Annotated in this window: 38 protein-coding genes (1 of these 38 running past the window's edge); 32 read left to right on the plus strand and 6 right to left on the minus strand. The window is 28.0% G+C overall.

What is annotated here, in order from left to right; all coding sequences use genetic code 11:
- The 11 genes from KGF45_RS09130 to KGF45_RS09180 all read left to right on the plus strand — a co-directional run.
- On the plus strand, positions 1–666 hold the 3' portion of the coding sequence (locus KGF45_RS09130) for a Crp/Fnr family transcriptional regulator (RefSeq protein WP_227842322.1). The gene continues 24 nt to the left of window position 1, outside the view; only the last 666 of its 690 coding nucleotides appear in the window; the start codon falls outside the window, past its left edge; it ends in the stop codon at positions 664–666.
- 125 nt (positions 667–791) lie between these two features.
- Positions 792–3,491 (plus strand): diguanylate cyclase, encoded by a 2,700-nt coding sequence (locus KGF45_RS09135; protein WP_227842323.1) that lies wholly within the window; start codon positions 792–794, stop codon positions 3,489–3,491.
- A gap of 108 nt (positions 3,492–3,599) precedes the next feature.
- Positions 3,600–6,476 carry an EAL domain-containing protein gene (locus KGF45_RS09140; RefSeq protein ID WP_227842324.1) on the plus strand — a complete coding sequence of 959 codons (2,877 nt, stop codon included), beginning with the start codon at positions 3,600–3,602 and terminating at the stop codon, positions 6,474–6,476.
- Between the two features lie 172 nt (positions 6,477–6,648).
- Complete coding sequence (gene asrA / locus KGF45_RS09145) at positions 6,649–7,656, plus strand: anaerobic sulfite reductase subunit AsrA (RefSeq protein WP_227828849.1); 1,008 nt, start codon at positions 6,649–6,651, stop codon at positions 7,654–7,656.
- Entirely contained in the window at positions 7,657–8,448 is a 792-nt protein-coding gene (gene asrB / locus KGF45_RS09150; protein WP_227828848.1) for an anaerobic sulfite reductase subunit AsrB, read from the plus strand.
- A 12-nt stretch (positions 8,449–8,460) separates the two neighbouring features.
- On the plus strand, positions 8,461–9,432 hold the full coding sequence (gene asrC, locus KGF45_RS09155; protein WP_227842326.1) for a sulfite reductase subunit C: 972 nt from the start codon (positions 8,461–8,463) through the stop codon (positions 9,430–9,432).
- A 56-nt stretch (positions 9,433–9,488) separates the two neighbouring features.
- A complete protein-coding gene (locus tag KGF45_RS09160; protein WP_227842328.1) occupies positions 9,489–10,274 on the plus strand; it encodes a formate/nitrite transporter family protein in 786 nt (261 codons plus the stop codon).
- A 263-nt stretch (positions 10,275–10,537) separates the two neighbouring features.
- Entirely contained in the window at positions 10,538–12,556 is a 2,019-nt protein-coding gene (locus KGF45_RS09165) for an FUSC family protein (protein ID WP_227842329.1), read from the plus strand.
- 225 nt (positions 12,557–12,781) lie between these two features.
- The gene (locus KGF45_RS09170) at positions 12,782–13,639 is read left to right on the plus strand and encodes an alpha/beta hydrolase (RefSeq protein WP_227828844.1); all 858 of its coding nucleotides are present in this window, start codon (positions 12,782–12,784) and stop codon (positions 13,637–13,639) included.
- A 97-nt stretch (positions 13,640–13,736) separates the two neighbouring features.
- On the plus strand, positions 13,737–14,606 hold the full coding sequence (locus tag KGF45_RS09175; protein WP_227841054.1) for a radical SAM protein: 870 nt from the start codon (positions 13,737–13,739) through the stop codon (positions 14,604–14,606).
- A 334-nt stretch (positions 14,607–14,940) separates the two neighbouring features.
- Positions 14,941–16,941, plus strand: coding sequence for an FAD-dependent oxidoreductase (locus KGF45_RS09180; protein WP_227842330.1), 2,001 nt, complete (start codon positions 14,941–14,943; stop codon positions 16,939–16,941).
- A gap of 225 nt (positions 16,942–17,166) precedes the next feature.
- Here the strand turns inward: KGF45_RS09180 and KGF45_RS09185 are convergent, their stop codons facing one another.
- A complete protein-coding gene (locus tag KGF45_RS09185; protein WP_227842331.1) occupies positions 17,167–17,799 on the minus strand; it encodes a CatB-related O-acetyltransferase in 633 nt (210 codons plus the stop codon).
- Positions 17,800–18,212: 413 nt separating this feature from the next.
- Here KGF45_RS09185 and eis point away from each other — a divergent pair, with 413 nt between their 5' ends.
- Positions 18,213–19,424: an enhanced intracellular survival protein Eis gene (gene eis, locus KGF45_RS09190; protein WP_227828840.1), complete on the plus strand. Its 1,212-nt coding sequence runs from the start codon at positions 18,213–18,215 to the stop codon at positions 19,422–19,424.
- Positions 19,425–19,502: 78 nt separating this feature from the next.
- Here the strand turns inward: eis and KGF45_RS09195 are convergent, their stop codons facing one another.
- Positions 19,503–20,411 (minus strand): LysR family transcriptional regulator, encoded by a 909-nt coding sequence (locus KGF45_RS09195; RefSeq protein ID WP_227828839.1) that lies wholly within the window; start codon positions 20,409–20,411, stop codon positions 19,503–19,505.
- Between the two features lie 496 nt (positions 20,412–20,907).
- Here KGF45_RS09195 and aroD point away from each other — a divergent pair, with 496 nt between their 5' ends.
- The 10 genes from aroD to KGF45_RS09245 all read left to right on the plus strand — a co-directional run bounded on the left by aroD (position 20,908) and on the right by KGF45_RS09245 (position 33,840).
- Complete coding sequence (gene aroD, locus KGF45_RS09200; RefSeq protein WP_227842333.1) at positions 20,908–21,675, plus strand: type I 3-dehydroquinate dehydratase; 768 nt, start codon at positions 20,908–20,910, stop codon at positions 21,673–21,675.
- 225 nt (positions 21,676–21,900) lie between these two features.
- Positions 21,901–22,467, plus strand: a complete 567-nt coding sequence (locus KGF45_RS09205; RefSeq protein WP_227828837.1) for a beta-class carbonic anhydrase — start codon at positions 21,901–21,903, stop codon at positions 22,465–22,467.
- A 309-nt stretch (positions 22,468–22,776) separates the two neighbouring features.
- Positions 22,777–23,238 (plus strand): MarR family transcriptional regulator, encoded by a 462-nt coding sequence (locus KGF45_RS09210; RefSeq protein ID WP_227842335.1) that lies wholly within the window; start codon positions 22,777–22,779, stop codon positions 23,236–23,238.
- A gap of 67 nt (positions 23,239–23,305) precedes the next feature.
- Positions 23,306–25,552 carry an ABC transporter ATP-binding protein gene (locus KGF45_RS09215; RefSeq protein ID WP_227841332.1) on the plus strand — a complete coding sequence of 749 codons (2,247 nt, stop codon included), beginning with the start codon at positions 23,306–23,308 and terminating at the stop codon, positions 25,550–25,552.
- Positions 25,545–27,377, plus strand: a complete 1,833-nt coding sequence (locus KGF45_RS09220; protein WP_227434881.1) for an ABC transporter ATP-binding protein — start codon at positions 25,545–25,547, stop codon at positions 27,375–27,377. The genes KGF45_RS09215 and KGF45_RS09220 overlap by 8 nt, the downstream gene beginning before the upstream one ends.
- Before the next feature lie 652 nt (positions 27,378–28,029).
- Positions 28,030–29,301 carry an HflX GTPase family protein gene (gene hflX / locus KGF45_RS09225; RefSeq protein ID WP_413840276.1) on the plus strand — a complete coding sequence of 424 codons (1,272 nt, stop codon included), beginning with the start codon at positions 28,030–28,032 and terminating at the stop codon, positions 29,299–29,301.
- A 232-nt stretch (positions 29,302–29,533) separates the two neighbouring features.
- Positions 29,534–30,073: a flavodoxin domain-containing protein gene (locus KGF45_RS09230; protein WP_227842339.1), complete on the plus strand. Its 540-nt coding sequence runs from the start codon at positions 29,534–29,536 to the stop codon at positions 30,071–30,073.
- 208 nt (positions 30,074–30,281) lie between these two features.
- Positions 30,282–31,646, plus strand: a complete 1,365-nt coding sequence (locus KGF45_RS09235; protein WP_227842341.1) for an aldehyde dehydrogenase — start codon at positions 30,282–30,284, stop codon at positions 31,644–31,646.
- A gap of 146 nt (positions 31,647–31,792) precedes the next feature.
- A complete protein-coding gene (locus KGF45_RS09240) occupies positions 31,793–32,959 on the plus strand; it encodes an AI-2E family transporter (RefSeq protein WP_227828831.1) in 1,167 nt (388 codons plus the stop codon).
- A 98-nt stretch (positions 32,960–33,057) separates the two neighbouring features.
- Complete coding sequence (locus tag KGF45_RS09245) at positions 33,058–33,840, plus strand: alpha/beta hydrolase (RefSeq protein WP_227828830.1); 783 nt, start codon at positions 33,058–33,060, stop codon at positions 33,838–33,840.
- Between the two features lie 121 nt (positions 33,841–33,961).
- On the opposite strand, the gene KGF45_RS09250 is transcribed toward KGF45_RS09245, so the two are convergent.
- Together KGF45_RS09250 and KGF45_RS09255 are read right to left on the minus strand one after the other, a co-directional pair.
- On the minus strand, positions 33,962–34,615 hold the full coding sequence (locus tag KGF45_RS09250; RefSeq protein ID WP_227828829.1) for a TetR/AcrR family transcriptional regulator: 654 nt from the start codon (positions 34,613–34,615) through the stop codon (positions 33,962–33,964).
- Between the two features lie 23 nt (positions 34,616–34,638).
- A complete protein-coding gene (locus KGF45_RS09255) occupies positions 34,639–36,003 on the minus strand; it encodes a sodium:solute symporter family protein (protein ID WP_227828828.1) in 1,365 nt (454 codons plus the stop codon).
- 674 nt (positions 36,004–36,677) lie between these two features.
- Between KGF45_RS09255 and KGF45_RS09260 the strand changes: the two genes are divergently transcribed.
- The 7 genes from KGF45_RS09260 (at position 36,678) to KGF45_RS09290 (ending at position 44,137) form a co-directional block, all read left to right on the plus strand.
- Complete coding sequence (locus KGF45_RS09260; protein WP_227828827.1) at positions 36,678–38,108, plus strand: MFS transporter; 1,431 nt, start codon at positions 36,678–36,680, stop codon at positions 38,106–38,108.
- A 99-nt stretch (positions 38,109–38,207) separates the two neighbouring features.
- On the plus strand, positions 38,208–39,311 hold the full coding sequence (hisC, locus tag KGF45_RS09265) for a histidinol-phosphate transaminase (protein WP_227842343.1): 1,104 nt from the start codon (positions 38,208–38,210) through the stop codon (positions 39,309–39,311).
- Between the two features lie 32 nt (positions 39,312–39,343).
- Positions 39,344–39,562, plus strand: coding sequence for an indolepyruvate ferredoxin oxidoreductase subunit alpha (locus KGF45_RS09270; protein WP_227828825.1), 219 nt, complete (start codon positions 39,344–39,346; stop codon positions 39,560–39,562).
- 16 nt (positions 39,563–39,578) lie between these two features.
- Positions 39,579–40,628, plus strand: a complete 1,050-nt coding sequence (gene vorB, locus KGF45_RS09275) for a 3-methyl-2-oxobutanoate dehydrogenase subunit VorB (protein WP_227434866.1) — start codon at positions 39,579–39,581, stop codon at positions 40,626–40,628.
- A 1-nt stretch (position 40,629) separates the two neighbouring features.
- The gene (locus KGF45_RS09280) at positions 40,630–41,370 is read left to right on the plus strand and encodes a thiamine pyrophosphate-dependent enzyme (RefSeq protein WP_227842348.1); all 741 of its coding nucleotides are present in this window, start codon (positions 40,630–40,632) and stop codon (positions 41,368–41,370) included.
- A gap of 2 nt (positions 41,371–41,372) precedes the next feature.
- Complete coding sequence (locus tag KGF45_RS09285) at positions 41,373–41,912, plus strand: 2-oxoacid:acceptor oxidoreductase family protein (protein WP_227828823.1); 540 nt, start codon at positions 41,373–41,375, stop codon at positions 41,910–41,912.
- Positions 41,913–42,037: 125 nt separating this feature from the next.
- Entirely contained in the window at positions 42,038–44,137 is a 2,100-nt protein-coding gene (locus KGF45_RS09290) for an acetate--CoA ligase family protein (protein ID WP_227842350.1), read from the plus strand.
- Between the two features lie 269 nt (positions 44,138–44,406).
- On the opposite strand, the gene KGF45_RS09295 is transcribed toward KGF45_RS09290, so the two are convergent.
- Together KGF45_RS09295 and KGF45_RS09300 are read right to left on the minus strand one after the other, a co-directional pair.
- Complete coding sequence (locus KGF45_RS09295) at positions 44,407–44,922, minus strand: ferritin (RefSeq protein ID WP_227842351.1); 516 nt, start codon at positions 44,920–44,922, stop codon at positions 44,407–44,409.
- Positions 44,923–45,021: 99 nt separating this feature from the next.
- Entirely contained in the window at positions 45,022–46,233 is a 1,212-nt protein-coding gene (locus tag KGF45_RS09300) for an ROK family transcriptional regulator (RefSeq protein WP_227828820.1), read from the minus strand.
- Positions 46,234–46,479: 246 nt separating this feature from the next.
- On the opposite strand from KGF45_RS09300, the gene KGF45_RS09305 reads away from it, so the two are divergent.
- The 3 genes from KGF45_RS09305 to KGF45_RS09315 all read left to right on the plus strand — a co-directional run bounded on the left by KGF45_RS09305 (position 46,480) and on the right by KGF45_RS09315 (position 49,254).
- Positions 46,480–46,818 (plus strand): hypothetical protein, encoded by a 339-nt coding sequence (locus KGF45_RS09305; RefSeq protein WP_413926588.1) that lies wholly within the window; start codon positions 46,480–46,482, stop codon positions 46,816–46,818.
- 558 nt (positions 46,819–47,376) lie between these two features.
- Positions 47,377–48,819, plus strand: coding sequence for a cell wall-binding repeat-containing protein (locus KGF45_RS09310; protein ID WP_227828819.1), 1,443 nt, complete (start codon positions 47,377–47,379; stop codon positions 48,817–48,819).
- Positions 48,820–48,900: 81 nt separating this feature from the next.
- Positions 48,901–49,254 carry a hypothetical protein gene (locus KGF45_RS09315; RefSeq protein ID WP_227841466.1) on the plus strand — a complete coding sequence of 118 codons (354 nt, stop codon included), beginning with the start codon at positions 48,901–48,903 and terminating at the stop codon, positions 49,252–49,254.
- The last annotated feature ends 62 nt before the right edge of the window (positions 49,255–49,316 follow it).

The following is a 49,316-nucleotide window of genomic DNA, read 5'->3' on the forward strand; positions in this document are numbered from 1 at the left end:
ATTAACAAAGTAATGCTTTTTAATAATTTATGTAGTGAAACTAAGAATCAACTTAAAGAAAAAGCTAAACTAAAAAGATTACAAAGAAAAGAAATTTTATTTTATGAAAAAGAACAATTAGACAGGGTATATGTACTTTTAGATGGGAAAGTATCTATTTTTAAGATAAGCGAAAATGGCGAGAGAAAGGTGATTTTTATATTAAATAATGGAGAAATTATAAATGACATTACCTTTGATTTTACTAAGAATTCTGCTGTTGGATGTGAGGCATTTGAAAATTCAATTGTGTTTTATTATAGTATTGAAGAATTTACAGAAATTATGAAAAATGATTTTCAGCTTACAAAAGATATTATTTCTTATATGGAGAGAAGGACAAGACGTTTATATAGACAGTTAAAAAATTCAATATCTATAAAAGTAGACAAGAAATTAGCAGCAAAATTATATAGATTAAGTAAAGAATTTGGAGTTTGTTGTGGAGAATGGACATTATTAAATGTAAATCTTACAGTTACATACTTAGCAGATATGCTTGGTTGTAAAAGAGAGACAGTTTCTAGAATGATAAAAGTATTGCAAAAAGAAGAACTTATAAAGATTGATAATAAAGGTTTTTATGTAAAAGAGAGCGAGCTATCAAAATACTTTAAAAATAATTAATTATAATTAAATAAAGGTATTATTAAGAGAATCTATGTATAGATTCTTTTTTATTTATCTAAAATGGTAATATTTACCTTAAGTTTATTGAAACAGCTGAGTTCTGATAGTATAATTAATTTAATATGAACAGTAAATATACAGATGTTGACACAGCTTCTATGCGCAGAAAGGGATGTATCAAAATGAAAAATAAAAAATTCATAGGTTATGCTTTAGGTTTGATTTTTATATGTGTATTTGTGATGTTTTCTCTTTGGGATTTTACCTATAATGTTAATTCACTAGTAGAAAAAAGCAAAAAGATGCATTTAGAAGAGTTATCATTGCAAAGTTCAAATACTATAAATGTTAAGCTTAATTCACTAACAAAGTTTATAAATAGTATTTCTAAAGTTATTTCAGAGTCAGAGGGTATGAAGAAAGAAGATATAATGAAATTATTAAATGATGTATCAAAGGAATCTGATTTTGAAAAAATCTACATTGCATATCCAGATGGTACAGCCTATACAGGTGATGGAAAGGTCTATAATATATCGCAACATAGCTATTTTAAGAAGGCAATGAAAGGGGAAAGCAATATTTCAGAAATCATAAAATCATCTGTTAACAATGAAAATAGTTTTATAGTAGCGTCTCCTATGTACAAAAATGGTGAAGTGATTGGAGTTCTGTATGGTTCTTATTATACAAGTAAATTAAGTGAATTTATAGATGTGACTAGTTTTAATGGAGAAGGGAGTACATATATATTTGAAAAGTCAGGAAATCTTGTCTTAAAATCTACTCCAGGAAAAACTGATGATGCCATAGATAATGTTAGTGGTTTTTTTGATTTTATTTATATTGGAGAAAATTACAGTTATAAAAACTTTATTGAAGATATATCAAATGAGAAAAGTGGATTTTTAGAATATAAATTTGAAGGAAAAGAGGAATATGCCACGTATACTCCAGTTGGTATAAATGATTGGTATGTATTGTCTTTTATTCCAAAGACTTTGATAGTGAAAGAGATTTCTAAGATAAATAAACTTGCAATTATATTAACAACTAAAAACTTCATAGCACTTTCAGTTTTGATTTTAATTGTATTTTATAAAGAGAAAAAATCCAAAGGAAAGCTTGTAAAAGCAAATTTAGAGATATCTTCACTAACTAACAATATACCAGGTGGTGTTTTTAAATGTAGTGTAGGTGAAAAATATGAATTTGTGTTTTTAAGTGATGGATTTATTGACCTGTTTGAATATACTAAAGAAGAGATAAAATCTATGTTTAATAATAATTTTTATGATGTAATTTATAAAGATGATGTAGATAGAGTGAAAAGGGAATTTGCACTTCAAATATTAGAATCAAAAGTAGTTGAAATAGAGTATCGAATGATTACTAAGAGTGGTAATTTTGTGTGGGTTGTAAATAAGTGTGAGCTAATAAAAGATTCTGATGGAAAAGAGTATTTCTACTGTGTGTTGGTTGATGTAACAGATTTAAAAAGAGCAGAAGAAGAACTTAAGATTAATGAAGAAAGGCTTAGAATAGCCTTATCCAAGACATCTAACATAGTATTTGACTATTATGTGCATACAAAATCTATACATATCTCTAGTGATATCTCTTTAATATATGGAGTACAAAAAAATATTGAAAATGGTATAGAATATTTTATAGATTCTGGGATAATACATCCTGACTTTGTTGATGTGTTTAAAGAATCTTTTAACAAAATAGAAAAAGGTGAAGAAAGTGTAGTATCTGTAATAAAAACAAAACTAGTCAATGGGAAATATATATGGAATAGAATGACTCTAACTAATCTATTTAATGGAGCAGAAATTCCAATTAGAGCGATAGGTCTATTAGAAGATATAAATGAGCAAAAAAAAGCTGAAATGCAATATAATCAAGAAGAACAATATAGAAAAGCTATGTTGTCTGAAGCAATTGCTATATATGAAATTAATTTTTCTCAAGATAAATTTATATCAAGCAATATAAAGCCTAATAATAATTTAGGTTTAAGAACTACTGGAAAATATTCTGAAGTAATGGAGGATATTGTTGACGATATAGTTTTTATTTCAGATAGGGAAAACTTTAAAAAAGTATTTTATTATGAAAATATCTTAGATTCATATAATAAGGGAGTAAATGAGTTAAAGTTAGAGTATCGAAGATATGACAATGATGGTAAGATTTTGTGGGAACTTTGTACAATGCATTTACTTAAAGACCCACAAAGTAATAAACTTAAAGGATTTGCGTACATTAAAGATATAGATAAACAGAAAAAAGAAGAGATTGAGCTTAAATTTAAAGCTGAACGTGATATATTAACAGGAATTTATAATAAAGGTACAACTGAAACTCTAATAAAGAGGTTTTTAAGTTTAGACAAGGCTAAAGAAAGTAGTCATGCATTTTTTATTATTGATTTAGATGATTTCAAAGCCATTAATGATAATTTAGGACATGTCTTTGGTGATAAAGTTTTAGTTGAAGTCTCAAAAAAATTGACTTCTATTTTTAGAGAAGATGATATAATTGGACGTATTGGTGGAGATGAATTTGTAGTTTTCATAAAAAATATGAAGAATATGAAATTTATTGAAAACAAAGCGATTGAGTTATGTAATGCATTTAGAAATTATTATACTGGAGTAAATAAGTCATATAAAGTTTCTTGTAGTATTGGAATATCTATTATGCCAAATCATGGAACAACTTTTATTGAATTATATGAAAAAGCAGATAAAGCTCTTTATTATTCAAAAAAACAAGGAAAAGATAGATTTATTATATTTAATGACTCTATTTAAAGTTTAAATGCAAATGGAGGGTTTAAATATTTAAATAGAAAGAATATTAAGTTAAATAAGAATACTTTAACTATCTTGATATGATTTAGTTATAAATGGAGGAATACTATGAATGGAAAATATAGATTTACTATTACTATGGTTATTTTTTTACTTATATTAAATACATCATTTGTTTTAGCCGCTTCTGAGAAAGAAAAAGTGAGAGTTGGATATTGGCCTAGTTATGGAATTTCTATTACAAAAGATGGTCAGTTATATGGATATACATATGATTATATGAATGAAATAGCTAAAATAAATAATTGGAAATTAGAATATATACCTTGTGGATGGGGTCAAGGTCTAGAAATGCTTAAAGAGGGACAAATTGATATATTTGGAGCATTGCAAAAGGATGAAGAACGTGAAAAATACTATGATTATACGAATTTAAATTTTGGATATGAATATGGAGCATTGTATGTGAACTCCAAAAACAATACAATATCTTATAATAATCTAAAAGAGATTGATGGAAAAGTAGTAGGTACAGTTTCAGATAATCATTTTAAAAGTGTATTTGATGAATACTGTAAAAAAAATAAAATATCTGTAAAATATAAGTACATAGAAGGTGCAGAAGAACTTCAAAGAGAACTTGAAAAAGGAACCATTGATATGATACTTACAGGAAGCATTAGAGATATACCAAATACAAAGGTAGTATTACGTTTTTCATCAGAGCCTGTCTATTATGCAACAACTAAGGGAAACAAAAAAATACTAGATGGTTTGAATTATGCATTAAATGAGATTAAGCGAGAAGATATATATTATGATGGTAATTTATTTAATAAACATTATAAAGATACTGCAATAGCCACAGAAGTATTTACTTTGGAGGAAAAAGAATATATAAAGAAACATCCTATAATAAAAGTTGTATCAGGCCCTGATACATCACCACTATCTTTTTATGATAAAAATACAAATTCCTACAAAGGTATATCAATAGATATATTAAAATCAATTTCAAATAACTCAGGTTTAAAGTTTGAGTATATAAAGGTAGATAATTTTTCTGAAGGTTTAAAAATGGTTGAAAATGGTGAGGTAGATATCTGTGCAAATATGTTTATGTCACGGAGTACTGAGTTAGAGCATAATATTGTATTTACTGATGGATACCTTGAAACTACTATGTTAGGTTTGGCAAAAAATGATATTAGAATGAATGAAAAAACTAAGGTAGCAATGATTAAATGGACAGGTATAGAATCATTCGTAAAAGAATATTATCCAAATCAAGAAGTAAGTTTTTATCCAAATGCTAGTAAATGTATTGAAGCTGTCAAGAAAGAAGAATGTGATGTATTTATAGTAAGCAACTATATACTAAATAATATAATTAATACTGAAGAATTTGATGAGCTTATGTTTATGCCAATAAAAAATCAAGTCGTGGATATTGGAATAGGGGTTTCTGGAAAAGCAAATCCTGCATTGTTGTCAATACTCAACAAATCTATTAATAGAGTTACAGAAGAAGAGGTTGCAATTGCAATTACAGGTAGTACAAAGTACTTAGAACATAAGGTCACTCTATTAGATTTTATACAGCATAATATTATGGCATTTGTTTTAATAATATCATTTCTTATATTTATAGTTTTTGGAATATTTATTGTAAATTATAAGATACAAATGAATAAATTAAAAAAGATAGCATATGTTGATGAAGTAACAGGCATAAGGAGTTTACTAAAATTTAAAATTGATGCTAACAAGCTTTTTGAGAAATATGGAACAGATAACTTTGTTATATATTATATCAATATAGATAAATTTAAATATATAAATGATATGTTTGGTTTTGAATTTGGAGATAATATTTTAAAATACATAGCAAAAAAAATAGGTGAAAATGTTTTTAAGGATGAAATATATGCAAGGTTATCAGACGATAGATTTATTGTAATGACTAAAAAAAGTAATATAGAAAATTTAAGAAAAAGAGCAAATGATTTTTTTGAGATTGTCAATAATGATAAAAAAAATACATTTAAAATAGATATAATACTTAAATGTGGAGCATATTTAATTGATAAAGAAGATGTAAATATTGATGTAATGATTGATAGAGCTAAGATAGCTTGCCAAACAATAGAAACCAATTATAAAAGTAAAGTTGCTTTTTATGATGATAAAATAAGGATTTCTATACTTCATGAAAAAGAAATTGAAAATAATATGGATAATGCACTTTTAAATAAAGAATTTGTAGTTTATTTGCAACCTAAAATTAACCTTATAACAGAGGAGGTTGTAGGTGCAGAGGCTCTTGTTCGTTGGATTCATCCAATTAAAGGAACTATACCACCTAATGATTTTATTCCACTATTTGAGAAAAATGGATTTATAGAAAAACTTGATTTGTATGTTTGGGATAATATATTTAGTACAATGTCAAAATGGATAAAAAATGGAATAAAGCCACAACCAATTTCTATAAATGTATCAAGAATTCATTTAAATAATAGAAATATAGTAACTAGTTTAAAATCTTTAATAAATAAGCATAATATACCAGCACATCTAATAGAACTTGAGTTAACAGAAAGTTTATTTTTGTCAAATATAAGTATGATTTTAGATATTTTAAATGATTTACATGATATTGGATTTATCGTATCTATGGACGATTTTGGAAGTGGATATTCTTCGCTCAGTCTTTTGAAAAAATTGCCAATTGATGTATTGAAGATTGATAGAGAATTCTTAAATGAGACAATTACATCTGTACGTGGAGAAAAGGTTATAAAGAATATAATTACATTAGGTAAGGATTTAGATATGCTAATTGTAGCTGAAGGAATAGAAACTGAAGGTCAATTAAATTTATTAAAAAATGCAGGTTGTGATATTGGACAAGGATTTTACTTTGCAAGACCTATGGATATAGAATCTTTTGAAAAGCTTGTATTTAAAAGAATAGATTTTTAATTTAAAGTTATAAATAATAAAAAAATATTACTAGAGCTGAATAAGCTATAGTAATATTTTTTTTATTATTTTTAAAACTGTGATAATTATCACAGAAGTATCTAAAAGAAAGTGTTAAGATTTAAACAAGATAATAAGCAAGCAAAACTAAAATATAAGAAAGGTGATAAAAATGAAATTAAAATTAGATTCATCCAAATTCAATGAAGGTCTGAATTCCCTAAAAAAAGACTACAAAATATTTGCACCAGTCATAATGCCATTTAAAGGTACTTTTTCAGATACTGACATGATAAGATACAAGGAAGTAAGCACTTTTGAAGAAATGGAATTTGCTCAAAAATCAAACTTTTCACCAAAAGAAGTAGTGCTTCCTATCAATCAAGTCTTATTTTACTTTACTGAAAAAGAATTTAAGGAAAGCGATTTAGACAATAAAAAGATTTTAATTTTTCTAAGAGCTTGTGACATAAATGGAATAAAGAGACTCGATGAAATATATTTAAATAATGGAGAAGAAAAAGATTATTTTTATAAACATATTAGAGAAAAAATAAAATTTGCACTTGTAGGATGTAAAGAGAGTTTTAGAAATTGTTTTTGTGTAAGTATGGATTCTAATAAAACTGATAACTATTCACTTGGATTGAATATAGAAGGAGAAAAATTGTACTTAGATATAAAAGACAATGAATTTGAAGTGTTTAATGGAGAGCCAGCAGAATTTGATGTCAGTCATGTAACGGAAAATTTAATTTCTGTAGATGTACCAGAAAATATTGATTCTAATGAGATGATAGGAAATCCAATATGGGATGAATATGACACAAGATGTATTGGATGTGGAAGATGTAATTTTGTATGTCCGACATGCTCATGCTTTACAATGCAGGATATTTTTTATAAGGAAAATGAAAATGTAGGAGAAAGAAGAAGAGTTTGGGCTTCATGTCAAGTAGATGGATATACAGATATAGCAGGTGGAAATTCTTTCAGAAAAAAACAAGGAGAAAGAATGAGATTTAAAACTATGCATAAAATAAATGATTTCAAAAAAAGATTTGGATATAACATGTGTGTTGGGTGTGGAAGATGTGATGATGCCTGTCCACAATATATATCATTTTCAAAATGTATAGAAAAAATAAATGATTTAGTAACTAGTAAGGAGGAGATATAAATGAACTCATATATACCAGTAAGTGCAAAAATACTAGATATAGTTAAACATACTGATAAAGAATGGACATTTAAAGTGAATTGCAATACAAAAGGGGTACTGCCTGGAAAATTCTATGAAATATCTATACCTAAATATGGTGAAAGTCCAATATCAGTATCAGGATATGGAGAAGATTATATTGACTTTACAATAAGAAATGTAGGTAAAGTTACTAGTGAACTATTCAATTATAAAGAAGGGGATTCGTTTTTTATAAGAGGACCTTATGGAAATGGATTTGATGTATCTTTATATGAAGGAAGAGAAATCGTAGTAGTAGCAGGAGGGAGTGCATTAGCTCCTGTAAGAGGAATAGTTGAATATTTTTATAACAACAAAGATAAGTGTGAAAAGTTTAAATTAATAGTAGGATTCAAATCACCAAAAGATGTCCTATTTGCAGACGACTTAAAAAGATGGAATGAAAAACTAGATGTTTTAGTTACTGTGGATGGAGCGGATGATGGCTATAGTGGAAATGTAGGGTTAGTAACAAAGTATATCCCAGATTTAGATATAAAAGATATAAATAATACTTCTGCAATTGTAGTTGGTCCTCCAATGATGATGAAATTTACAGTAGGAGAGTTTTTAAAAAGAGATTTAGACGAAAAAAATATTTGGGTTTCTTATGAAAGAAAAATGTGTTGTGGAATAGGAAAATGTGGACACTGTAAGATGGATGATACTTATATATGTTTAGATGGACCAGTATTTGATTATTCATATGCTAAAAATCTTATTGATTAGGGGGTGGAGTTTGTGATAAGAGATTTAAATACTAAAAAAGTAATGAAAAATGCTTACAGAATTACAAAAACAAAATATAAAACTTCTTTAAGAGTTAGAGTACCAGGAGGTCTTATTGACCCTGAAAGTTTAATCACAGTTTCTAAGATTGCAAATGAATATGGTAATGGTCAGATACACATAACTACAAGACAGGGATTTGAAATCTTAGGAATAGATATGGAAGACATGGAAGAAATAAACAATATCATACAACCTGTTATTGAAAAGATGAATATAAATCAAAATGAGAAAAATGCAGGTTATCCAGCAGCAGGTACGAGAAATATAGCTGCCTGTATAGGTAATAAAGTCTGTCCAAAAGCGCAGTATAATACAACTGAATTTGCAAAAAAAATAGAAAAAGCAATCTTTCCAAATGACTTACATTTTAAAGTAGCCTTAACTGGATGTCCAAATGACTGTATAAAAGCTAGAATGAATGATTTTGGAATTATAGGAATGACATTGCCACTATATGAAAAAGATAGATGTGTGAATTGTGGAGCGTGTGTAAAAAAATGTTCAAAATTATCTGTTGGGGCGTTAAAAACAGAAAATAATAAAGTAGTAAGAGATGGAGATAAGTGCATAGGTTGTGGAGAATGTGTACTGAATTGCCCAACAAATGCATGGACTAGAGATGAAAAAAAATACTATAGATTAGCTATAATGGGTAGAACAGGGAAGAAAAATCCAAGACTAGCAGAAGATTTTCTTTTATGGGCAGATGAAGACAACATAATAAAAATAATACTTAATACTTACAAATATGTAGAAAAGTATATAGATAAAGACGCACCAGGAGGGAAAGAGCATATAGGATATATAATTGACAGGACTGGATTCATGGAATTTAAAAAATGGGCACTTGAAGGTGTACAATTTGAAGAAATAACTAAAGTACATGAAAATATATACTGGAGTGGAGTTAAATATCTATAATTAATAAAAACATATATTTAAATAAATTATAAATTTAATAGAAGGAAGAGGGAATTATGCATAAAGAAACTTTGGATAAATTAACTAATGCAGCTATAAATAAAATAAATTTATTAAATACAAGTAAGATAAAATATTTAGTGTCTTCTGCTTTTGCAGGACTTTATGTAGGTATTGGTATACTTTTGATATTTACTATTGGAGGAATTTTGATAGATGCAGGTTCTCCTATGACAAAGATAATGATGGGATTATCGTTTGCAGTAGCACTTAGTTTAGTTGTAATGACAGGAACAGAACTGTTTACTGGAAATAATATGGTAATGTCTGCAGGCATGCTAAATAAAGGGGTAAGTATAAAAGATACTTCTAAAATATGGATATACAGTTGGGTAGGAAATTTAATAGGAGCTTTGATTTTAGGTATAATGTTTGTAGGAACTGGTTTAGTAGATAAAGGTCCTGTAGCAGAATTTTTTGCAACTACAGCAGCAGCCAAAGTATCTATGCCGTTTATGTCTCTTTTCTTTAGAGGAGTTTTGTGTAATATTTTAGTTTGTGTCTCAGTTTTATGTTCATTTAGAACTAATAACGATAGTGCAAAAATAATTATGATATTCCTATGTTTATTTGCTTTCATAACAACAGGGTTTGAACATAGTGTGGCAAATATGACAATCTATAGTGTTTCATTATTTTCTCCAACAATTCAAACAGTTAGTATTGGAGGAGCTATTTATAATTTAGTAGCTGTAACACTTGGAAACATTGTTGGAGGAGCTTTATTTATGGGACTTGGTACTTATATACTAGGTAAAGAAAAAATTAAACAAGTTTGCTAAATAAATCTTATAACGCTCTCAATAAGTACAAATATCGTATTATTGAGAGCGTTGTTTTTAATTTTTAAAAAAATATTTGAAAGAAAAAAAGTATGATGGCATATGAATATATATGATGTATGTGATTATAAAGTTCGTTAAATTATGAATTAAAATTAGTATTATAAATAAAAAGTTAGAAGCCTCACGTAGAAAAGATGATTTTGAATACAATAATAAGTGTGATAAAATTGACTTTGTTGAAATTTTGAAGGAGGTATTTGATGACAAAAAAATTAATAATATCAAAAACTAAATTGTTTATTTTTATAATAGCATTTATATCTGCATTTATAGCTCTATTTGGAAGTAAAAATACACTTATAGGTGTGGCTATAGTAACAGCTATGCTAATGCTTTTGGAAAGAGATTTAACTATTTCTCCAATTAAAAATTTACTAAAGTACTTGATAATAAATGTAATGTTAGGAGTATTATCGTTTTTTGCAGTACAAAATATGTATTTAGGAATTTTATTAAATTTTATAGCATTATTTATAATAGGATATTTATTTAGTTATGACTTGAAAAGGGCTGTATATGTACCTTTTGGTCTTATGTATATATTTATGATAAGTATACCTGTAGGATTAAGTGAATTTCCTATAAGATTATCAGCTTTAGCGAGTGGTTCACTTGTCATAATGATTGCTCAATTTGTTATGAATAGAAATAGAATGAAAAAAATTGGTGACAAAGAATTAATATCTATATGTGATGAGTTGTTGGAAAAAATAAATCTTTTAAAAAATATTATGAACAATGATAATTCTGTAAGTAAGTCTAATATGAGAAAAATAGATAGTTGTAATTACACAATAAATTCTATATCAAAAGGTCTTAAAATGGTTATATTTGATAATAGAAAAGATGACTTTTTTATTAGTATTAAAGGAATGGATATAATAAATATCTTATTTTCATTAGAAAGAATAAGTTTAATCTTAGATAGATATAAAGCAGATACTAAGGAATTTGAGGATGAAGACATAAAAAATATTCTAGAAGAAAGTAGTACAAATGGTAAAGAAGATGTTTTAGTTGTAGTATCTAAAGAAGTAAATTATATCAAGATGTGCTTAGAAAATAAAGATAATATAACTGATAAAGAAATACTTGGATTTAGAGATTATGTTATCGTTCAAGATACTAAAAATATAAATTTGAAAGAAATTTACAGTGTTTTAGAAAATCTATATGAATTTTTATTAGAATACAAAAAGGTAAAATCAAAAGAGGAAAAAAGAGCTGAAAGAAAAATAAAGATACCACATGAGTTTAAAAGAATATCAATATATAAGCAACATTTTAATTTAAAATCTATAAGATTTTCTTATGCAATAAAAATCGCTTTGGCTACAGCAATATCAGGTTTTATTATGGATTATTTTCACTTAAAAGATGGAAGATGGATAATGTTAACTGTATTTTCATTAACACAACCTTATGCAGAGAATTGTTTGCAGAAATCCAGAAAAAGAATAGAAGGTACACTAGTAGGAGCGGTAATATTTATTGTTTCATTTTCAATAATAAAAGATAACACATTAAGGTCATTAATAGTACTTTTAGCAGGATACATAAACTCATATGTAGTTGATTATAGAAAATTGATAGTGTGTGTAACTGTTTCAGCTCTTGGTTCCGCAGCAGTTATGGGAGACCCTAATGTTTTAACTATGAGTAGAATTTCATATGTGGTATTAGGTGCAATTATTGCATTAATAATAAATAAATTTGTTTTACCATATGATGCAAAAATGGGGTATCAGCATGTTATAGATGTGTATAAAGGTATAGTTAAAAATATAATTAATGAAGTTAATAAATCTATTGAAAACTCAACCAATGTTCATTATATAAAGAATCTATTATTAGTGCCATCACTTATTGAAGATAGACTTATGTTGATAAATACTATATACAAAGATGAACGTCAAGATGATTTCTTAGAAAATCAACAATTACTAATAAGTAATATGTACAATTTATATATAAATGTCAAAAAGAATAATATTAGAGATGAAGATGTAGAAAGAATATTGAGAGATACTAGTTATATTTCAAATTATGATGCTGATAAATATGATGAAGGAAGAAGTGTAATTTTAGATAGTATTGAAAATACAGTAAGCTTGGGCGATAAAATAATTTGTCTCAATTTACTTCAAACTTTAAATGGTGTAAAAGAGATGTATAGAATAAGTAATACCAGTAAAATGTTAGTGCAAGAAGTTGCATAATTTTCTAATCTAATTAAATTATATAATAAGTCATAGCTTTAAAGCAAAGTATATGACTTTTTCTTTTATACAATGTTAAAAGAAAATAGTATATTAAAAACAAAAAACATATAGTTATGAATTTTGTGTGAAAAAGGTTAAAATATTGATTTTTTTCATTAGTTGAAAAAACAATTTACTTAGGATAAACTATAATAGTATTCAAATATTATGGGGGTTAGATTTATGAGTAAAGATGTAAAGGTAAAGCGTGATAAGAAATATGATACATTTAGTATAACTATGGAACTTGAAAGACCTTTACTTTATGATGAGGTTGAAAACGAAGATGATAAAAATGATAATAGAAAATTTAATATAAAAAAGAAAATATTCATGGGAATAGGTATACTGTTTGTATTGATTCTGCTTAGTTTTTTCATATGGATAAACAAAACATATGAACCTCAAAAACTAGCAAAAGAAGCACTAGTTAGTAATAGTAAAGTCGAGGTAACCATAAATGAAAATATTTCATTTACACCTAAGGGTAGAAAAGTTTCTAAAGGTCTAATTTTTTATCCAGGAGCTAAAGTAGAAATTGAATCATATGCACCACTTGCAAGAAAAATAGCAGAAAGTGGATATGAAGTGGTAATTGTAAAAATGCCACTTAATCTAGCTATACTTGGAACTAATAAAGCACAGAAAGTTATGGATTCTTACAGTAACATAGAACATTGGGTAATAGGAGGGCACTCATTAGGCGGAGTTGTTGCATCTAATTTTGCACGTGACAATAAATTAATTGATGGAGTTGTGTTTTTATCTTCTTATCCAATGGGCAATGAACTAAGACAGTTAGGCAAAAAGGTTATATCTATATGGGGAAGTAAAGATGGAGTAGTTAACTTTAAAAACCTTATAGAAGCAAAAGAAAAACTTCCTGATGATACAACTTATGTTGAAATTGAAGGGGGAAATCATGCACAATTTGGAGATTATGGAAAACAAAAGGGCGACAATGATGCTATTATAAGTCAAGAAAAACAGCTTAAGATTACTGCAAATAGTATTATTAAATTTTTAAATAATATATCTTAAACAAAAGCTTGAAGTTTATAATATATATAAAGTATTATTTTAAGTAGATATTATTAATATAATAAAACTAAGATTGGATTACAAGGGGGATTTTAATATGGAATATGATATGCCACTTTATAGACCACCAAGTGAGGCTTATAGTCTTATAATACAAGTCACACTAGGATGTTCTCATAATAAATGTACATTTTGTAGCATGTACAAATCAAAGAAATTTAAAATAAAACCATTAGAAGTAATAAAAAATGAAATTGATATATTTAGAAGACATTATAAAAATGTAGACAGAATATTTTTAGCAGATGGAGATGCATTGATAATACCAATGGAAAAATTAAGAGATATAATATTATATATAAAAGAAGTTTTTCCAGAGTGTGAAAGAATTACTCTATATGGCTCTCCTAAGTCTATAGAGAAAAAAACTGATGATGAACTTAAAGAGTTAAAAGAACTTGGTGTTAAGATGATTTATCTAGGACTTGAAAGTGGAAATGATGAGGTATTAGAAGATATTAAAAAAGGATTTAATAGCGAACAACTGATAAAAGTTGGTAGAAAAGTTAAGAAAAATGGTATTAAATTATCAGCTACTGTAATAGCAGGTCTTGGAGGAACTAAAAAAACACATCAACATGGAGTTGATACAGGAAAAATGCTAGGAGCAATTTCCCCAGATTATGTAGGTGTATTGAGTTTAATGGTAGAACCTAATACTGAACTTTACGATTTACTTCAATCTGGTGAATTTAAAGTATTGGAAGATAAGGCTGTACTACAAGAAATTAAAGAAATGATAAAAAATATAGATACCAATGAAAAAGTTGTATTTAGAAGTAATCATGCCTCAAATTATGTTAACTTAAAAGGAATATTACCTGAGGATAAACAACGTCTAATTGATGAGATAGATTATTATCTAAGTAACTTAAAATTAAAAAGAGAAGAATATAGAAGATTGTAAAATTTAAATATCATTAATATATATGTGTAGATGTAAAATATTTAAATTATCTAGATTTTAAGTGGGGTGTCTCAGAATGAACTTTTTAGTTCATGAGGCACTCTTTTTTGTATGAAATCAAATATATTTTCATCATTTCAACAATGAAAAGGAGGCTTATCTCTATTTTGAGACAGCTCCTTTTTTGTTAAGGAATATAATTATGAAATCATAGAAAAAATCTATCAATAATGATAAAAATATGCACTGGATTAATAGATTTCCACGCATTATAATAGAGACATAAATTTAAATTACAAAAACTATAAACATAAAAACGTGTGGAGGAATAGAAATGAAAATATATCAAAATATCTTTGAACCATTAACTATAAAAAGGATGAATGTAAAAAATAGAATAGTTATGCCACCAATGGGAACAAACTTTGGTGGAGAAAGTGGAGAATTTAAAGATGAGCACATTAAATATTATGAACAAAGAGCTAAAGGTGGAACTGGACTTATAATTGTAGAAAATGCTTGTGTAGATTTTCCTTTAGGTTCTAATGGAACTACACAAATAAGAATAGACCATGACAGATACATACCTGCCTTATATAAGCTAACTGAGAATTTACATAAACATGGTGCATGTGTAGCTATACAAATTAATCATTCAGGTGCTTCAGCTATGCCAGAGAGAATAAATGGATTAACTCCAGTATCTTCTTCTAATATACCTTCAAAAAATGGAGGAACAATACCCAGAGAATTAAAGAAAGAAGAAATCCTAAATATAGCTAAAAAATATGGGAAGGCAGCAAAAAGAGCTCAAATAGCTGGTTTTGATGCTGTAGAGATACACGCTGGGCACTCATATTTAATAAGTCAATTTTTATCTCCAATTTACAATAAGCGTACAGATGAATTTGGTGGAAGTCTTGAAAATAGAGCGAGATTTGCAAAACTAGTAATTGATAAAGTTAGAGACGAAGTGGGAGCATTATTTCCTATATCTTTAAGGGTAAGTGCTGATGAATTTATAGAAGGAGGAAATACTTTAGATGATACTTTAAAGCTTCTTGAATATTTAAATGAAGAAGTAGATATATATAATGTATCAGCAGCATTAAATGATTCTATACAATTTCAAATCGATACAATGACATTAGAAGATGGGTGGCGTTCATATATGTCTAAAGCAGTTAAAAAAAGATTTGGAAAAGCAACAATAATAACTGGAAATATAAGAAACCCAGAAATAGCATCAAAAATACTTAAAAATAATGAAGCGGATTTTATAGGTATGGGAAGAGGGCTTATAGCTGACCCTAATTGGGTTGAAAAAGTGCAAAATGGAAAAGAAGATTCAATAAGAAAGTGTATTTCATGCAATATAGGATGTGCAGGTAATAGAATTGGAGCAAATAGACCTATAAGATGTACAGTAAATCCAGACTTAATAAATGAAGAAGAATATAAACAGAGAAAAGTAAATAAGACAACAAATGTAGTTGTTGTAGGTGGAGGAACGGCTGGTCTTGAAGCCGCAGCCACAGCAGCAGAGGTGGGATGTAATGTATTTTTATTAGAAGAAAAAGTAGATATAGGAGGGCTTGCTGAGACAATATCAACTTTTCCAGATAAAAGTAGAATAAATGATTTTCCAAAGTATTTAAAACAGAGAGTTAATAAATTAAAAAATTTAATTGTTTTTAAAAATACAAAAGCTGATATTAAATTTATAGAAAATTTAAAACCCGATATAATTATAAATGCTACAGGTTCAAAACCATTACTTCCACCAATAACTGGTTTGTTGGATAGGATAGACCAAGAAAATGGAAAGGTGAGTTCAATATTTAAGCTATTTAATGATATAGAAGATTTTAAAATAAAAGACTTAGAAAATAAGAAAGTAGTAGTTGTGGGTGGTGGAGCTGTTGGATTAGATGTTGTAGAATTTTTCTCGGAAAATAAGGCTAGAACTTCTATAGTTGAGATGTTACCAGTGGTAGGAAAAGATTTAGACCCTATAACAAAGGTTACAATGATGAAGATGTTAAAAGATTACAATGTTGATGTTTATACAAATACAGCATTATTGGAAGTTGAGGATGATAATTTTAAAGTTAAGAAGGATAAAGAAGAGTTATTGCTAGATTTTGATTATGGATTTATATGTTTAGGAATGAAATCTAATAATCCAATTTTGAATGATTTAAAGAAACATTTTGAAGCTAAAAATGTGGAAGTTATAAATATAGGAGATAGTAAAATAGCTAGAAGAATAATAGATGGAGTTAGAGAAGGAAGAAATATAATAACAACTTTAGAAAAGTTAAATCTTCTATGATAATAGATAAAAAAGACAATTTTAGAAAAGTCAAATCTTTTGTAGAGAATAAATAATAAAAATAAAGTAATCTTAGAAAAGTTAATTCATCTTTGTTTTATAACTTTAGTACTATTTTTAATTTTAACTATATCAAAGAGTACTATTGGTAATATAGTAGATTTAAGGGAATTCCTAAAAAGATTTCCCTTAAATCTCGTTTTAAGATAAATTAGTCATAAAATATTAAACTAATTTATCAATAGCTCCTGATTGAATATGTTGAATATTTGATTGGATTTTTTCATATGACCAATCCCACCACTTAATTTTTAATAATTTTGAAATTATATCATCGTTAAATCTTTTCTTTATAATTTTTGCAGGTATTCCACCAACAATAGAATATGGAGGGACATCATTAGTAACTACAGCTCCTGTTCCAATAATTGCACCATCACCAATTTTTACACCTGACATAATTACAGCATCATAGCCTATCCATACATCATTTCCAATTACAATATCACCCTTATTGTCCCAAGCATCTGTTATATGATTTATGTCTAAACCCCAGTCTTCATAAAAGATTGGAAATGTATAAGTAGAGAGTGATTTCATTGTGTGGTTTCCACTAGTCATTAGAAACTTTGCTTTACATGCAATTGAACAAAATTTTCCGATTATTAATTTGTCATTGTTTATAGGATACTGATATAGTACATTATTTTTTTCAAAATCTCTTGGGTCATTATAAAAGTCGTTATATATTGTATAATCTCCAACTTTTATATTGTCTCTTGTAATCACATTTTTAAGATATACAGTTTGATAATCGTTACTTCTTGGATATATTTTATCTGAATTTGGAATAGTCATGTTTAAATCTCTCCTTTATATTATGTTATTTTCCTGACTATCCCATTATTACAATACATCTCTTCATAGAATCACTCCTTACATATTACTTATTTATAGTTTATTATTTTATTTTCAATAAAATATTTTTAACTAAGTCGTATTTTATGATAATTGTCTATTTATTTGATTATATCAAAGTGATAAAAAATTACAAGTATTTAAGATATACTAAATAGAAAGTATTTTTTATTAAGTTAAATAACGTTATTATTGAATTAAACTTTAATTTTCAATAGTGATTTGACTAGAATATATTGGGTATGATAGAATTATGCTTATATAAATATTTATGTAGTATTTATGTAAATTTATTATCTATATTATATAAATAGATAGTATTTATATGTATTTATTTTTTAGGAGGTTTTATTATGAGTCGACTAGAGAGACTCGAAATGAAGAAAGTAGAAACTAAGCATTTACAACAATTCAATCAATTGTTACGTTATGTATTTCAAGTGACAAACCATGATTTACAACAAGTAGGTTGGGAGGAAAGAGAAATAACCCTTGCTAAACTACCTGTATTAAGACAAGCAGATGTATTTGGTTGGTTTGATGAGGATAAATTAGTATCTCAAATAGCTGTTTATCCATTTAAAATCAATATATTTGGTCAAGAATACGATATGGGTGGTCTTACTGGTGTTGGAACATATCCAGAATATTCTAATTTAGGTCTTATGGATAAATTGATGCGACAAGCATTAACAGATATGAGAGAAAGAAAACAATCTATATCTTATTTATTTCCATACTCAATTCCATATTATCGTCGTAAGGGATGGGAAATAATATCAGATAAGATATCTTTTGAAATTAAAGATACTCAGTTACCAAAACCTAAAGTGGTATCAGGAGAAGTTGAGCGTGTAAGTATAGAACACGAAGATGTCAGAAATGTTTATGAACGCTTTTCTAAAAAGAGCCATGCGTCTATGATTAGAAGTGAGTTAGCATGGGAAGAATACTGGCGTTGGGATTTAGATGACTTAACATGTGCAATTTATTATGATAAAAACCATGAAGCACAAGGTTATGTGTTATATTGGATTTCTGATGAAATATTCTATATTAAAGAAATGGTATTTGTAGAAGAAGAGGCACGTACAGGATTATGGAATTTTATAAGTGCTCACTTTTCAATGATAAATAAAGTGGTTGGGAATACATATACAGATGAACCATTGGCATTTTTACTTGAAGATGGAGATATAGAAGAAAATATAAAACCATACTTTATGGGTAGAATTGTTGATATAGAACAATTTATAAACCAGTATCCATTTAAAGAACAGGAAAATGAAGTAAAGTTAGTCTTTCAATTAGAAGACCCTTTATTAGATTGGAATACAGGAGTGTTTACATTAAATGTTTCTAAAGAGGGTAAAGGTATGTTAATTGATGGTGGTGATAAGTATGACTTGAAACTTGACATACAAACACTTACAACTATGTTGCTTAGTTACAAAAGACCAACTTATCTTCATAGAATAAAAAGAATTATTTGTGATAAAGAAGTAGCAGATTTATTAGAAAATCTTATTGAACGTGAAAATCCATATTTCTCAGATTATTTCTAATAAACTTTAATAAATTTTAAAATATATCTGGGATTGTACAGAGTATTTACTTTGAAACAATCCCTTTTTAACGTATTTTTATTCCATTTTATCAATTAGATTATTGTTTTTACTATAATTAATAATAAAGTTTTTAAAACTATTAACAGCAGGAGTTAAATATTTATTTTTCATTGTAGCTAAATATATGTATCTTTCATGTATAGGATTTGTTATTGATAAAACCTTTACATTAAAATATTTAAGAGCAAAAATATTGGGAACGACTGCTATACCGTAGTTAATAGAAACTAAACCTGCAACAGCTGTATCTTCTTCTGTTTCACATATAATTTGTGGCTTTACATCAACTTTTTCAAAGAGATTATCAATAATTGGTCTAACTCCACTATCTTCACTAAAGAATATAAAAGGGTAATCCTTTGTATCTTTTAAGTCTACACTATCATTTGAGGCCAGAGGGTGGCTATATGGTACTATTACAACCAATTCCTCCTGAAGTATAGATGTAAAATCTATGTTGGGTTCATTTGGAACAAAAGAGCAAAATGCTAAATCAAACTTTTCATCTTTTAAACCCTGGATAATCTTTTTAGTGGTACCTTGGCCAAATGAAAATGAAATATTTTTATTTAACTCTTTTTCTAAAAACTTACCAAGTATATCTGGAATGAAGTAAGCTCCCAATGTATAAATAAATCCTAAGTCTATAACACCTTTTGATATACTGGTATATTCTCTAAGCTTTTTTTCTCCTCTTTCTAATTCACCCAATGCTTTATCAACATAAGTTAAAAAAAACTTACCATATTTAGTCAAACGAACATTTCTACCTTGTTTTTCAAATAAAAAGGTTCCCAGCTCTTTTTCAAGAGCAGATATAGCATGACTTAAGCTTGGTTGAGTTATAGACAATTGTGTAGCTGCTTTTGTATAGTGTTCAACTTTGGCTAAAACTCTAAAGTAATGCAAATGATTTAGGTTCATTGATATTCAATCCCTTCATAAGTAATGAAATTCGAGTTATTTCTACATAATTATACCATATTATACCATAATTCATAGATTAATTCTATTAATATTAAGAATAATATGCATTATATTAATAATACTTAAATAATATAATGAAATTACAAGAAAGAGTGTAAAAAAATTAAATGTAAGTATATTTAACCTTTATGGTTATATAGATTATAAAAAAATATATAGTACTGAATTTTTTAAACACTTAAAAATTTAAATATATTAATGGATTTGAAATTACTATAAGTTGAGTAATACAAACTTTTAAAATATAGATATAGCAAAAATACATGTGATTAAATGATTTACATACTATAAGAATTGTTACTTTAAGGATAAAATGAAATATTACTGTAGAATTAGTATTGTTATGACTTATAGTATTTTTACGATATAATAATACTGTGAAATAAAATGAATATAAAATCTGATAAAACTTCTATATTTGTGGAGGAGAAATATGAAAAATATAGTACAAGTAAAAAATATTAGAATAGGAGAAGGTATACCTAAAATCTGTGTACCAATAGTTGGAAAAACTAAAGAAGAAATTATTGAAGAAGTTAATGACTTAAAGGGAATTTGTTTGGATGTTGTAGAATGGCGTGTTGATTTCTTTAAGAATGTAGAAAATATTCAACAAGTTAAAGAGGTCCTTAACGAATTAAGAAAATATATACCAGATATACCTCTATTATTTACATTTAGAAGTATAAAAGAAGGTGGAAAAAAATTAATATCAAAAGATTATTATACTATTTTAAATAAGGAAATTTCTAATACAGGATTAATAGACTTAATAGATGTAGAGCTATTTATGGGAGATGAAATTGTAAATGAAATAGTCGAGTTTGCTCATAAAAAAGAAGTAAAAGTAGTCATGTCAAATCATGATTTTAATAAAACTCCCAAAAAAGAAGAAATTATATGTCGTTTATGCAAAATGCAAAAACTAGGAGCAGACTTACCTAAAATAGCTGTTATGCCACAAAATGAAAGAGATGTTCTAGTGTTGCTTACAGCTACAAATGAAATGGTTCAAGTTTATGCAGATAGACCAATAATAACTATGTCTATGGCAGGAATGGGAGTTATAAGTCGTTTGTGTGGAGAAATATTTGGCTCTTCATTGACTTTTGGAGCAGCTAAAAAGGTTTCTGCACCAGGTCAAATATCAGTTGAAGAACTAAATTCAATACTACACATATTACATAAAAGTATTAATTAATTTAAAAGTATTGATTATATATGATGAAGGTTGATGATGTACTATAAAATATGATTTTGTAGATTTAGTAGGTAATATTATTAATATAACTAATATGTGAAATTATGGAAAAGTAATAATTTTATAAAAATAATTGATAAATATAAATTAAATTATATATGTATATATTGTAGTCCAATAGTGATATAATAATATAAAAAATTTTTATAGAGAGTGAGATTACATATGCGAAAACTTGAAGAGATATTAGAGTATAATAAATCATTTGTGGAAAATAAAGAATATGAACAGTATGCAACATCAAAACATCCAAATAAAAAAATAGTAGTCTTATCTTGTATGGATACAAGATTAACTGAACTTTTACCTAAAGCTATGAATCTTAAAAATGGAGATGTTAAACTGATAAAAAATGCAGGTGCTACTATAATGCATCCATTTGGAAGTATTATGAGAAGTATTTTAGTTGCAATTTATGAATTTGATGTGGATGAAGTTATGGTTGTAGGACACCATGGATGTGGTATGTGCAATGTGGATACAGATAAATTACTAAATAAAATCTTAGATAGAGGAATATCAAATGACGTAATACTTACACTTCGTAGTGCCGGAATTGATACAAAACAATGGTTACATGGATTTGATTCAGCAGAAGATTCTGTAAAAGATAGTATTAATTTAATAAAAAATCATCCTTTAATTCCAGAAGGAATTATTGTGCATGGTTTGATTATATCACCAGAAACTGGAAAAATAGATGTTGTTGTAAATGGATATGAGGATAAATAATATACTGTTATAATATATAAGTAATATATTATTAAATAAGAAGTTGTTTCAAAATTTATTTTATTTTGAGACAACTTTTTTTATTGATAAATTTATGAAAAGGTTTATCTTAAGGTTTTTAATGAAAAATATAAGTAGTTAGCTAATTAAAAAACTTACTATTATTTATTAAAATCATAATCAATTAATAAAAAAATATTTAATAAATGAAATTTATATGAATTTTTTATAAATATATTGAAAAAATGCATATGTTATAGTAAAATAATCATTAGCCGACTAAGTAATATAAAAATAAGGAGGGTAAGTATGAATAGTAATTCTGAAGAAAAATTAAATGATGTTTTTTTGCAATTGATGCGAATATATTTTATAAGAACTCATTTTTATTTTGATAAATTAGGTTTGTACCATGGTCAGCCACAAATACTATTTTCTCTTAAGATGAAAAATGGCCAAAGTCAAAAAGAATTAGCAGATAAAAGAAAAGTAAAAGCATCTACAACTACAGTTATGGTAAAGAGAATGGAAAAAGCTGGGCTTGTAGAAAGAAAACAAGATGAAAAGGACCAAAGAATTTCTAGGATTTTTTTAACAGATAAAGGTCTAGAAGTATGTAACAAAGTAGAGGAATTTAACAAAGAATTAGAAAGAGAATTCTTCTTAGGGTTTAGTGAAGAAGAAAAGATAGTACTTAGAAGACTCCTAATGCAAGTTAGAGACAATTTGAAAGTAGGATGTCATAAACATGAGCATGAAAAATATTTTTAAGGTTTAAAACAATGTTTTTCAATTTAATGCTATTAGACTAATTAATATTACAGAGGGGAAGAAGTGTATGTTTAAATTAATTAAATATTTAAAGAAGTCAGCCTTATCAATAGTAGTAATAGTATGCTTATTGGTGGTTCAAGCAGTATGTGACCTTTCTTTACCAAAATATACATCTAATATAGTAAATATAGGTATACAGCAAGGTGGAGTAGAAAACTCTGTTCCATCTATAATTAGAAAAAGTGAACTAGATAAGATTACTTTATTTATGGATAAAGATAATAAGGATAAAGTATTAGATAATTACACTTTACTGAATAAGGAAGATTACAGCAAGTATAAAGATAAGTATCCAAATTTAAAAGACGAATCTCTTTATGAGTTAAATACTAAAGACAAAGATACTATAGATGAGTTAAATAGTATTTTTGGTAAATCTATTTTAATTGTATCAGGTCTTGAAGGAGATAGTAAAGAAGTAAAAGCAATGAAATCTCAGATAATGAGTCAACTTCCTACACAAGGGACTCAAGGTGGAGAAGTTGATATATTTAAAGTGTTATCAATGATGCCAATAGAACAACTAGACAAATTAACTAAAGAGATGAGCAAAAGCTTTGAAAGTATGCCAGAAAGTATGATAACACAAAGTTCAGTATCATATGTAAAAGCAGAATATGAAAAAATAGGTATTGATACAGAAAATATGCAAAATAATTATATCTTACTTACTGGTGCAAAAATGCTTGGTATAGCTATGATTAGTATGGTAGCTACAATTACAGTTGGATTTTTAGCAGCAAGAGTAGCAGCAAGTGTAGGAAGAAATTTAAGAAGTGGAGTTTTTAGAAAAGTTATGTCATTTTCAAATAGTGAAATGAATGAGTTTTCTACAGCATCACTAATCACTCGTAGTACAAATGATATTCAACAGATACAAATGTTGATGGTTATGCTACTTAGAATAGTTTTTTATGCTCCAATAATGGCTATAGGAGGAATAATAAAAGTTTTAAATACTAATACTTCAATGGCTTGGATTATAGCAGTTGCAGTAGTAGCTATTTTATCTTTAATAATTGTATTATTCTCAGTTGTTATGCCTAAGTTTAAATTGGTTCAAAAGCTTGTTGATAAGTTAAACTTAGTAAGCCGTGAGATAATTACAGGTATTCCAGTTATCAGAGCTTTTAGTACTGAAAAACATGAAGAAAAAAGATTTGATGAAGCAAATAAAAATTTAACTAAAACAAATCTTTTTGTAAATAGAGTTATGACATGTATGATGCCTGCTATGATGCTTATAATGAACCTTATTACAGTTCTTATAGTTTGGAGAGGTGCATATAGTGTTGATTCTGGAGCAATGCAAGTTGGAGATATGATGGCATTTATACAATACACAATGCAGATAATAATGTCATTCTTGATGATATCAATGATATCTATTATGCTTCCAAGAGCGTCTGTTTCAGCTACACGTATAGATGAAGTATTGGTATCAGATATAAGTATCAAAGACCCAGAAAAATCAAAAGTACAAGAATTTAAAGAAGATAAAAAAGGTCTTGTTGAATTCAAAAATGTTTCATTCATGTATCCAGATGCAGAAGAAGCTATATTGACAGATATATCCTTTACAGCAAAACCAGGAGAAACAACTGCATTTATAGGAAGCACTGGTAGTGGGAAGTCTACTCTTATAAATTTAATTCCTCGTTTCTTTGATGTTACTGAGGGGGAAATATTATTTGGTGGAGTTAATATAAAAAATGTTTCTCAACATGATTTAAGAGAAAAAATTGGATATGTACCTCAAAAAGGAGTATTGTTCTCTGGTACTATAGAATCCAACTTGAAATATGGTAGAAAAGACGCAACAGATGAAGAAATGAGAGCTGCAGCTGAAATAGCTCAAGCTACAGAATTCATTGATTCTAAACCAGAAGCTTTTAAAACTGAAATTTCTCAAGGTGGAACAAATGTCTCTGGAGGTCAAAAACAAAGACTTTCTATTGCAAGAGCAATAGCAAAAAATCCAGAAGTTTATATATTTGATGATAGTTTTTCGGCTCTTGACTTAAAAACTGATGCAGCTCTTCGTAAAGCTTTAAAATCACAAACTGCTGAGAGTACAGTATTAATAGTTGCACAAAGAATTAGTACCATCTTGCATGCAGAACAAATAGTTGTTTTAAATGAAGGAAAAATAGTTGGAATAGGAACACATAAAGAGCTTCTAAAAAATTGCGAAGTTTATGAGCAAATAGCTTTATCACAACTTTCAAAGGAGGAGCTAGCTAATGAGTAGAATGGGAAAAGGTCCTATGGGAAAATCTATAGGAGCAGGACAAAAAGCAAATGACTTTAAAGGGACCATGCGAAAACTAATTGCATACTTATCTAAATTTAAAATATCAATAATTTTGGTAATTGTATTTGCTATTGGTAGTGCATCGTTTTCTATAGTAGGTCCAAAAATTTTAGGTAAGGCAACTACAAAGATATTTGAAGGATTAGTGAGCAAAGTTTCTGGAGGCAATGTAGGTATAGATTTTGATGCAATTGGAAAAATTTTAGCATTATTACTTTGCCTTTACTTGGTAAGTGCACTATTCTCTTTTATACAAGGATTCATAATGAGTGGAATTTCTCAAAAAGTATCCTATAATTTAAGACAAGAGATTTCAGTAAAACTAGATAGATTGCCAATGAAGTATTTTGACACTAAAACACATGGTGAAATACTATCAAGAATTACAAATGATATAGATACTCTAAATCAAAGTTTAAATCAAAGTATGACACAACTTATAACATCAGTAACAACTATGATAGGTGTTTTGATAATGATGCTATCTATAAGTGGTATTATGACATTAGTGGCAATTTTAATATTACCAATATCAATGTTTGTAATTTCAAGAATAGTAAAGAAATCACAAAAATACTTTAGATCTCAACAAGAATATTTAGGGAATGTAAATGGGCAAGTTGAGGAAACTTATAGTGGTCAAACAATAGTAAAAGCATTTAATCGTGAAGAAGAAGCAATTAATGAATTTGATAAATTAAATGATAGTTTGTATAATTCAGCATGGAAATCTCAATTTTTGTCAGGGATAATGCAACCACTTATGATGTTTATTGGAAACTTAGGGTATGTAATGGTATCAATCTTAGGAGGTTGGCTTGCAATCAAGAAGACAATTGAGGTTGGAGATATACAGTCATTTATACAATATGTAAGAAACTTTACACAACCAATGACTCAGATTGCACAGGTTGCTAACTTACTACAGTCAACAGCAGCAGCTTCTGAAAGAGTATTTGAGTTTTTAGAAGAGGAAGAAGAAGACCAAGTTGTTGAAAATGCAGTTTCAATAGATGGTTTAGAAGGTAAGATTGATTTTGAAAATGTCAATTTTGGATATAATTCAAATAAGACTATAATAAATGATTTCTCAGTAAATGTTAAACCTGGTCAAAAAGTTGCTATTGTTGGACCTACAGGAGCAGGTAAAACTACTATAGTTAAGCTTTTAATGAGATTTTATGATGTTAATAGTGGTTCAATACTAATTGATGGTCATAATATTAAAGATTTCAATCGTAGTGAGCTTAGAGAAATGTTTGGTATGGTTCTTCAAGATACATGGTTATTTAGTGGCTCGATTATGGAAAACATAAGATATGGTAAACTAAATGCTACAGATGAAGAAGTTATAGAAGCAGCTAAATCTGCACATGTTCATAGATTTATCAAAACATTGCCAGATGGATACAACATGAAATTAAATGAAGAAGCAAGTAATGTTTCTCAAGGTCAAAAACAATTATTGACTATAGCTCGTGCCATTTTAGCAGACCCTAAAATCTTAATATTGGATGAAGCTACAAGTTCTGTTGATACTAGAACAGAAGTATTAATTCAAAAAGCTATGGATAATCTTATGGAAGGTAGAACAAGCTTTGTTATAGCACATAGATTATCAACTATACGTGATGCTGATATGATTCTTGTTATGAATGAAGGAGATATAGTTGAACAAGGAAACCATGAGGAACTTCTAAAGAAAGGTGGATTCTATGCTAATCTTTACAATTCTCAATTTGAAGAAGACGAAGCAATGTAGTAAGAATTTACTTTAAAATATTAGTATCGTTATGAGATAAATATAGAATAAACTAGGTAGATAAGATTATATTTTGTAAGATATAATCTTATCTATTTTTTATGTATTTACAAAGTATGTATTTTGTTATAATATATAGTAAGGAAAATGTTGGAGGTGATTATCAAAATGTATATTTAATCGTATTCTTTAAATTTTATTAATAATAAAATTTAATTTTAATAGTTAACAATTATGTAAAGTTGTGTATTTTAGTTACTTTTATTAGTTGTGTAAAAAACTACTTAAATTTAAGAATTGGGTTAAATATAATATAATAATCACATATTAGTCAACTAGATTGGCATATTTTTAATATATATTTAGAATTTTAATCCTTCTTATAATGTAAGTAGCTTGTTTTGTATTACTTAGATTTATAAGGAGTTTTTTTATTGAAAAAACTACATAATATAATTGAGGAGAGGTGTTTTAAAGTGATTTTTTATATAAGATTAAGAAAATAACGCACGATTATGGTTATTATAATATTAAATTAGAAGTATAATTTAAGGATAAAATTAAACAAGCAAATTCTTAACGAATTTAATTATAGAGCCATAATCTCGTGCTATATATTAAATAAAAAATAGTATATAAGGAGAATATGGATATGGCAAAAAAAGGAATAATAGTAGGACTAAATATAAATAATAAATCTGAGGATTTTAATGAACTAGTGATTGAGCTTGAAAACTTATGTTTAGCATGTAATATTGATGTTGTAGGAAGTATAACTCAAAATGCAAAGCAGGTTAATAGAGCATATTATATTGGTACAGGTAAAGTTGAAGAATTATTAAATTTAATAGAGCAAGAAAAAGCGGATATAGTTGTATTTTATAATGAGCTTTCTACATCACAGCTTAAAAACCTTGAAGAAAAATTTAACTGTGAAATTATAGATAGAACAGCATTAATACTTGATATATTTGCACAAAGGGCAAAAACTAGAGAAGCCAAGCTTCAAGTGGAAGTAGCAAGCTTAAGATATATGTTACCAAGACTTATAGGCTCAAATGAAAATTTAGGGCGTCAAAGTGGTGGAGTAGGTACTAAAAATAGAGGTTCTGGTGAAAAGAAATTAGAGCTTGATCGTAGAAGAATAGAAGAAAAGATAACTTCTCTAAACAGGGAATTAGATGATTTAAAATTCCAACGAGAAACTCAAAGAAATATGAGAAAAAAATCGAATCTTCCAAATGTAGCTTTAGTTGGATATACAAATGCTGGAAAATCTTCAATAATGAATGAATTAGTTGATATATTTAAAAACTCTGAAGAAAAGAAAGTATTTGAAAAAAACATGCTATTTGCGACATTAGAAACTTCTATTAGAAACATAGTTCTTCCAGATAATAAAGAATTTTTATTGTCTGATACAGTTGGATTTGTAAGTAATCTACCACATGATTTAGTAAAAGCATTTAGGTCAACATTAGAAGAAGCATGCGAAGCAGATGTGTTATTACATGTTATTGATGTTTCAAATCCAAGCTATAAAAATCATATTAAAGTAACAGAAGATACTTTAAAGCAAATTGGTGCAAATGATATCCCTATAATAAATGTTTACAATAAAATTGATTTAGTTCAGGAAGAATTATTAAATGATATTGTAGATGATATAGGCAAGGAAGGGATATTTGTTTCAGCCAAAAAAAATATAAATATAGACAAAATGATAAAATGTATTTGTGATAGTATATTTAAAGATTATGTAAGATGTAAGCTTTTGATTCCGTACAGTGAAGGGCATGTAGCTTCTTATTTTAATAATAATACAAGTGTCATAAATACAGAATATATGGAAGAGGGAACTCTTTTAGATGTAGAATGTAGTAATATAGAATATAACAAGTATAAAAAGTATGTTTTAGAATAAACTTTGTAAAAGGTATTGTAATCTAGAATTTACTTAAAGCAGTTAATTTAGAGTTAAGTTGTAAAATTATTATAAATTATAATTTGTATAAAGCGGTATAGCTATCTAAGCTATACCGCTTTATTATATATAATAAAAAATAAGATTATTGACATAAAAGTAATTAATTAATATAATATAAGGTAACTAGTTACTGATTATAGCTACTATCAATATTAAGGAGATAATTGACATGAAAAATACAGTGATAATTTATAAAAGTAAGTATGGTTCAACAAAAAAATATGCTAAATGGCTTTCAGAATCATTAGCTTGTGATATTTTTGAAATTAAGGATATTAATCTAGAAAAGATTATAGATTACAATACAATTATTTTAGGAGGAGGTCTTTATGCTTGCAATATAGCAGGAATTTCTTTTTTTAAAAAGCATTATGAGAAATTAGCAGGTAAAAATCTAATTGTTTTTGGTGTAGGAGCATCTCCATATGATGATTCAGTGATAAGAAAATTGAAAGAAGTTAATTTTAAGGATAAGTTGAATAATATTCCTTGTTTTTATTGTCGTGGTGAATGGGATGAAACAAAAATGTCATGGCTTGATACTACTCTTTGTAGTTTTCTTAAAAAGTCAATAGCTAAAAAACAACATCAGGGTTTTAATCCAATAGAAGCTCCTTTATTATTGGGAGAAGATTTTGATTGGTGTGATAAAAAGTATCTAAATCCAATACTTGATTATGTGGATAAACTTCAAAACACAAATTTATAACTATATTGTAGTTTATAGAGTAGTTAATTCTTAAAAATACAATTTCTTTATTAGTTCTCCTGTATCTAAAAGGGGGGCTTTTTTTATTTGTAAATTTATGTTATATTGATAAGAATTTATTATTGTATAAAAATGATATTAATAGAAATTTAAACAATTTGTTTTAAAAATAGAGTAGTCTAAATTCTTAAAGAGGGGGTTTTAAATAGTGGATATAAATAAGCTAGTAATGATGCAAAGGGAATACTATAATACAGGTAAAACAAGAGATGTATCATTTCGTTTAGAACAGTTAAAAAGGCTAAAGTCAGCTATATTACAAAATGAAGATAAAATACTAGTGGCATTAAAACAGGATTTAAATAAATCAAATTTTGAAGGATTTATGACAGAAGTAGGTATTTTATATAGTGAGTTGAATTTTGCTATAAAAAATATAAAAAAATGGAGCAAAACGAAAAGAGTTCGTTCAAGTATGGTCAATTTTCCATCTATATCTAAGATTATTCCTCAACCTTATGGTGTCACACTTATAATGTCACCTTGGAATTATCCATTTCAATTAGCTCTTATACCATTAGTTTGGTCATTAGCAGCAGGAAATTGTGCAATAATAAAACTTTCTGAGTACTCTGTATCAACTTCACATATAATTAAAGATATACTTGAAAGTATATTTTCAAAAGAATATATTGCAGTAGTTCAAGGTGACCAAGAAGAAAGCGAAAAAGTACTTTTAGAAAAATTCGATTATATATTTTTTACAGGAAGTACTGCTGTAGGTAAAGTAGTTATGAAAGCAGCATCAAAGCATTTAACTCCTATAACTTTAGAGCTAGGAGGAAAAAGCCCTTGTATTATATTAGAAGATGCAGATATAAATCTTACTGCAAAAAGATTGACATGGGGAAAACTAATAAATGCAGGACAAACTTGTGTAGCTCCAGATTATATTTTAGTACATGAGAATAAAAAAGATGAGTTAATAGAGAAAATAAAATATTATATTGAACAGTATTTTGGAGAGAATCCATGTGATAATGAACAATTTCCTAAAATCATAAATGAAAAACATTTTAAACGTATAATATCCCTTATTGATATGGAAAAGGTAGTATATGGTGGTAATTATAATAACCATACATTAAAAATAGACCCAACTATAATAGGTGATGTTAGTTGGGATGATGATATAATGAAGGAGGAAATATTTGGACCAGTATTTCCTGTTTTGACATATAAAAGTTTAGAAGAAGCTATACAAGAAGTTATACAAAGACCAAATCCACTAGCTCTTTATATATTTACAAAAAATAAGTATCTGGAAAATAAAGTTTTAGAAATGATTCCAGCAGGAGGATGTTGTGTAAATGATACAGTTATCCATATAGCTACTAATTACTTACCATTTGGGGGTGTTGGTGAAAGTGGTATGGGCTCATATCATGGTAAAGCAGGATTTGATACATTTACTCATTATAAAAGTGTATTAAAAAAATTAAATTTAGATATTCCTATTAGATATGCACCATATAATGATAAATTAATTAAAATTCTTAAAAAAATGATGTAAACTATATTGTAGAAAAAATACAAATCAAATTAAAAATATATATTTTGATTATATTTTATCAAATTAAAAATTTTAATTTGGCATATTTGTTATAAAAGTAGTAATTTTGTGATAAAATTTAATTATATAGAAATAAGGAGGAACAAATGAAAATTAATTGGAATACAAAGTACACGACAATAGCAATTTATACGTTTATAATAGCTGCTTGTAGTATTATATTCTATCTTGTATCATCACAAATTGATGTATTCTCTAACAATTTAGATATTATGTTTACAACATTACAGCCATTTATAATAGGGTTTGCTATTGCATATCTTCTGAATTTTATTCTGAAATTTTATGAAGAAAGGCTTTTTATCAAAAGTGAAAAATTAAAAAAACTAAAACAAAAATCAAAAAGAGGATTGGGCCTTTTATTAACATATGCAACAGCTGCATTGATACTCTACTTATTTATGCAATTCGTATTACCTCAAGTAATTGAGAGTATTGTTGGATTAGCAAATGATATACCTATGTATGTAAACAACGCAACTAAGCTTCTTGATAAATTAATGACTGATTTAAATCTTGATGAACAATACTTTAATTTAGCAGTAGATAAATGGAATGAATTTGTCACATACATTATAAAATTTGTAACAGACTTAATACCAATATTAGGAAACATGTTGAAGAATATAGCTTCTAGCATATGGAATATTGTACTAGGATTGATTGTTTCAGTATATTTACTAATTGATAAAGAAAAATTCTATGGATTAAGTAAAAAAATAACTTATGCACTTTTTACAGAAACACAAGCTGCTAAAATTCTAGAATTAACTCACAGAAGTAACTATACATTTGGTAGATTTTTAGGTGGTAAGATATTAGATTCATTTATTATAGGTATTTTGACATTTGTAATACTTACAGTAGTAAAAATGCCATATGCATTATTAATATCAGTAATAATTGGTATTACAAATATTATTCCATTCTTTGGACCACTGTTTGGAGCAATACCATCTACAATAATAGTAATGTTTGTTTCTCCAATACAAGCACTATGGTTATTGTTAATTATATTAATAATACAACAAATAGATGGAAATATTATAGGACCTAAAATACTTGGAGACTCAATTGGGATATCTGCATTTTGGATTTTATTCTCATTGTTGGTTGCAGGTAAATTATTAGGCTTTGTTGGAATGGTAATAGGAGTTCCTCTATTTGCAGTAATTTATTCTATAATTAAAGATGTTATTGAGGGTAAATTAGATAAAAAGGGGTTACCAACAGATACTTCTGATTATATGTAGTTAAAAATATATAAATTAATAAAATATTTAAAGCACTGAGACAGCTAAAATCTTGGTGCTTTTTAGATAATAAATTCATTATAGAAGAGGTGTTTTTTGTGGCATTTATAGAATGTAAATTTAAATCAAAATATACAGGAGGAGAAACTGATATAATCGTAGTTTTACCTGTAGCAAATGGAAAAGAACTTTTTACTGGTAAAGAAATATATGATTTTGAAGGTAAGTTTAAAACTTTGTACTTATTTCATGGGCTGGAAGATGACCAAAGTTCATGGATTAGATACACTAATGTAGAACATTATGCCAAAAGTAAAAATATAGCTTTAGTAATACCAAGAGTAGAAACTAGTTTTTACACAGATATGGTGTATGGACATAAATATTTCACCTTTGTAAGTGAAGAGCTACCTAAATTTGTTAGAGCTATATTTCCTTTATCAGATAAGAGAGAAGATAATTTTGTAGCTGGGATGTCTATGGGAGGATATGGGGCTTTAAAATTAGCACTTTCAAAACCAAATGAATTTTCAGCTGTAGCAAGTTTTTCTGGTTCACCTGATATGATTCACGAGTTGGAAAATCAGCAAATAGAAACAAATGCTGATATTCTATTCCATGACTTTGGAAAACCAGAAGATGCTAGAAATAGTGAGAATGATTTACTTTACATACTTAAGAATCTTAAAGAGAGTAATAAAGATATTCCCAAAATTTATCAATTTTGTGGTGATAGGGATTTTTTATATAAGAATAACCAAACCTTTAAAAAATATGCAGAATCTTTAGATGTTGATATTGTATATGAAGAGTGTGTTGGTGGTCATGAATGGCGTCTATGGGATTTGTGGATAAAAAAATTTATAGATGTAATTGGATAAGTACTTTATTGTCATTAGGGCAAAACACTATAAAATATTTTTAAACGTAATAAAGACTGAAATATTAAAATGCAATTATGATTTCAAAATTTCAGTCTCTAAAAAGTTCAATAAAATTTTATTAAGTTCTTATGCGAGTTATTATTGGAGTAAAATTATCAACTATATCTATATAGTATTTACTTAATTCCTCTAAAATATCTTCGCATAAATCAGTGCTGTGACCAAGGTTAATTAGAAACTGTTTTGTAAAATATTTTATTACAGATTGAGAAGATATATCATATTTATGTGAAGTATAGACCCTAATTATCTCTGGTTTCATAGCGAGTATACCAATACAAGAAAGTATCAATTCGTCATGTTCTATAGATTCTTTTTCATTAACATATCTTTTCATGACCATTTCAGTTACACTTCGTTGATAGCTTAAAATAGCTTCCTCATAAGCTATATCTAAATAAAAGTTTCTATACGCTTCATTTTTTAAAAGAAAACAAAGGTCAGCATTCATAGCAAGAAAGAACATCATCATTGTACCTTCTTCATGATAATTATAGATTAAAGATTGCATTTCATTCCTTATATCTTCATATATTATAGCTCCGATTTCACTTTTACTTGAGAAATAATAACTTATTAAGCCTAAATTTATATTGGCTCTTTCTGCAATTTGCCTAGTTGTTGTCTTGTGATAACCTTGTTCAAAAAATAATTCTCTAGCAGCACTTATAATACTAGCTTTTGTTTCCTTACCTTTTTCTGATTTTGACATATTTACTGTGTATACCTTTCTTTTCAATCTTTTTTTGAAAATTTGCTAACTATAAGTATCGTAACCGAACCACCTATTATAGGTACTAGGATTCTGTCAAAGACAGTGAGGATGCCAATCATATTTAAAAATGCTAATATTGCACTTACTATAACAGCACAGATAGCTCCTTTTTTTGTAGCACCTTTCCAGGAAAGACCAATGACAAATGGTGCAAATATTACGCCTGTACATAATGGTGCTGGCCAAAACAATAGTTCTAATAAACTGTCAAACTTGAGTGCTATAACTGCTCCTATTATAGCTGTTAAAGCTGAGGCAATTTGAGAGTATTTAAGAGTATTTTTTAAATCATTAAACTCTATATTAGGATGCAATAATTTATTATAAATATCTCTCGATATTATGGCACTCATTGAGGTCATTAATGAGTCAGCTGTAGACATTATGGCAGCTAATATAGCAGCTAAGAATAATACCGAAATTAAAGGAGGTAGAGTTGTTGATATCATTTGAGGTAAAACCTGAACAGATGATATGTTTGGAAATAAACTACCACCAATAGCTCCAATTATGCCTATAGGGAAAGCAAGAAATAATAGTATAAATCCTGCAATAACACTGCTTTTAACTGCATTTTTAGCATTATCAGCACATTGGTATCTCAAAAAACTTTCATAAGAAAATATTGAGCCTAAAACCAATGGTAAAACTGTATACATAAAATCACTAAGCGACTTATTTCCTGGGAAGAATGGTTCTTTTACCATTGATTGTAACATAAGTAAAGGGTTGTCGCCAACTAATTTTAAGCTTATATAAGCCACTATTGGCAAAAATACTACACAAATAGCTAGTTGAATAAATGCTGATACTGCAACTCCCCACATTCCTGATGCATAAGTATATATAATGATTACTATGACTCCTACAATTACAGCTATATCATAAGGAATACCAAATGCAGTAGATACAGAACCAAAAGATATTAATTGACTGCCCATAATAGCTAATATTGATATTGGTGTTACAAGACATTGATAAGCTCTTAAGAATATACTATGACCATATCTAGTTTCAATATAGTCAGCAGGTGTTATATCACAGGATAAGCTTCTTAATTTTCCTGCAAAAAATGCATTTACAAAACAAGCTAAAGCCGCACCTATAGTAGAGTACATACCAACCCATAGTCCTCTTTCGGCTCCCCATTGAACTCCACCAACCAAACATCCTCCCCCAAAAGATGTAGCAGCAATAGTTGCAGCAAGTATGGGTAAAGGAAGATTTCTACCCGCAATTAGGAAATCGGATGCTGTTTTAACTTTTTTAGAAAAATAAAAACCAATCCATATGTACACTGCACACGTAGCAATTAAAAGTAACATAATTTTTTCTCCTTATATAATATTTTTTAAATAAAATTTATAAAATATATTTTAAATATATTTTATATAAAAGTAAGACAATATTGATTTTAACTGGCTTTGGATTAGTGTAGCTACAATAATTTAACATATGATGTTATGTAAAAGTTAGATAAAATAAGAAAATTGAAAATTCTGAAATTAAAGATTATAATAAACGTTTACTTGATATATTCTTTTTTTGTAATTGTAACATGCTTTTATTTTAAAATCAATAGTACATGTATAAAAATAAAAGGGATTTAAAAGGCGGAAAAATATTTTTAATATCTACTTGTAGTATATAAATATAGCATAAAAATTATTCTTGAATAAATTTATGATGATTTAAAATAACTAGAATTTTGATGAAATAATTTGAAATATATGTTTTAGTGCCACTTTAGATGCATATATTAATAAAAATATATATTTAAATTAAGTATAAATGCCTTTTTAGTTCATTTAAGTAACAAAAAAATAAATCCAAAAAGTGTTTGACAATTATGAATTTTGAGAATATAATTAAATTAAAATTATACACATATAAAAATTTGATTCGAATTATAGAAAGTATGGAGTAGGGTTTGAAATTCAAATTATTATACGTGAATAAAAATAAAATAAAGAATAAATTATGTTAAGGAGGGGTAGATGTGAGTAGTCAAGAAAGCAAACCAAAAGGAAATCTTATATCAAACTTTAGAGATGATATGAGAGACCCTAAAAAGAGAGCAGTATACACTTACTCAGGTTCTATAAATTTGGCATATAATTTTATAGGCTACTTTGTATCAACAGTAACAAACATATTTTTAACTGATGTAGCAAAGCTTGGTGTAATTATGGCAGGTGGTATGCAAATAATACAATCTTTCATAAAAATGGCTGTGGCTCCGATAACAGGGACTATATTTGACAAGCAACCATTTAAAAAAGGAAAATATTATCCTTGGCTTAGGTATGCACCTGCAGCATTAGCACTAACATATGGAGTATTTTTCATAGTTCCATTAATGAAAATAAGTCCAACATTACTTTTACCTTTAATGACAGCATTATTGTTAATAGCATCTTGTGCTCAACAAGTAGTTTTCACTATAATCTATGCTATTTACCCTGTGGTTACTAAAACACCTAGAGACAGAGTTATAGGTTCAACTACTACAAATATATTCAAAGAAGTTGGAAAATTTTTAGTAGGTTTTTCATATCCGTTATTATTAGTTTTATTTGCAGATGTACTAGGTGGAGAAGGAATGGGTTATTTAGGTACTTATCTATTCTTTGCAGTAGGATGTCTTCTAGTATTTTGGTTTTCTTCAACAGAAATAATAAAGTCTGGAGCAGAAGCTGAAGTACTTCAAAAAGAAGAAAAACCAAAAATTAAAGCAAGTGAAATGCTAAAAGCTTTATTTACTAATGTACCACTTATGATGGCATTCTGTTTAGAGTTTCTTATATGCATAAGATCTATAGGGCTAGGACCTTTAGCTCCTTATTACTTTAAGTATGTAATAGAAGATGAACGTGGCTTGGCAGTATTTTTAGCAATAATGCCTTTGGTAAGTGTAGGATTTATGTTTTTCGCACCAGTGTTTATAAGAATTTGTAAAGAACAAAAATTAGCTTCAATAATTTCTTTCTCTATATGTGCATTATGTCACTTGTTAGTTGCATGGACTCCTTGGGGGAGAACAACTTTAGGTGTAACTATGCTACTGGCAATTGGTGGAGGTTTCTCAAATGTAGTATCAATAATAAATCTTAACTTCTTTGCTGGTTCTTGTGATTATGGACATTGGAAATCAGGAAAAGATTTACCAGGTCTAAGTATGTCACTATATCCAGTTGCAATACAAGTAGGTGTACTACTTGCAACTACTATAAGAACAATTTTAATGAATTCAATGGGATATCAAGCTGATATGGTAGTTACAGCAGCAGTTAAAACAGGTTTTATAAATATGATTTCTTACTCTATGGCAATACCTTTAATAATAGCTATTGTTATAGCAATCTTATATCCAGTAAGTGATAAAAAATTAAATCAAATAAGAGAAGAATTAAATCAAAGAAATGCTTAATAAAAAATTTGAGTAAATGACTTAGTTTAGTTGTTAGAGTAAGTAGACGCAATAGCGTTTATATAAATGAAAATACATATACAGGGGGGGCTTTTAAAAATGATAGAAAAATTATTGAGAAATACAGTAAAAGAATTACATCAATATGTTCCAGGTGAACCAATAGAAAAAGTAAAAGAAAAATATGGTGTAAAAGAAATAATAAAACTAGCTTCAAATGAAAATCCTCTGGGACCATCACCAAAAGCAATGGAAGCTATGATTGAAATGTTAAAACAAGGTCAACTTTATCCAGAGCCAGAAGCTAATGAACTTAGAAGAAAATTGGCTGAAAAATTGGATTTAAAACCAGAAAATTTCATTGTTGCTAATGGTGCAGATAACGTTATCACACTAATAGGTGAAGCATTTATAAATAGAGGAGATGAAGTTATATACTGTGACCCAACATTCCCATCTTATAGAACAGCAACTGTTAAAAATGAAGGAATACCAGTAGAAGTACCTTTAACAGAGGATTATAAGTATGATTTACAAGGTATATTAGATAAGATTACAGATAAAACAAAATTAATATGTATATGTAATCCTAATAATCCAACAGGAACAATTGTAGATGATAAAGAATTGGAAGAATTTTTAAAGAAAGTCCCTGAAAATATTATAACTATATTAGATGAAGCATATATAGAATTTTTAACAGTGCCTAATTATGTGGATGGTCTTAAATATGTAAGAGAAAATTATAATGTTATAGTGACAAGAACTTTCTCTAAAATATATGGTCTTGCAGGACTTAGAGTAGGGTATGGTATTGCTAAAGATGAGATAATAAGAACTTTATTTACAGTAAAAGAACCTTTCTCTGCTAATCGTGTTGCGATAAGTGGAGCAACAGCCGCACTTGATGATGATGAATTTATAAAGGAAACATATGAGTTAAATAGAGCTGGAATGGCTTATTTCAAAGAAGAGTTCACAAAAATGGGATTTGATGTTGTAGATTCACAATCAAACTTCCTTTATGTAGATATGAAAACAGATATACCTAAGTTATTTGAAGACTTAAAACAAAGAGGTTTTGTAATAAGACCAAATGCTACACATGTGCGTGTAAGTATTGGAACTATGGAAGAAAACAAGAAATTTGTAGCAGTTTTAAAAGAAATATTAAATCTTAAAGAAGAACCAAGTATTAGCTAATAGATAGAAATATTACGAAATGGGGTGTAACTATGAGTTTAAAAATAAACGCAGAGAGATGTAAAAGCTGTGAATATTGCGTTATATCTTGTAAAAAAGGAGCATTAAAAATATCCGATAATATAAACACAGAAGGATATACTCATGTAGAAGTTGATGAAAGCAAATGCATACTTTGTGGAATTTGTTATCAAGTATGTCCAGATAATGTATTTGAAATAATTAAAGAAGAAGCAAGTCAAGAGGCTTAAAAGGAGTTGGGAGAATATGAAAAAAATGTGGAAGGGAAACCACGCCATTGCAGAAGCAGCTCTAAGAGGTGGTTGTGAATTTTATGCAGGATATCCAATCACACCACAAACCGAGGTAATGGAATTTTTATCACATAGAATGTCTGAACTTGGAAGAACTTTTATACAATCTGAAAATGAAATGGCTGCTATATACATGGTATATGGAGCATATGCAAGTGGAATGAGGTCTATGACAAGTTCTTCAGGGCCAGGAATATCTTTAAAACAAGAAGGAATCTCATATTTATGTGCAAACCATTATCCTTGTGTAATTGTAAATGTACAAAGATGGGGACCTGGTCTTGGTTCACTAGATTCAGCACAAACAGACTACCTAAGAGACACTAGAGGGGGAGGAAATGGAGATTATCATCTAATAGTTTATGCACCAAATAGTATTCAAGAAACTGTAGATTTAATGTATAACTCATTTGATGTAGCGGAGAAATATAGAGTGCCTGTTGAAATTTTGACAGAAGCAGCTTTAGGTCAAATGATGGAACCAGTAGAGTTTCCTGAATTTAAGAAAAGAGAAGAAGACTTAGGTTGGACTTATGATGGTAGTAATAGAGACCATGCAAAAGTTCCAGATAACCAAAAACCAGCTTTTTGTATGGAGAAGCGTATGAGAATAACTGAAAATGAACAACAATGGGAAGATTATCAAGTTGAAGATGCAGAATATGTGTTTGTAGCGTTCGGTATACCATCAAGAACAACTATGAATGCTGTTAGAAGACTTAGAGAACAAGGAGAAAAAGTTGGAATAATAAGACCAATAACAGTGTGGCCTTTCCCATATAAAGCATTTGAAAAGGTAAATAAAGATGTAAAAGGATTTATCTCAGTAGAGTCAACTGATACAGGTCAGTTAGTAGAGGATGTTGCATTAGCTTCAAAGAAAATATGCAAAGAAAATGTACCTGTTTATGGATTATTTAGTGGAAATCATATACCAAAAACATTACAAGTAATGGACACTTACAGCAAAATAAAATCTGGCGAAATTAAGGAGGTGTTCTAATATGGCTACAGATAGATTAACACCTAGCATTGTTTCAATACCAAACAAATTTTGTCCAGGTTGTGGTCATGGAATAGTAAACCGTATAATAGCAGAAGTGATAGAAGAAAATGGATATGAAAAAAATCATGTATTAACTTTAGGCGTTGGCTGTGTTTGTAATATGAATTTTAGCTGGAATGGTGATAAGATGCAAACTGCACATGGTAGAGCTTCATCTACAGCCATAGGAGTTAAAGTAGCACGAACAGATATGTTAGTTATGACTTATCAAGGTGATGGAGATGCATATGTTATAGGTCTTTCTGAAACATTAAATACTGCATATAGAAATCATAATATAACTGTATTTGTAATAAATAACAATAACTTTGCAATGACTGGTGGTCAAATGTCATGGACTACTATGCCAGGTCAAGTTACAACAACAAGTGTAAATGGAAGAGATATAAAAACTACTGGTAGTCCATTAAAAGTTCCTGAAATGGTGGCAAATTACTTTGATGTAGCCTATGTAGCAAGAGGTTCAGTTCATAGTCCAAAAGAAATAATTAATCTAAAAAAATATATAAAGAATGCTATAGAAGCTCAATTAAATGGAGAGGGATATTCATTGGTTGAAATATTAGCACCTTGCCCAACTAACTGGGGTGTATCATTAGAAAAATCTATCCAGTGGATGGAAGAAGAAATAGTGCCATATTATACTCTTGGCGAATTTAAGCAAAGGGATGGTGAATAGTTATGGAAAAAGAGTTAGTATTTGCAGGATTTGGTGGTCAAGGAGTTTTAACTTTAGGTTTAATTGTAGCTGAATCAGCACTTGAATTAGGAAAACAAGTTACTTGGATGCCAGCATATGGTCCAACTATGAGAGGTGGAAAAGCATATAGTGTGGTTAAGTTTTCTGATGAGAGTATAGGTGGACCTGATATGGAAGAAATAGATGTTTTAGTAGCGATGAATAAGCCATCCTTAGATTATATAAATTTAGTAAAAGAAGGAGGAACAGTAGTTATTAATACGTCTGCGATAGATGAAAATATAGCATTAAGAGAAGATGTAAATGTAGTTAAAATAAATTGTCAGGAATTAGCTCAAAAGGCAAACAATCCAAAAGCTGCAAATGTAGTAGTTCTTGGAGCATTGATTGCAAAAACAGGATTATTTGAGAAAGAATTAGCCATAAAAACTATGTGTGATTTCTTTGAGGAAAAAGGAAAAGGCAAATTTAATGTTCAAAATGAAGCAGCATTCATGGAAGGCTATAATAACGCCATTTAATAAATTACCCTTATCTTAAGTGGTTCATCTCAAGATTTAACAAATCTTAAGTGCCAAGAGAAGCTTTATCTTGAGATAGAATTCACTTAAAATCACAACTATAAAATATATAGGAGAGTGAATTTATGAGTTTGGAAAAACTTATTAGACCAAAGAGTATTGCTATAGTAGGAGTTACTGATAAACTTGGCTTTGGTAGAAGTGCAGCACTTAGCATAGTAAAAAGTAAAAATACAGACAGAGTATATTATGTAAATCCCAAAAGAGAAGAATTATTTGGGAGAAAGTGCTATAAGACAATACAAGAAGTTCCAGAAGTTGTAGACTGTGTGGTAGTATGTACACCTAGAAATGTAGTTCCATCTGTGTTAAAAGATTCTGGAGAATTAGGAACAAGGGCAGCAGTGGTATATGCTAGTGGATTTGCAGAAGAAGGAACAGAAGATGGAGTAGATTTAGAAAATCAACTTATAGAAATATCTAATACATATGATATGAAAATATTAGGTCCAAACTGTATGGGATTACTAAACTGCATAGATAAAGTTAATCTATGGGCTGGTGGTTCTAAGTGGGATTTGGATACTAAAAAACCAGGGATAGGAATTGTAGGGCAGAGTGGATTTATAACTGCAGAAATTGTTTCAAGTGATTATTTTAATATATCTTATGGTTTTTCAACAGGAAATGGAAATATAGTTACACTAGAAGATGCAGTAGACTTTCTTGTAGATGATAATTATGCATCAGTAATAGCTATTTATCTTGAGGGGCTAAAAAATCCTCAAAAATTTATAAATGCACTAAAAAAAGCAGCTCAAAAAAGAAAACCAGTAATAATCTTGAAGTCAGGAAGGTCAGAAAAAGGAGCTATATCAGCTGCTTCTCATACAGGAAACTTAGCTGGTTCAAGTAAAGCTTTTGAGAGTATTTTTGAAAAGTATGGAGTAATTTCTGTAGAGAATTTAGAACAATTTATGAGTTTAGCTCAGGCTTTTAGTGTTTTAGATGGTAATTTGCCTAAAAATTCTAATTTTGCAGCAATAAACTTCTCAGGGGGAGAAAATACTATTTGTGCAGATTTAGCAGAAGAAAATTGTGTAGAACTTGCAGAAATATCCACTGAAACTAAAGAAGAGATGAAAAAATATCTTCCAGGATTTGCAACACCTAAAAATCCATTGGATGCTACAACTGCATTATTTCATGAAAAAGATATGATAGTAGATTTATTACATACATTTGATAAAGATGATAGTGTTGGATTTACTATGATAGGTGCAAATATAAGAGATGAAGAAAATGAAATGCATGAGACTCTTTGTCAAGCTGTAAGTGAAGCTAGAGAACAAGGATTGAAGAAGCCTGTATTTGCAGTTCCTACACTTGAAGGAAATAGATATCTAAATTATAGGGCTAGATTAGAAAATAGTCAAGTACCTATAATGTCATCAGTTGGAACTACATTTACTTGTTTCAATAAAATGGCTAAATTTGTAGATTATGATTATTCAAAGAGAACTTTAGAATTTGAAGCTGTTAAGAAAAGAGACTCAAACAATGTAGTAGCCTTATCAGAATTAGATAGTAAAATTGAAATGAAGAAATATGGAGTACCAGTGCCAGGTCAAGGTATTGCAAAAAGTATTGATGAATTAGATAAAATTTTGAAGTACATCAACTATCCTGTTGTATTAAAAATAAACTCTTCAGAGATATTACATAAATCTGATGTTGGAGGAGTCGAAGTAGGAATCAATAATAGAGAAGAGGCAGTAAGTGCATATAATGAGATTTTAATTAATGTAAAAGAAGCAAAACCAAATGCCAAGATTGATGGTATACTGGTTCAAGAAATGGTTGAAAGTGGAGTAGAAATAATTATTGGTATAACTAATGATGACCAATTTGGACCAATGCTATTAGTTGGTTTAGGTGGAGTATTTGTAGAAGTATTTAAAGATACTACTTTATATCCATTACCTATAAATCATGATGAAGCTATAATGATGCTTAAAAAATTAAAATCATTTAAGCTTTTAAATGGATACAGAGGCAGCGAACCTTGCGATGTTGATGCTCTTGCAGATATGATGGTTAAATTAGGGAAATATGCTTATGAAAACAAGGATGAGGTTAAGGAAATAGATTTAAATCCTGTATTTGTATATCCTAGGGGAAAAGGTGTATGTGCAGTAGACGCTTTAATAGTTAAATATAAATAGTTAACAAGTTTTGGTATTCAACCATAATCAAAGTACCGACTGAAAATTACACTAATTTATAGATTGTGATTTTCAGTCACCCCACATTTAATTATAGAATACTTTAAGTTAAAAATAGAGTTTTAAATATGATTGTAAAATAGCAATGTATAAAAAGTAAAATACTACATATAAGACAAATCATAAAGGGTGTTTTAATGAATAGAATCAATCTTGATTTTCATTAAAACACCCTATCTATTATACTAAAAATTTTAACGTTAATATTTTTATATTGTTACAGGTGGATTTGTTGGTGCTGAATATATGCGAGTAGCCAATTCTTGGTCTACAAAGAATAACCCACCTTCTCCAGCAAGTTTAACACGTTTTATATTGTCTTCGCAAGTTGTCTCTTCTTCTGCTTGTTCAGATATAAACCAAAGTAAGAATTGAGAAGTTCTAAAGTCTGTTTCAGAGTTTGCTACAGCAGCTAGATTGTTTATTAAAGCAGTAACCTTTTGTTCATGAGCTAATGTACGTTCAAGAATATCCATTGCAGAAGTGAAGTCTGCATCTGGCATTGGTATAGCATCAAGTTGAACCTTTCCTCCTACATTATGTAAGTATTTGTAAAAATACATAGCATGGTCTGTTTCTTCTTTATATTGAACATAAAACCAATTAGAAAATCCTTTAAGTCCTTCTGCTTCAAGGTAAGAAGACATAGAAAGGTAAAGATATGCAGAATATAATTCATGGTTAATCTGTTCATTAAGTAATTTTTCCATTTTAGCTGAAATCATTTTTATACCTCCAAATTTTAAACGCTCTTATAAGATATAATAATATTAAATGGAAAAATATTCAACAAAACTAATTAAATATTTTAATATTTTACATGTTTAATCAAAATTTATACTACCATTAAAAAAATTATAGCTTACTATGGCTACAGAGCCAATTAGTGGTGCATTTGCTCCAAAATTTGAATGTCTTACATTTATTTTTTTATATTTAGAAAAACTTGCTGAAGCAGTCAATTTTTTTAATAATGTATTTTCTATAAATGTACCAGGGATATTAAAGTCATAACCTATTATTATAGAACTACAATCAATTAAGGTAAGTGTATTTACTAATGCATATGATATATATGTACAAAATTCATCAAGCAAAAACATCCCTAGATTATCTTTGTTATTGGCTTCATCTATTAACTTGACTAGAGAAAAATCTTTACAATTAATTAGTGGAGAATCTGGATAAATATGACTTAATGATTCAATTCTTTTAATTAACTTACTCACACTTGTATAATAGTCTAGACATCCATTATTTCCACAACTACATACTGGACCACTAAAATTAATAGATGTATGTCCTATTTCACCACTTTGACCTAAATTACCAGTGTGAAGTTTATTTTCTAATACTAAACCAGCTCCAATTCCATTCATTATATGTAAATATATATAATTTGGAATATCTTTGCCTAGACCATACATTTTTTCAGCCAAAGCACCTGCATTAGCATCATTTATCAAAAATATAGGTAAATCAGATATTTCTCCTATAAAATTTACTATGTTTAGGTTTGATACATTTCCAAAGTCTGGAGGATTTAATATTATACCATTTATATTATCTACAGGACCTATTGAAGAAATGCCAATTCCAATTATATCTCTTTTGTTATTTTTCATTATTTTAGTAAACATTCTTTTTATTATATCTTTTAAAACATCATTTGACAGATATTTAGGGTAAGTCTCAAAAAGTTGTTTGACAATATTACCTTTTAAATCCGCAATGATTACCTTACAAATATTTCTTCTTATCAAAATGCCACAAACACAAGGAGATATATTAGAAATATCTAATAAAATAGGTTTACGACCTGATGAATGTGCATTTAAAGTTGATGATTCTATCTCTCTAATCATGTTTTCATTAATAAGCTCAGTGACTAGATTTGATAAAGTCATTTTAGTAAGACCTGTAGATTTAGCTAAATCAACTCTAGACATAGGAGTATTTGTAGAAAGTAGTTTCAGTATTATTAACTTATTTTTAATTTTTACATCTTTTATGTTAGAACCTTGTTTGTTGCTCATTGGAAATCTCCTTAAAAAAGTTAAGTATTTTTATGTATTTTCATATATATACTATGACCTTATAATAGAATAACATTTGATTAAGTTCGAAAATACCATTAACTAGAATATATCACATTATATATTAGAATAGCACTAAAAATATGTTATAATAGGGTGAAAAAATATTGAAGTAAATTAAGGTATATAATAATGAATTAGAATTTGAGGTGAAATACTATAGATAATTATACAAAAGAAGAATTGGTGGAAACACTGAGAGTAGTATCTTCAGTTATCAGTAGATGTGAAAAAGCACAACTAAAGTTTATGGAAGGGTCTTCTCAACACTCACTCCTTAAGAATAGGATAAAAGCGATGTATATTTCGAAATCATTAATAACAGAGGAAAGTATAATCGATAAATATACAAAAGAAGAATTAATAGAAGCACTACGACCTGTATCTTCAAGTACAAACAAATGTGAAAAAGCACAGTCAAAATTTGCAGAGGGTACTACTAATTACAAACGATTTAGAAATATAATAAAAGCAATGTATATTTCTAAATCATTAATAACAGACGAAATTAATAGAAGAAATTAAATTCCAGATTTTTAAGTTATTAGAAGCTTATTTTTTAGGTTATTTTGAAAAAATAATTATTTATATTTCTAAAATGAGAAAATCACTTTATATAATCAATTGGAATAATAGAAAGCCACTTAAATGCTAGATTTTGTGGCTCTTTTTGATTTATTATACTTAGAATTTCCTAATAAATTTGTCAAATTACTTATTTAAATTAAGTTTTAATTTTTATAATATATTTATTCAATAATAAAAGTATTATATAATTTATGATAAATTTTTATATGCAATAAATTTCATTATTGTATAATTTTAAAATAAATATAAGGTGTATTTATCAATTTTTATTACAAATTGTTACCGAATATGTATGTATTAGAACTGAAATATGGGAAATTGTAACTAAAATGTAAATTTTTTCTCTAATCTATCTAATATTATGGAAACTTTTTGTAATTTATGATATAATAAGAAACATATAATTATTAAATTATAATAAATGACTATAGCGTAGATGTATTACTATGTTATAGTCATTTTTGGATTAAGCTTGATATATCAAGGGGGAAGAATATGAGAACAATTAAAAGAGTTTTAGCATTAGGTTTAACATTAGCTATATTTCTAATGAATGCACCTAATGTAAGTGCATTAACATCAGATACCATTAAAGGTAAGAACATATATGAGACGGCTGGATTAATAGCAGATAAAACGAGCTATGATACAGCCATTGTGGTAAATATGGATAGTTCTATAGCAGATGGTCTTTCAGCAAGTGGTCTTGCTGGTGCTGTAGATGCTCCAATTTTGCTTGCTCAAAAAAGTAACATACCAAATGAAACAAAACAAAGATTAAAAAATGTAAAAAAGATATACATAATAGGTAAAGAGTTATCAATAAGTAAGTCAGTAGAAACTGAGCTGAAAAATACAGGAGCACAAGTAACTAGACTAGGTGGAGATGATAGAATAAAGACTAGTTATAGTGTTGCCAAAGAAGTAAGTACCATTAAAAAAGTTGATGAAGTTATATTAACTAATGCATATAAAGGAGAGGCTGATACTATAAGTGCTGCACCTGTCTCAGTAAGAGATGTAGCTCCTATAGTACTTACAGATGGAAAAAGTGTTCCTTTTTCAACAAGTAATGTAAAATCATATGCTGTAGGTGGAAGTATTTCTATGAGTACTAGTTTAGTTAACAAGACTAACTCTAAGAGACTTGGTGGTTCAGATAGATATGATACAAATAAAAAAGTTATAAAAGAATTTTATCCAGATTCATCAGAATTTTATTTAAGTGATGGATATGATTTAGTGAATGCTCTTACAGGTTCTACAATTGCTAAAGATAATCCAATTGTATTAGTATCAGAAGATAGTGATAAATCCATACTAGCAGGAGCAGATAAGATTACTAGATTAGGTTCAATAAGCGATAGTGTGTATAATAAATGTGTTTCTGCTGCACAGAATAATGGTGATTCATCTACAAAAGGGGATTCACCTATAAAAGATGAGACAAGTATATTAGGTGAACCAACAGCTAGTTTAGAAGCTTGTCTAAAATGGGCTAAATCTAAAAAAGCAAATGATTTATTTATAGAATTGATACCAATACTATATGATACAGCTGTTCAAGAAGGTGTAAATCCTGTTTTAGCAGTAGCTCAATCAGCAAAAGAAACTGGTTTCTGTAATTTTGGTGGAGTATTAGATGCATCATTTAAGAATCCTTGTGGACTTAAGACTTCTGTTGGTGGTTCTGATACTGACAAAAATGCACACTCAAGATTTGATACTTGGGAAGAGGGAATACTAGCTCAAATTCAACATTTATGTCTATATGCAGGACAAGAGGGCTATCCACTTTCAAATCCAGTAGACCCTAGACATGAAAAATCTTTATTTGGGAAAGCTAAAACAGTTGAAAGTCTTTCTAATAATTGGGCTGGTGGTCAATATGGACAAGACTTAGTTAGAATGATGGGAGAAATTGAGGCGACAAAGTAATTAAATTATTAATTTAACAGCTATATTTATTGGGTTTCATTTAAATAGCTAATTTAAAACTACAAATAAGGAAAATTTATCATGAAAAAAAGTAATGTTTTTAGTATTATATTTCCTACAATCATAATGTTATTGATGTTTTTAACTTTTGCTACAGATATATTTAATATACCAGATATTCCTGCCAAAGGGATTTTTGTAATAGGTATGGTTTTGATTTTTCCAATTGCTTTTTTAATTCAAGGGATAGTTTGTGTATTGAGTAAAACTAACTTGATTTTATCACTTGTAGTATCTTTAATAACTTATATAATATTAATGTATATATTTTTAAATGATTCAGCATATATCTATGTTTTACTTTATGCCGCATTTTATATGATTGGATATATAACCACTAAGATTTGTCAAAAAATGCAAATTTTTAAAAGATAAATTAAATAAAATATATTAATAAGGAAGTGTCTGAATTGATTTTATAAAATCAATTCAGACAC

It is taken from the genome of Clostridioides sp. ZZV14-6154, assembly GCF_020657785.1.
Lineage (GTDB): Bacteria > Bacillota > Clostridia > Peptostreptococcales > Peptostreptococcaceae > Clostridioides.

Coding starts and splice junctions, on each gene's coding strand:
- KGF45_RS09135 (WP_227842323.1), top strand. CDS start 792: ATGAACAGTAAATATACAGATGTTGACACAGCTTCTATGCGCAGAAAG.
- KGF45_RS09140 (WP_227842324.1), top strand. CDS start 3,600: ATGAATGGAAAATATAGATTTACTATTACTATGGTTATTTTTTTACTT.
- asrA (WP_227828849.1), top strand. CDS start 6,649: ATGAAATTAAAATTAGATTCATCCAAATTCAATGAAGGTCTGAATTCC.
- asrB (WP_227828848.1), top strand. CDS start 7,657: ATGAACTCATATATACCAGTAAGTGCAAAAATACTAGATATAGTTAAA.
- KGF45_RS09160 (WP_227842328.1), top strand. CDS start 9,489: ATGCATAAAGAAACTTTGGATAAATTAACTAATGCAGCTATAAATAAA.
- KGF45_RS09165 (WP_227842329.1), top strand. CDS start 10,538: ATGACAAAAAAATTAATAATATCAAAAACTAAATTGTTTATTTTTATA.
- KGF45_RS09170 (WP_227828844.1), top strand. CDS start 12,782: ATGAGTAAAGATGTAAAGGTAAAGCGTGATAAGAAATATGATACATTT.
- KGF45_RS09175 (WP_227841054.1), top strand. CDS start 13,737: ATGGAATATGATATGCCACTTTATAGACCACCAAGTGAGGCTTATAGT.
- KGF45_RS09180 (WP_227842330.1), top strand. CDS start 14,941: ATGAAAATATATCAAAATATCTTTGAACCATTAACTATAAAAAGGATG.
- KGF45_RS09185 (WP_227842331.1), bottom strand. CDS start 17,799: ATGACTATTCCAAATTCAGATAAAATATATCCAAGAAGTAACGATTAT.
- eis (WP_227828840.1), top strand. CDS start 18,213: ATGAGTCGACTAGAGAGACTCGAAATGAAGAAAGTAGAAACTAAGCAT.
- KGF45_RS09195 (WP_227828839.1), bottom strand. CDS start 20,411: ATGAACCTAAATCATTTGCATTACTTTAGAGTTTTAGCCAAAGTTGAA.
- aroD (WP_227842333.1), top strand. CDS start 20,908: ATGAAAAATATAGTACAAGTAAAAAATATTAGAATAGGAGAAGGTATA.
- KGF45_RS09205 (WP_227828837.1), top strand. CDS start 21,901: ATGCGAAAACTTGAAGAGATATTAGAGTATAATAAATCATTTGTGGAA.
- KGF45_RS09210 (WP_227842335.1), top strand. CDS start 22,777: ATGAATAGTAATTCTGAAGAAAAATTAAATGATGTTTTTTTGCAATTG.
- KGF45_RS09215 (WP_227841332.1), top strand. CDS start 23,306: ATGTTTAAATTAATTAAATATTTAAAGAAGTCAGCCTTATCAATAGTA.
- KGF45_RS09220 (WP_227434881.1), top strand. CDS start 25,545: ATGAGTAGAATGGGAAAAGGTCCTATGGGAAAATCTATAGGAGCAGGA.
- hflX (WP_413840276.1), top strand. CDS start 28,030: ATGGCAAAAAAAGGAATAATAGTAGGACTAAATATAAATAATAAATCT.
- KGF45_RS09230 (WP_227842339.1), top strand. CDS start 29,534: ATGAAAAATACAGTGATAATTTATAAAAGTAAGTATGGTTCAACAAAA.
- KGF45_RS09240 (WP_227828831.1), top strand. CDS start 31,793: ATGAAAATTAATTGGAATACAAAGTACACGACAATAGCAATTTATACG.
- KGF45_RS09250 (WP_227828829.1), bottom strand. CDS start 34,615: ATGTCAAAATCAGAAAAAGGTAAGGAAACAAAAGCTAGTATTATAAGT.
- KGF45_RS09255 (WP_227828828.1), bottom strand. CDS start 36,003: ATGTTACTTTTAATTGCTACGTGTGCAGTGTACATATGGATTGGTTTT.
- hisC (WP_227842343.1), top strand. CDS start 38,208: ATGATAGAAAAATTATTGAGAAATACAGTAAAAGAATTACATCAATAT.
- KGF45_RS09270 (WP_227828825.1), top strand. CDS start 39,344: ATGAGTTTAAAAATAAACGCAGAGAGATGTAAAAGCTGTGAATATTGC.
- vorB (WP_227434866.1), top strand. CDS start 39,579: ATGAAAAAAATGTGGAAGGGAAACCACGCCATTGCAGAAGCAGCTCTA.
- KGF45_RS09280 (WP_227842348.1), top strand. CDS start 40,630: ATGGCTACAGATAGATTAACACCTAGCATTGTTTCAATACCAAACAAA.
- KGF45_RS09285 (WP_227828823.1), top strand. CDS start 41,373: ATGGAAAAAGAGTTAGTATTTGCAGGATTTGGTGGTCAAGGAGTTTTA.
- KGF45_RS09290 (WP_227842350.1), top strand. CDS start 42,038: ATGAGTTTGGAAAAACTTATTAGACCAAAGAGTATTGCTATAGTAGGA.
- KGF45_RS09295 (WP_227842351.1), bottom strand. CDS start 44,922: ATGATTTCAGCTAAAATGGAAAAATTACTTAATGAACAGATTAACCAT.
- KGF45_RS09300 (WP_227828820.1), bottom strand. CDS start 46,233: ATGAGCAACAAACAAGGTTCTAACATAAAAGATGTAAAAATTAAAAAT.
- KGF45_RS09310 (WP_227828819.1), top strand. CDS start 47,377: ATGAGAACAATTAAAAGAGTTTTAGCATTAGGTTTAACATTAGCTATA.
- KGF45_RS09315 (WP_227841466.1), top strand. CDS start 48,901: ATGAAAAAAAGTAATGTTTTTAGTATTATATTTCCTACAATCATAATG.